This window comes from Micromonospora reichwaldensis, assembly GCF_031845925.1.
GTDB lineage: Bacteria > Actinomycetota > Actinomycetes > Mycobacteriales > Micromonosporaceae > Micromonospora > Micromonospora reichwaldensis.
Map to the genome: position 1 here is coordinate 173,014 of NZ_JAVRFL010000008.1, position 42,281 is coordinate 215,294.

Sequence of the window (42,281 nt, forward strand, 5' to 3'; positions counted from 1 at the left end):
ACGCGTTCTCGACGGCCGTGGTGTACTTCGCCAGGGCGGCTGCGGCCAGTTCGATCCGCCCGGCCGCGTGCGTCTCCCGGATGGGCGTCTCGAACGCCCCGACCAGGTTGATCGCTTGCGTGTCACGCAGCCGCACCAGCACCGCATCAGGCAACGTACGGTGGGCGAACGTGTTCTGCTTGCCAGTCGGCATGCTACGCGCGAACGCCGTCAGGAACGCCTCGACCGCAGCTCGGGTCGCGCCCGCGTCGCCGAGGGTGCGGTGCAGCGCGTCCACGTCGACGGTCGCGTAACGGTACAGGGTGGACGAGTTAAACTCGATGGTGCCGATCATGCCCGCGCCGGTCTCGGCGGCGTCGGCCTTGCGGTCGTCGACGGCGGTGAAGTAGTCGAACTCGTTGTCGACGGCGTGGACGCTGATGGCGTGCGCCACCTGGCATGCGGCGTCGACGTTGATGTCTGTCATGTCGGCCACCATCCGGCCGAACATCGCAATGTCGACTGAGTGTTCGGTGTTGGCCAGTGCCTTGAACCGGTTCTTGTCGAGAGTGGTGCCGGCTCGGGAGGCTTCCAGTGCTGCGGCGGCGAGGTTGTCCACCTGCCGGTGGCTCAGGAACATCAGATATCCGGACTCGACGTCCTTCGCCTCGCTCTTCTTCTTTTCCGCCTTGGCAAGACCCGCAGCCACGAAGACCTCGGCGGCCAGCGTGGAGGCGGCCTCGTCGGAGAGGCTGGGGTCGAGGGCCTTGATCCGCGCCGCGAGGGACTCGCCCACGCGCTTGGTTCGTTCGCCGAGCTGGGAGCGGTCGAGCAGGCCTGCGAACGCTAGCCGGATTGCTCGCTTCCATGCCTGGCTGGACACCCGCGCGCGCCGTACGCCGCCGTAGACGGCGGTTTTGGGTGAGCCGGTGTCGTCTCGGTTGAGGTTGCTCGGTGGCACCGTCTGCAGCGCGTAGACGTCAATGATGGTGCGGCTCATGATGGGTTCTCCTCGTGGGTGTCGGTGGTGGGGGTCTCAATGCCAGTGCTGGGCCGGCTGCGGAAGAACTCACGGCCCCAGATGGCCTGGACCTGGGGCCGACCGGTGGGCAGGCGCAGGGTCTGCAGGTCGTCGGCGAGCAGGCCGTAGTCGAGTGGGATCTGCGGTTCACGCAGCATCGTGATCAGGCTGCGCAGGTGGTAGATGCCCTCGTGGTAGGTGCTGGCAGTGCCGAGCGCGGCGAACCGGCGCCGTACACCGTCTGGCCCAGCCGACACGCGGACGAGCTCAGCCAGGGCCTGGCCAAGCCCTCGTCCATCTACGTGCATCCGTTCCCGGCGCGACTGCTGATGCAACGCGTACAGGGTCACCGCGTCGTGCATGGCGTACTCGGCGTCGGTGGCAACGGCATCGTCTGCCGGCCGGTAGCCCAGCAGGTCTTCCGGGACCTGCAGGTAGCGCTCGAGCGTGTAGTCGAAGCCTGGTGCCCGGCCGATGCCGCGCCGCAGCCGGGCAAGTGCGCTGACCGCCTCCGGTTGGGGCGCCTCACGCAACAGCCGCACCTGCAGGGCGCTGACCGTCCGTGCGACATGTTCGCCGAGGCCTCTGCGACGGCGTGCCCACGGTTTACGTGTCGGGGCGTCCGGCCGGCTGGTCTCTGCCACTGTCATGCTGCCTCCTCCTGCCTCTGGTGCTCGAGTTCAGCCGCCATCGGCAGCGCCTTGGCCAGACCGAGGCGGAACCATGCCTCCGCCTGCGAGCTCGAGAAATGCACATCCCTCCCGGCGCGATCGACGCCAGGCCGGCCGGCCCAGGCCGCCGGTCCGGCAGCGGCGACCATTTCACTGCCCAGCCGTTTCACGGCCCTCCGCACCAAGCGCTGCCACGAGGCTCGCTCGGCCACCGGATCGCTGTCCGGTCCGAGCCGCGCCAGCCAGTCCCGAAACGCGCGATCCAACAGGGCGTACGCGCGTTCAGCCGCGCGTTCGGCATCGCCGCTGTCGATGTCCCGGCTGCCAGCGGCGCGTACCAGGTTGTCTGCGAGCCGGCACAGCACCTTCACTGCGGACTCGGCGTCGCCGGCAGCGTCGACAGCCGCCGCACGCAGAGCGGAGTCTTCGACCAGCAGCAGCACGTTCATGGTCAGCGCGTCGCTGAACACCTCGTCGACGACCGCCTGCTGCGTGCCGTAGGTGACGCTGGTGGCGCGCGTTCGGGCCTGAAAGTCCGGCCCGACAACCCCGGTGACGGTCAGCCGGGCCAGCCACTGCACCACCATCGGCGACAGCCGCTGTGGCGCCTCGGCGCCGGGAAGCGGCGGCGCCGGCAGCAGGGTCTGCAGCCCTCGCCACAGTGCCCGGCTGTGGTCGTGCGGCCGGGGCAGGTAGATCGGGGTCCGCTTCTGCTCACGCTCGCGTGGCCCGCTGCGTCCCCAGACGCTCATCGGCTCCAGCAGGTGTCGATCCTGCCACTCCAACCGATCACCGTTGGAGATCATGGCGCCGGTAACGCCACCAGCATCGCCGAACAGCCGGATCCGTCGTGACTGCCAGGTGTAAAGACTCAGCAGCCCGTGCGGGCCGCGTGCCGCGTCTGCTTCCTCGACGGCCGTCTGCGGCTCGCGCTCCCACACCGGTAGGTCCCGCTCGTCGGATACCTGCCAGCCGGGCGCGATCGGCACCAGATTGAGCAGCAGCGTCTCCAACAGGGTCGCGCCCTCGATGTGCACGCCGCCCAACGCCCCGAGCGACGCCACCCCGATGGGATAGCCCCGCCCACCTTTGACCCGTGGGTCTCCGACCGCTCCCGTCTTGATCCCGGAGGGGTCGTACGCCTGACAGTGCACCACCCAGCGGGCCGCCTCGGCCAGCGAGATCGACTCCATGCCCTGTCCGGCGCGCGTCGTCAGGAACGGCATACCGTTCGGCACGTCGGCGATAAGGCGCTCAAGTCCGTACGTGTTGTTCTTGGCCGCCCGCAGATCGGCCACCTGGTAGAACGGGTGCTCCGGGTGCAGCAGGTCGAACCGGTCGCGGAAGACGCCGAGGTATTCGGCAATGTCGGCGACCGGCAGCCACCGGTCCCGCCACAGCGCCCGCCAGGCGGCCTCGCCCGGTGGGCCGCCGGTCGTCCGGTGCAGGATCGCCAAGGCGAGCCGCAGGATCGCGAACGTCTGCGTGGGCAGTTCACAGGCGATCATGCGTACGTCGCCGGCCTGTTCGAACAAGCCGAGCAGCGACACGTCCCGTCGTTGTCCCTCGGCGTCCAGTACCGGAATCCACGCCTCGTCTACCAGCGAAAATCCGGCTGGGTGCGGTAGGCCGCTCACTGGCAGCACCTCCTTTGCGTCTGCGATCGAAGGGAACTCAGGTGTTGGCACGGGTAACGCGCAGCCCTTCCTCCGGGTGGTAGTGCAGGTCGAAGCCGGCCACCGTGGCGGTCCCGTCGGTGTCGATGTCGAGCACTAGCTCGCCGGCCAGCCAGTGACTGTCCTGCCAGGCGCTGAGGTCGGTACGCCGTTCCAACTCGGCGATCACCTCATCGATCACGTCCGTGGCAGTCATCGCGCGCGGCAGTGGCAGCGTGCAGCGCGCGATCCACCGAGGCAGTGGCCAACGCGGGAGGCTGCTGGTCGGCACCGACACTCCCCCACCATCGATCCACGGCGGCAGGACCAAGCCGTCCGGTGTCCGTACCAGCAGCAGGACCTCGAGGGACTCCGCGTCGGTGTCGCGGACGTGTCCCAGCGCCGCGCGGTCGTCGGCGTTGCCGACGCCGCCGGAAAGCCAGCCGATCAGTGGTGCCCCGGCCTCGGCGACGCCGGCCAGGCGGAAACCGTCAGCTTTCAGCTCCTTGGTGGTGATCTCGTCCCGCTGTTTGGCCTCTGCTTCGGCCATCGCGGGTTGCCACGATGGTGGGCCGAGTTCCGCATCGCCGTAGGCGGCCTGGGTGATCGGCGCGATGTCGCAGGGAAGTCGCAGTGGTGTGCCGTTCAGGTGCGGCAGCAGCACCGCTGCGCTGCGCAGCAGCGTGGCCGGCTGATAGACGCGGCGTGAACCAGCTACCGGGTGCGGTGGCTCTGTTGTCCAGTCGGCGCCGCTGATCCAGCAGGTCGGGGTAGCGAGCTTGGCGGGACGGTCGCCGCGCGCATGACGGTGTAGCCGGCCGATGCGTTGCAGCACCAGGTCGACCGGGGCCAGGTCGGTAACGAGCAGGTCGAAGTCGATGTCGAGGGACTGCTCGGCGACCTGGCTGGCGACCACCACGTGACGATGCGGCCGGCTGCCACTGCCGGGCGGGCCGAACGTGTCGCGCAACCAGCGGTCCTTCGCGGCGCGGTCGACGGCCATGAACCGGGAGTGCGCCACCGACACGGGGATGTCCGGCCCGAGGGCCGCCCGCAGTGCGGCTGCCGTCTCCTGGACCCGCGCCACCGTGTTGCGGACCACCAGCGCACAGCCCCCGTCAGCCAGCTGGTCGCGCAGCAGCTCCACCAGCGTGGGCAAATCGTCGGCCAGGCGCCGCAGCTTCACTTCGACGCCTCGACCCGAGTCAGCGCAGCTGGTCGCGGTGGCGCCACGATCGGCGGTCGAGACGGTGACCAGGGGGTATCTCAGGTCGGTACGCAGCGGTGCGTACGGGTCGACCCGCGGCTTGCCGCGGTCACGCCAGGTGAGCGCAGGCACTGCTCCGAGCCGGCCGATGTCGTACGCCGCCATCAGTTCGGCCCGCCGGCGTGCCGGCAGTGTCGCGGAGAGCACAATGACTGGGACGCCGTACGCGCCGAGCCACTCCAACGCCCGGTCGAGAAAGCGACTCATGTAGACGTCGTAGGCATGCGCCTCGTCGATGACGACGATCTTGCCGGCGAGGCCGAGGTGACGCAGCACCAGATGTTTGCCTCGTAGCGCCGCGAACAGTAACTGGTCGATGGTTCCCACGACGAAGCTGGACAGCAGTGTTCGCTTGGGTCCAGCGAGCCAGACGTGCACGCCGATGTCGGTGCCGCCGTCGTCCTCGGCGATGCCGCTCGGCAGCGAGGTCGTCCGCAGCCGGTCGTAGTCGGCATTGAGTGCGGCCTTGCCGTGTGCCAGCCGTACGTCGCGGTCGCCTCGGCCGACCTGAGCGTCGGGCAGCCTACGCAGCCAGGACAGCATCCGGTTGAACATGGCGTCGCTGGTGGCTCGGGTGGGCAACGCGAGGTAGCAGCCGGATGCCCCGGTACGGCGGGCCAGAATCTCCACCGCTGCCAGCGCGGCCTCGGTCTTGCCTTCGCCCATTGCCGCCTCGACGATCATCATCCCGGGCGCTGGCATGGTCGCGGCCAGCCCGGCAACGGTGCGCTGCACCGGTCGCGGCACCGCGGCGGCGGGTAGCTCGAAGCGCGCCCCGAACATCTCGTCCACGCTCACCGGCGGCGCGGCAGGCCGCCACGGGACCGGCAGGTCCAGCAGCTCCCAGCCGGCCGTCAGCCGGTCTGCGTCCGTGCTTTCCAGGATGTACGGGAAGAACTCCTCGTTGCTCGCGATCCAGTCGGCGACGATGACGAGGCCGGTGAGGGCGGCCTGGACGGGCTGCGACAGCGGTGCGTCGCTCCACTCGATGAGCCGCTCGCCTGCGCCCGACCGCTCTGCCATCCAGTTCAGCAGTTCGTGCTGCACCTGCCGCCAGTCCGGGTCGCCAAGCAGGTGTGGACGCACCTGTACGTCGCGAAGGCCTTCGTCGGTCGGTGGGACACCGTGGTGGCCCCCGACGATGACCGCGTACGAGTGAGGGTCGGTCCAGTGCTGCTGCTGTAACCAGTCCGCCAGCACGAGGTGCCCGGCGGTGGCGTGGGGGGCGTACTTGCGGTCGGCGCGGATCAGGTCCCGGTGATAGCCGAGCCCGTGGTCGCGCATCCGCTCCGCCAGCGCGTACGCCTGGCAGGCGAAGGCGGGCGTGGCCTTGCCGATGTCGTGCACCCCAGCGGTCCAGACGGCCAAGGTGCGGGCGTCCGCGTCGCCACCGGGCAGTTCGTCAGCGATGCGTTGGCGGACTGCCGGGCTCAGCCAGTGCTCCCAGAGCCGTCCGGCCACGTCGGCGGTGTCGGCAAGGTGCCGCCACAGCGGCAGCCAACCTACTGGTGAGGTGCCTTTACGGTCTGTCTTGCCCCAGACGGAGCGTGCCGCGTCGCCCAGTTTCGGGCCGCCAGCACTGGCGCGGGCGTTCATCGACGCACCGGCAGGAGCGGGCTGGGCGTGCCGCTGTGCGACAGGTAGAGCACGTCGCGGGCGCGGGTCAGGGCGACGAACAGAAGGCAGCGCTCACGCTGCAGGTCCTGCCTGTGGGCGTGCGGGTCCTCTGCCGCCGAGGTGAGCGCATGTGGCGCCGGCAAGACCCCTGCGTCCAGGCCGACCACGGCGAGACATTGGAACTCCAGGCCCTTCATGCGGTGCATGGTGGCCACGCGCACCCCGTCGGTGCCTCTCTTGTCGTCGGCCACGGGAATGTGGGCCTCGGTCAAGATCCTCGTGAGGGTGTGGACGAGCTGTCCGGTGCGGGCGGCCACGCCGACGGCGTGCGGTTCCACACCCTGTTCCAGCCAGGTCCCCACCCGTTCGATCAGCGCCTCGTGCTCTGCGTCGCGGCTGTTTTGAGCGACAAGTTCGGGGACGCCACCGCGGGTGATCGAACGGTAGCCCCGCAGTGTGTCGCCCTGGTCGTCGAGGCCGATGGCGGCGTCGCCGTTGAGGACCTTCACCGACAGGTCGAGGATCTCGTGGGTGGTCCGGTAGTTCACGGTGAGCCTGCGGGTGCGGCCACGCACCTGAATGCCCAGCTGAGTTAGCGACACATGGTTGTCGTAGATGCGCTGGTACGGATCGGCGAGTAGGAACATGTCGTTCGGTCCGGGTGCGACGAGCGCACGCAGCAGCCGCCACTGCGCCGGATGCAGGTCCTGGCCTTCGTCGACGATGACATGCCGGTAAGGGGCGGGTGAGTGGCGCGCGATCGTTGCCGCGTCATCGGCGAGCTGGGTGTGGGTACGTAGGCGCCGCTTCGTCAGCTCCCGCTCCGCTGCGCTGATCGCGGCCCACACCTGTTCGCGTTGTGCGGCGCGCAGGCCCTCGCCACGGCCCTTGCGGGGGGCATCGCGGTATGCCTCCAGGGAAGTCAACTGTTGAGCCAGCACCACCTGCTCCCACTCCCGTCTCAGGAAGGCGCTGCTGACCGTGGTGACTTGGCCGGCGCGGTTCAGATAGGTGGGACCGGCCTTCGCGGCGGCCTCCCACAGGCGGTCGAGGACCTCGCTTTCGGCGACCGCGACCTTCTTGCCACCCCGGGCGACGATCTCGTAGGCCAGCTTGTCGACACTGATCACATGGATGCGCGCCCGCACGGCCGGCTCGGTCGCCAGCCGGTGCAGCTGCCTGGCGAGAGAGTCGGCGAGGGCACGGGTGAACGTGGTCAGCAGGACTTTCTCGCCGTCCGGCAAGCGCTTGGCGAGGAACACCGCCCGGTGCAGGCCGGTAACCGTCTTTCCCGTTCCGGCGCTGCCGGTCACCAGGGCGGGACCGCTGTAGGTTTCGCGGTAGGCGACGTCACGTTGCGTCGGGTGCAGGAAGGTGCGCCACACGTCGAACGGGTGGGCGAGGATGGCGGCGAGTTCCACCGGACCCGAGACGAAGGCGATCCGCTCGGGCGTACGCCGCGCCGCGGTCAAGAGGTCCTCGGTGTCCACGCCCGACACGACCCGGTCAGCTATCTCCGCCCAGACCTCCTGCACCGGCAGTCCGCTGGCCAGCCCGCGTAGGACGTCGAGCTGCATCTCGGGCAGGCGCCCGTCGAGACTGTCCAACTGCTGGTCCGTGCCGATGATCCGCAGCAGCGGAATCAGGTCCTCGTCCACGCCGAGCCGTACGAACTCGGCAGTCGAGACGTGGTCGAACAGTCGGTCGCTCGGCGAGGCTGACGGCTCCGTACGAGCAAACTCCTCGATGCCTGCCTGGTCGCGCATCTCCAACACGCCGAGTGCGTGGTTGACGGTGAACCGGCGACTGACCGCGAAGGCAATGGCGTCGTCGTGCGGTAGGACATCGAGCAGCGCGTACTTCTGCTGACCGAGGGAGAGCACGATCCCGCGGTAGAACTGGTCGATGCGGATGGTGCGGATGTTCGGGTCCCGTGCGCCGGTCAGCTTCTCCAGGTGCAGGCCCGCGTGGGTGTGTTCGGCGAACTTGCTGATGGCGGCATCTACGGCGCGCTGCACCCGACGTTGCAGCTTGGCGTAGGCGGGAAGAAACTCCCGGCCGATGGCCAGCTCAGCCATACGATCCCCCGTCGTCACAGCGCCCGAGAGGACAGGGCGCACAGCCTGCACCGCCATCAGCCGATCAGGGATGGCGGTGTTGGTCACGCAGTAGAAGGCGGCGCAGTCAGACCCGAGCCACGCCGTCCAAAGTGAAGCACTTGTGAACCATGCTTGCAAGGATTTCCGCGTGATCTGTCTTCACTATGACAGTTCGCCATCGACGGAGCCTGTTCACGGCGGACAGGCTGGACGACGCCTGCGCCTCATGGTGCTGCCGTCGCCTGCGACCAACACGATCAGAGCAAGCATGTGGCGGATCGGCCGTCGGGATGTCTCGCCGGGAACCTGATGTGCGTGGTTGCCGGCGATGGACAGTTATGCTGAGTCCCGTGGTAGCGGGCACGGACCTCAAAGACCGGTACAGAGTAGGCCGGTTCCCGTTTCCGCATAAGGGCATGGGTGAGGTCTGGCCCGCTCAGGACACCCTGCTCGACCGTCCCGTCATCGTGAAGTTCGTCAGCGCCGCCGCGATGAACATCGAGTTGGCGCGCCGATTCCGCCGCGAGGCGTTGCTGACCGCCCGGCTGGATCATCCTGGCGTTCCCGCCGTCTACGACCTCGGCGAGCAGGACGGCCAACCCTATGTCGTCCTACAGAAAATCAACGGAGTCACTCTCGCAGACCTGGTCGCCGAACAGGGGCGGCTACCGATCGGCTGGGTTGCCGCCATCGGGGCCCAGGTCAGCAGCATCCTGCTCGCCGCACAGCAGATCGGCCTCGTACACCGAGACATCAAGCCGAGCAACGTCATGCTGGACAGAAACGGCGCCGTGAAGGTGCTCGACTTCGGTCTGGCCGTCATCCGCGACGACGAACGCTATTCGCGGATCACCCAGACCGAACAAAGCCTGGGCACGGTCGGCTACATGGCTCCCGAACAGATCTTCGGGGACGCCGTCGACCACCGCACCGACCTGTACGGCTTGGGCGCCACGCTGTTCGACCTGCTCACCGGCCACCCGCCGTTCGACGGTGTCACCACCACCACGACGCTGCGGCACCAGATGGACGACCCTCCACCGCACCCCACTGACCTGCGGCCGGACGTCCCAGCCGTGCTCGACGATTTGATTCACACGATGCTGGCGATCCACCCGCACGACCGGCCGGACACTGCTGCCGAGGTCTACGCCGCGCTCGCTCCCCTCGCCCAGGATTTACCGCCGATCCCAGGCGTGGCCGATGACCTCACTGGATCAGTGCCGGCTTACGCCGCGATCGTCGGGCGAGTGCCACAGCAAGCTCGCCCGGTAGTGACGTCGACGATCGACCCCCTCCAACTCGACGTGGAACAGGCCTCGAAGCAGGCGGAACAACTGCATGCCGCCGGCGAATTCCGAGCTGCCGCCCGGCAGTGGCGGCAGCTCGCCGATCATCACGCGCGGAGCCACGGCGATAGTCACCCTCTGGTATTCGACCTCCGCCTGCGCGCCGCCCGCGCCCACGTGCCGCTCGGCGAGCACGACCGTGCCCTGCGCCAGCTCAAGAGCCTGATGCACAGCCGCGCCCAGGTGGACGGACCGGAACACTTCGCGGTGGTGGAACTGCGTCAAGAGATCGAACGACTCAGCAAGGAACGGCCTTCGCCACGCGAGCGCGCACGACACGTACCGGACGTGGATCACTGAACAACCGAGGCAACAGCACCGCCTTCTGCGCAGGGAAGCGACCGCCCCGATAGTGGAAGATCTGGGCACAGTTCTGGCCACGCGTCTCGGTTGCCAGAGCGCGACGCGCCAGCGGCGAGTACATGCTGCTGTGCTTCAACCAGGCCGCCTCCTCGCCGTGCCGGTCGAACCCGCGGCCGCTGCCCGCGTGCCCGAACACGTCGTGGACCGCACGGAACATGTCGTTCTCGCCGTCACTGAGATACGGGTGCGGGTTACCGCTGGCCGCGCTGGCCCATACCTTCAGCTGACGGTGCCGCACATCGTCGACCATCGAGTCGACCTCCTCGTACGGGTCCTCGTCCACCACCCGCACCGTCACGCCCAGGCCACCGAACTCGATTCGGCCCACCATGAAGTGATACTGCCACACGGTCTCCCGGCAGAACGCGGCGTAGGCGGCAAAGGCACGCTCCTCGCTGGGCGGCGCGGCCATGTAGGCGTCCGCGATGGCAGCACCGACGACGGGGTCAAGGCGCACTCGCGCATACGCCTGGACTGGCGTGGCATCCATCGAGTCGGGCCGATACCGCCGCGCACCGCCACACACGTATGCGACCGGAGCAAAGGTTGGAGACTGGGCAGTTGACAGCGCAGTTGCGAGCAAGGGTGTTCATGGTCCTCCTTCGGTCGTCGAATGGTTGAGGGTCGGGGTCAGCAGGCCACGGGGCTCGCCTGCGTGTCTTGCGTTCTTGGCTCCACACGGGGCGCCGCGTGCTGTTCACGACGTAGCACCTCCCCGAGCACCCGGATTTCGGACACCCGACGGTCCTGGTAGAACTTCGCGAACTTTCCGACGGTGGTGCTGCGCCCACGACGTGGCATGACTCCTCCAAGGACTGGGATCAACACCGCCGACGTTAGCGCCTGTGAACAGGCTACACAAGAGCCATTTCCGTGGTAGCGTTCACGCGTGACGAGAGAGTCGAGCACGGCCCCTAGCGAGGCCACCCTGACAGCCAGCGGCATCGCGCGGCTGGCCAATGTCGGCAGGGCCGCGGTAAGTAACTGGCGTCGCCGGTACGCAGACTTCCCCACCCCCGTAGGCGGCACCCCGACCAGCCCGTCATTCGATGCCCGGGCAGTAGAGCAATGGCTCCACCAGCACGGTCGGCTACACCAGGCCGGCACCGAGCAGTGGGCCTGGAGACACATCGAGAGCTACCAACCCGCAGCGCAAATCAGCGACGCACTCAACATCATCGGCGCATACCTACTCGTCCGCTCCGAACAGACCGAGCCCTTTGGCGACAGCCTGCTCACCCCACGTCAGCTCGTCACCCACCTACGCACGCTCGACCCCGGCCTAGCCGAGATGGTCGGCGAGTTACTGCCCAATCAGTGGACCCCCCAACTCGCCACCCTGCTACGCACGGCCAACCAGCTCAGCTCGGAGCAGGACCCGGAGTCCGCCTTCGAATACCTGCACAGCCAGTACGTGGCCTCGGCCCACTCGCTCTCCGGGCTCGCCGGCACACCAGACAGCGTTGCCGACATAATGCTGACCGTCGCCGGCTCCGGAGCCCGCACCTTCGACTTCACCAGCGGCACCGGATCGATCCTGCGGATGGCCGCCGACCGGGCCCTACAGAGCGCGACCGTCACAAGGTGCTACGCGCAGGAGATCAAGCCGCAGTATGCCCTGATAACTCTGCTGCGACTCTGGTTCGTGCATCTGCGCGCCCAACGCGCTGGCCATCCGACGGAGCCTCCCATCGTGCACGTCGGCGACAGCCTGCTCGCCGACGCCATGCCCAACCTGCGAGCCGACGTCGTCGTGGCCAACTTCCCGTTCGGCATTCATGACTGGGGTCACGACCGCCTCGCCTACGATCCTCGCTGGACCTACGGCCTACCCCCGCGCACCGAACCCGAACTCGCCTGGGTACAGCACGCCCTGGCCCATCTCTCCCCCGGCGGCACCGCCGTCGTGCTCATGCCCCCCGCCGCCGCGTCGCGTCCAGCCGGCCGCCGCGTCCGCGCCGAACTGATCCGCCACGGAGCGCTCCGCGGGGTCATCGCTCTCCCCGCCGGCCTGATGCCACCGACCGGCATCGGACTGCACGTCTGGGTACTCACCCAGCCCGACCCGCACCAGCCACACGCCGGCGACCTGCTCGTGGTCGACACCACTGCTGCATCGACGACCCGAAGCCTCTCCGACACAGTCGGAGAGGCTTGGCGTGCCTACCAATCCGATGACTACGCCCAAGTGCCCGGCGTCCACCGCGCGGTACCCGCCATCGAAGTGCTCGACGACCAGGTCGACCTGACCCCGCAACGCCACCTGCCGCAGGCCAGCAACCTCACCGCCGACCCAGCCCAGATCATCGCCAGGATCAGCGACTTCGACCAACTCCTCAACCACATACGACACGCTCTACCCGCAGTACGACAGGCGCAGACCGCACCGCTACACGCCGCTCCTCAAGCCGACATTGCCGACCTGATCCGGTCTGGCAGCATCTCCGTGCAACGCGCAACTTCGCGTACCCGATCAACCAGCGCAACCACCGCCACGACCCTGACCGCCACTGACGTCCTGTCCGGCGGCCCCGCAACCGGCTCGACAGCCCGCGCCGCAAACGACCCCCCAGGACCGCAGGTACGCACCAACGACATCCTCATCCCCATCATCGGCCACAAGATCAGCGCCAGGGTCGCCACTCCTGAACAAGTCGGAGCCGAACTAGGACCCGGCGTTCAACTGCTACGCGTCGACACGACCTGTTTCGATCCGTGGTTCGTCGCCGGCGTCATCTCCCACACAGACAACCTGCGTATCGCTGGTCGAGCCTCCAGCACCGCCAACAGCGCCCTACGCATCGACATCAAGCGACTCGCCATCCCCGTGCTGCCGTTGGACCAGCAGCAGGCGTACGGGCAGGCCTTCTGCCGACTCATCGAGTTCAGCACCGCCCTTGACCGGGCAGCGATGACCGGAGCCGCGTTGGCCCGCGAAATCAGCGACGGCCTCACCGCAGGCGCCCTCGACCTCACCTCCTGATCGGCTATGCCGGGCGAGCCGTCTTCTCGGTGCGCCCACAGGAGGAGACCGACGTACCTCTGATGCAGCGCGGCACAGACCCCTGGCAAGCAGCTTCCCGCCGTGTTGGGTGACTGCTTCCAGGGCCACGGATGGCCTCGACCGCGCGAATGCACGCGCCTTCGGCGGTGAACACGACCGCTTACTCGCCGCCTCAGCCGTTCGGTCCTGACCGCGCCCGCCCGACCGGCTCCGCTCCCGAACGGTAAGCCAATGGGTGATCGAGAAGAGCTGTGTGACCACGACTGGTCACTCATACACTCCTTCCGAGCTGCTGCTCATCAGCCACAGCCGGATGCGCGCAGCGCCGCACGCCTCGTGCCTGCGGCTCCGACGCCCCCGAGGCCAACTCGCCCCGCGCCCTGGCCACACGCCCAGTACGCTGCACTTAGGGTCTCGTCGATTCAGCCTCCGTTTCCGAAGGATGATCTTGCGCGCTAAAGTGAAGGAAAACCGCCTTGTTGATCTTTAGCGCCGCAGGTCAGGAAGTCTGCTCCCCGCGCACGCGGGGGTGATCCGCGCATTCAGGATGCGTCGACAATGCACCAGGCCTGCTCCCCGCGCACGCGGGGGTGATCCGCAGGGGCCCGGCTCTTTACCCCCGTGGGGAGCCTGCTCCCCGCGCACGCGGGGGTGATCCTTGACGGCCCCCACTCGTCCGTTTGCAGGTGCCCTGCTCCCCGCGCACGCGGGGGTGATCCCGAAATCCGGTCGCTCGACGGCGCGTGGCAGTCCTGCTCCCCGCGCACGCGGGGGTGATCCGTCATCCCCGTTGCGATCGCGACCAGCTCGGCCCTGCTCCCCGCGCACGCGGGGGTGATCCGTCGGGCCGATGGGCGATGAGCTGCGCGTAGGTCTGCTCCCCGCGCACGCGGGGGTGATCCCGCCGTCCGCGCGACGCGGCTCCGGTCGAACAGCTGCTCCCCGCGCACGCGGGGGTGATCCACAACCTGGCTGCCAACGCCGACAGCAAGGCGGCTGCTCCCCGCGCACGCGGGGGTGATCCCAAGACCGAGACGCAGAAGCTGATCGACACGTACTGCTCCCCGCGCACGCGGGGGTGATCCGTGGTCTTCCTCCGGTTGACCGGGATGTTGCTCCTGCTCCCCGCGCACGCGGGGGTGATCCGGGTCGGCGAGGGCCGCGACAGATCCGCCCCGCCTGCTCCCCGCGCACGCGGGGGTGATCCGGCGCGGCCCCACGTCGCGGCCACGTACCTGCTCTGCTCCCCGCGCACGCGGGGGTGATCCCGGCCGCCCGTCCGGGCCGGCGGTGCCGTCGAGCTGCTCCCCGCGCACGCGGGGGTGATCCCGCCGCGGTGTTCGGCATCTACAACGCGCAGGTCTGCTCCCCGCGCACGCGGGGGTGATCCCGCCGTGGTGATGCCGTTCGACGCCTCGCCGGCCTGCTCCCCGCGCACGCGGGGGTGATCCCACGGACGTACATGCACTGTCGGTAGTGCAACTCTGCTCCCCGCGCACGCGGGGGTGATCCCTCCTGTCGTGACGCTCGCGCAGAGCCAGCTTGCTGCTCCCCGCGCACGCGGGGGTGATCCTTCCTTGACCATGCGGATCCGGTGCGAGAGCGCCTGCTCCCCGCGCACGCGGGGGTGATCCGGTGCGCGACCGCTCGTGCCCGCTACGGACGGCCTGCTCCCCGCGCACGCGGGGGTGATCCCGGCCGCAACACCCTCGACCTGCGTCTGCAACGCTGCTCCCCGCGCACGCGGGGGTGATCCGCTCCAGTTGGCGGAGAACGGTGTCATTGCCACCTGCTCCCCGCGCACGCGGGGGTGATCCCCTGGCCACCACGGACCTCCAGTTGGTTAAGCGCTGCTCCCCGCGCACGCGGGGGTGATCCTGGATCTATGGTGATTGCTCTGCCGCGACAAGGCTGCTCCCCCGCGCACGCGGGGGTGATCCGCGTCGCTGGTCACCGCATACGGCACCAGCGACCTGCTCCCCGCGCACGCGGGGGTGATCCTACCCGCGGGAGCGTGCCGTAGAGCGCACCGTACTGCTCCCCGCGCACGCGGGGGTGATCCGGCGTCGGCCGCCGCCTCCAAGCTCTCGCGCACCTGCTCCCCGCGCACGCGGGGGTGATCCCTCGCCGTTGCCGCCGTGGTAGGCGAAGCCGTTCTGCTCCCCGCGCACGCGGGGGTGATCCGCGGCAGGGGATGCACCGGCCGGCGAGCTGCCCCTGCTCCCCGCGCACGCGGGGGTGATCCGGAGCCCGCACATGTCCACCGTGGAGAAGTGGCCTGCTCCCCGCGCACGCGGGGGTGATCCCTTCTCCCAGGCGGAGAAGAAGGTGCAGCACATCTGCTCCCCGCGCACGCGGGGGTGATCCGCGCATCATTGTCGCCACCGCGACCGAGGCCGTCTGCTCCCCGCGCACGCTGGGGTGATCCCGGGTACGACCCCGACATTGACGATTGGGAAGACTGCTCCCCGCGCACGCGGGGGTGATCCCCCGATCACGGCGGTGTCCGGGGTATAGGACTGCTGCTCCCCGCGCACGCGGGGGGTGATCCTTCAGCGGCCAGTCATGGCCGTCTTGAGCGAGCCTGCTCCCCGCGCACGCGGGGGTGATCCCTCCTGTGCGAGCCGCGTCACCAGGTCGTCGAGCTGCTCCCCGCGCACGCGGGGGTGATCCCCGCATCCACGCGTCCTCGTCACCGCGCAGGATCTGCTCCCCGCGCACGCGGGGGTGATCCCGCCGGCCGACTGGAGCAGCCCGGCCCGGGTCGCTGCTCCCCGCGCACGCGGGGGTGATCCCTATCTGTGAACGTGGGGTTACACAGAAGTCCCCTGCTCCCCGCGCACGCGGGGGTGATCCGGCCGAAGTCGACCGTGGCCGGCACGGAGTCGACTGCTCCCCGCGCACGCGGGGGTGATCCGTTCCTGGAGCTGGCCCTACTGGAGCAGGGGCACTGCTCCCCGCGCACGCGGGGGTGATCCACGAAGGTCGGGCGGCAGTGGTTGATCGCTGAGCTGCTCCCCGCGCACGCGGGGGTGATCCCACCTCGCAGTCGCAGCCGTCGAGCGCGCCGGCCTGCTCCCCGCGCACGCGGGGGTGATCCATCGCCGCCGGCCGTTCGGCCGTGGTACGTGGTCTGCTCCCCGCGCACGCGGGGGTGATCCGGCGATCAGCCACCGGCCCAGCCGCGGCAACCGCTGCTCCCCGCGCACGCGGGGGTGATCCCACCGCCCTTGCGCAGGCGATGAACGCCGGCCCCTGCTCCCGCGCACGCGGGGGTGATCCGGTGACGTGACCGTGACCCACGACCGAGAGGTGCTGCTCCCCGCGCACGCGGGGGTGATCCTGCGCAGGGGGCGGGCGTATGAGGCAGGGCCGCCTGCTCCCCGCGCACGCGGGGTGATCCCTCGCCTCGCGGCAGATCGCGCCGTCCGAGGCGCTGCTCCCCGCGCACGCGGGGATGATCCGACGGGCACGAGGTGCACGGCGATCTGGCTGAACTGCTCCCCGCGCACGCGGGGGTGATCCTGGACGTGGCGCCACCACGCGTACGTCTCTACCCTGCTCCCCGCGCACGCGGGGGTGATCCGCCGGTGCGCTGCCGGGTGTCGGTGGTGACGCTCTGCTCCCCGCGCACGCGGGGGTGAACCCAGCAGCCCCAGCTCGGCACCCTTCGCGCAAACCTGCTCCCCGCGCACGCGGGGGTGATCCGGCGATGATGCCGCTGGTCCCGGGGTACAACCCCCGCCTCCCCGCGCACGCGGGGGTGATCCCTGGAACCCGAACATGGCCACGCCGAGCAACTTAGCCAGGGACGAGGTCAACGGCCAGGGAGCGGTCCGAGGCACGTCGGGCCTTCCCGGGCCGTCCGTGAGACGGTTGTGAGATTTGGTGGATCGAAGCAGGCTGGTGACCGACGACTCCGCCGAGCAATCAGGAAGGCAGGTGCCCCAGTGGCTCCGATCGAGGTCGCTGGTCGACCGGTGAACGACCCGCTCGGCGTCTTCGTCGACTACTGCAAGCGGCATGCCCGCACGGTCCGCGCCTACGACTGGCTGGCCGGCACGCATCCCGTGCTGACGCCGAAGCTCATCAAGGTAACTCGTGCACCTTACATGGGCAGCAGAATCAGTCGGGAGCAGGAGCGCCACCTGCTGCGGCTGAGCGAGACCGCGCCCTGGGACGACGTCCCGCTCGACGCCCAACTCCGAAACGCCAACCCAATGCTCGACGATGGCTGCTACGACGGTGCGCTCCGGCTGTACCAGCACTTCTTCCAGGATCGTCCGCGAGGGCTCGGGCATGCGAAGGTGAGCAAGGCCCTGCACCTGGCGCGGCCTGGACTGTTCCTCATCCTCGACAGTGCGCTGCTGCGACGGTACCGGCGGGCCGCCGAGGTCGCGGCGCGTGAACTACAGCAGGCAGGCAGCCGGCACGCACCACCGCGGCGGGCCTACTGGGCGGCATACCGAACGGATCTGCTGCGGGCCGCCGAGGGGCTCGCCCGGCTACGGGCCGCCGCGCGCCACCACGACGATCCGCTGGTCGCCGAGGCGGCGGATCGCCTCTCGGACGTACGCCTGCTGGACATCCTCGCCTGGATGCCCGATCGAGAGGCTTCATCGACCTCGTGACGGTCGACCCTGCGATGCCATCGCCAAGAGGCGGACTTGGGACGTCAGGATGGGCCTCAAGCCGATACGGTCGGCGATATGACCTTTGTGGACGCCAGCGAGGGACTGCCCACGCTCGGCAAGCTCGAACTGCTCGACGTGCGGCAAGTCTGGAAGCACGAGGCGCACACCTTCACGCCGTGGTTGCTGGCGAACGCGGACGTGCTCGGCGAACTGCTCGGCATGGACCTGGTGCTGTCGTCAGCCGAGCACCCGGTGGGCGGATTCTCGCTGGATCTGATTGGCGTCGATGAGGCAACGAACGAAACGGTAATCATCGAGAACCAGCTGACGAGGACGGACCACGGCCATCTGGGGCAGTTGCTGACCTACGCCGGTGGGACGGATCCGGTCAACGTGGTGTGGATCGCGACCGAGTTCCGTGAAGAACATAGGGCCGCGTTGGACTGGCTCAACACCCGTACGGACGAGACCACGAGGTTCTTCGGAATCGAGATCAGCGCGGTACGCATCGGCGAGTCGGCGCCAGCGCCCCTCATGCGCCTGGTCGTGCAGCCGAACGACTGGGGCAAGAAGGTCAAGGCGATCGCCAAGGGCGACACTGCAGCGAGCGATCGAGCATTGGCCTACCAGGAGTTCTGGACGAGATTCCTGGAGGCGGTCCATGACCGCAAGCTCGGGTGGACGACGTCGACCAAGGGCTCGCCGCAGAACTGGCAGCCCCTGCCCGCCGGCATGAGCGGCATCTCGTACGCGTGCACGTTCAGCCGGTCGGGGCTGTCGAGCGAGATCTTCTTTCAAGACCCCGATCCCGCGGTCAACGACGCGCGTTTCGCCGCCGCCCGCGCCAAGCTGGAGCCGACTTTCGGAAACACCCTGTCGTACGAACCGCTGCAGGGCAGGAAGGGTTGCCGCATCGCGCAGTACCGGGAAGGCGACATCGGCAACAGTGAGGACTGGGCCGAGTACGTGACCTGGTTCATCGAGGCTCAGACGCGACTTCGCACGGCGATAACCGACGCTGGCGGCCTGGCCTCGCTCATCAGTCAATAGCAATGCACCCCGTCTGGCGAGGCGCTCGGCCAGGAGGCGCCGCGCCCTCAGGTCACAGCACCCCTGCATCGTCGCCCGGTGCCTTCACCGCACTGCCGGACGGCTAGACAGCAGCTGCAGCGGTAGGCCGATGCTATTGACGGGCCTCGGCCGTCAGTCTTCGTCCGTGGGACGAGGTTGTCGGTACTTGGCGATCCAGTCCTCAATGTCCTCGGCCAACCACACCTTCATCCCCCGTAGCTCCTGGTAGGGCTTCGGGAAGGTGGGGTACCGGGCAAGCTGCTGGAACCGTTGCCGCGAGACGTTGAGACGCTGCGCGATCTCGTAAGGCCCCATCAAGCGGCCTGGCCCACGGTCCACGCCTTCGAACGTAGGCAGATCGGTTCTATCCTTTTGGCAATTGCCGGTTGACTAGCTCGACGGGGGGATGCGATCCTGAAGACGTGACGCAATATCTCTCAAACCGGGATCATCCACCCCTCATTCCTCCTTGCGAGCCATCTAACGGAGGCACCTCGACGCCGGTCCTGTCACGGCGACGCGTCACCCGTACCCGATGTGGCTCTGATGGCCCTGCACCGGCCTGCAGATGAGCGGTCACGCTCACGCGCCAGCGGTTTGTTCGGCGTGCGGACCTTGCGGGAGGTGAGGATGCCGTGGTTGTCGAGGTGGTGATGATGGTGGTTGGCGCCGTACTGCTGGGGTTTCTGGCGGGGTTGTTCGCGTTCAAGGTCAAGTCACGGTGGTGTCCGCGTTGCGGTGAGTCCACCGACGCCGCGCCCCCGGCGGTGCGGCGGTGAACGGCCCCGGCCGGCAGGAGCGTCGTGAGCTGCCGATAGGCCGGCGGGTCGCGCAACTACGGGTCCGCCGTGGGATGAGCCAGCAGGTCTTCGCCGACCGGATCGGCAAGTCGAAGAGCTGGGTCGACAAGGTCGAACGCGGCGTACGCAACCTCGATCGGCTGTCGGTAATTGAGACGGTCGCCGGGGTCCTCGGGGTCGCCACCGGCGCCCTGGTCGGCCGCAACGCCCACCAGGCCACGGCCACCGAGGTGGCTGCCGCCGTGGAACGGGTCCGGGAGGCGCTGGCCCGTTACGACACCCCCGCCACCAGCACCAGCTTGGCCGACCTTGACCGGCAGGTCGCCTACGCGCACACCGCCTACCACCATGCTCAGTACCCCCAGGTGCTGCGGATCCTGCCCGACCTGCTCGCCAACGCTCGACAAGTCGCGGCCGGCGTGCCCGCGCCCACCCCGGATCTTCTGGTACGGGTGTACCGCCTCGCCGCCCAGGTCCTGGTCAAGCTCGGCGAACCCGACCTGGCCTGGCTCGCCGCCGACCGGGCGATGACCATCGCCCGCGGCGACCCGCGGCGTACCGCCGTCGCCGTGGTCGGCCTCGCGCAGGCACTACGCGCCCTCCGACGTGGCCGCCTGGCCATGGCCGTCACCATGACCGCCGTGGAACAACTCGGCCCGGCGCAGCCCTCCGACGACCCACCGGAGCACGCCGCCCTCACCGGAACCCTGCTGATCGAGGCCGCCCTCGCCGCCGCCAGCTACGGCGACGCCGCCACCGCCAGCAGCCTCACCGACCGGGCCGCCTGCCTGGCCCGCGACCACGGCCACGACGGCGGCTTCGGGCCGGTCGTGGTCGACCTCGCCCGCGCGCTGACTGCCACCTGCCTCGGCGACAACGACCTGGCCATCGCCATCCATCTCCGCGTCACCCACACCGACGCCTGGCACCGGCTCCCCGCCGAGCACCGCGCCGGCCACCTCATCGACATCACCCGCGCCCAACTCGCCCTCGGCGACCACCACGGTGCCGGACGTGCCCTGGTTACCGCCGACCGCATCGCCCCCGCGGAAACCCGCCTCCGCCCCGCCACCCGCGTCGCGCTGACCGCCGTGCTCCGCGCCGGCCCCTCCCCCGCCGACGTCACCCGCCTCGCCGCCACTATCGGCCTGGCCCGGCAGCCCTGACACCGCGCGAGGGCGAGGTGTTGGTGGACCTGAATGCCCGCCTGCTGGCCAGCGTGGCACGACGCGACGCGACCCAGCTCTGGTCCGCCCGCCGGTCGACACAAGCGTCTCGAGGAGATCGGTTCGGGCGGTATGGGGGCAGGTCTGGCGCGGCTACGACAGCAGCCTCGACCGCGGGGGTAGCCATCAAACTCATCCGCCCCGACGTCCTCCCCACGCACGTGGGGGTGTAGCTCCGCGAGGGCGGCCCGCAGCTCGGCAGCAATCCCCTCGTCGCACTGCACTTGTAGAAGCTGCGTCGTCCACGCCACGTATCCGCGCGCGGATTGCAGACAGCGCCCTCCTCCGGCAGCGGCATCGAGCCTACGGTGGAAGTCGGTGACGGCGCGGACGGTGGCTGCTTCGTCCTGGCCGACGGTGACCGGGACGGCGACCTCCTGAGAGCTGGGTAGCCACCGCTCTGCGCCGGCAGGTATCGCGCCTACCGCAATGCTCGCAACGACACCGAGCAGCTCGCGAGAATCGAGCGGCGCCGCACCTTCGGCCTGCCCGAAAGACGAGCCTTGCCTGTGATGAACAGCCTGTTCGTCTAGAGCGAGCCCCATGTAGTGGCGCGGGATGCACAGGCCTTCGGCGATGCGCTCCAGCACCGAGTAGTCGGTGACGATGCGGCAGCCCGCGGCGATCTCCTAGACTCGGCTGGCTCTCAGACCAGTTGCGGTCGCGATTGCGGACCAGCTGAAGCCGCAGCGTCGACGCGGCCGCTCTCGCTGGTTTGCATGACACCGCGCGATTACCGATGCCCAGGGGCTGCCCGAATGTGACCGATCGCTTCATACTGTGAAGCCAGGCGTGCACATTAGGTTCGCTTGCAGACACGGAGAGACGGGGGTTGTGCGTGACGAGTGTGGTCAAGGTCGAGATGCCCGACGGACAGGTCATCTGGGCCCGGGTGGGGACGGGGGCGGGCGACGTGGCAGCCTCCGACGTCGTCAAGAAGCTGGACGTGGAGGAGCTGAAGTCCTCGGTACGCGCGGTGTCCTCGGCCGTCCGGGCGGCAACGACGGAACTGCTGCCTGACACCGTCACCGTAGAGTTTGGCTTCGAGCTGGCGGTGAAGGCGGGCAAGCTGGTGAGCGTCTTGACCGAGGTCGGCGGCAAGGCGACCCTCAGCGTGAGCATGTCCTGGTCGGCAGCCGAACTGCCCACTGGCAATGCCTGACGCCATAGACAATCTGGTCGAGATGCTCAAGGGTGCCGTGGTCCGCGTGCTCGGCGAGGAGTCGCACGGCAGCGGCGTGTGGCTAGCGCCCGGCCACGTGCTGACGTGCGCGCACGTGGCCATGTGTGGGGCCCTCACCGTGGAGTGGGCCGGTCGCCGGTACGACGCGACCATTGTCGAGGCTGTCCCCCGATACCAGGGCGACGGCGACCTGTGGCCGTTCCCCGACATCGCAGTGCTCAGGGTTTCGGGTGCGGACACTCATCCCTGTGCATGGCTAAGCGATCGCCCAGTGTCATTGAACGCGCGGCTCGTGGCAATCGGCTACCCGCAGATGTACCCGGTGTCCGCCGGGCTGACCTCAATCACCGGAAAGTGCCAGGGCAGTTCAGACATCATGGGTGGCACGTTCATCCGTTTCGTCGGCGACGAGGTGGCCGAGGGCATGTCCGGCGGCCCAGTCTTGGACCTGACAACGGGCGCGGTCTGCGGCCTCATAAAGAGCACGCGCCAGCCGGGTACTTCCCTCGGCGGCCTGGTTGTCCCGTTGGCCGGGCTGCGCCGGCTGCCGGAGAGGCTGTGGTGCGAAATCTGGCGCGCCCACGACGGCGTGCACGCGGACGGCGAGTGGGCCCGCACGCGCCAACAGCTGGCCGACGCCGGGACGGCGAAGCTCTTGGGTCCAACGCTCTCGCCGTCCGACGAAGTCACGATCCTCGGCGTTCTTTCCCGACTTCCGGTACGAGAGGATCCCGCGACCGTGCTCCGCAAAGTGCTCGATCGCGATCACCTCCGGGTGGACGTCCCCGTCCCGCTGGACGTCCGCGACGTGCTGTATGAGCTAGCCAACCAGACCCCACGCCCGGGCGAGCTGTTTGGTCCGGTGCGGCTGGCCATAAGCCTGAGCGCGGCGGTGTCGGGCGAGGACCGCGATCGGCTGCGCGACTGGGCCGTGCGCGTCGCCGAGAAACTCGGCCAGTCCGCCGAGCTTGAAGCCTGGCATGCGCGACCGACCCCGGCCGCCGATGCCGAGCCCACCATCGTGGTCCAGCTCGAGTCGGACGCGCTGAAGGCCGCCCTCTACCGCGTAACGATGTGGGTCCACCGCGGCGACAGGATCGACAAACCTGAGGTCGACGCTGTCGCTCGGCCCTTGGCAGAGGCAAAGGAGCTCGTCCGGCTCCTACTAACCGAGCAGCTGCGCCGGCTGCAGGGCCAGGGAACCGTCGAATTCGTCCTACCGGCCGAGCTCTTTGACGAGGGCTTCGACGAGCTCATCACCGGTCGCCGCGGTACGCTTGGCAACAAGAACCCAGTCGTCATCCGCGATCTGGAACGGCTGCGCGATCCGTCGAGCTGGCACGATTGGCGCCTGCGCTGGTGGCGGCTGCGGGACGGCACGGCAGCCACCGAGTGGCTTGACTGCGCTGGTGACAGCGAGCCCGAGCAGTTGGAGGGGCGCTTCCACGGCCACGACGACATCGGCCTCCTGGGTCTCACCCGCGGCCTCGATGAGGAGATGCGCGAGGCGCTCGACGTGGCCCTCAATGCCGGGATTCCGGCTGCGGTATGGCGGCGGCGATCCTGCGTCGCCCATCCACCGGCGCCGCCCGAGGAGCCCTGCATTGGGCACCGTTTCCGGGCGGGCTTCGAGCGCAAGCGGTCTGAGCACCACCACCAGACTCTGCCGTACCTCGTGAAGCGGCTGCGCAACGCGGCTGCGGAGAATCCTGCTGGCGCCGACTTCCGTGACATTGTCTTACTCTGGGACGACCCGGAGCGGCTGCCCGAGCCGTTCGTCCCGTTGGCCGAGCCCACCGCCCTGCAAGGAGCGCTGTGACCGACTGGTACGTATTCCGCGGAACGGCTAAGCCGCACGACTGGCATCTGCCCGATCCCCCACCGTGGCGGCGGTTCGAGGGTGAGCCGGTGCTCTCGGTCCCCGCCGAACAGCGCGGGACGGTGAAGCAGACCGACCTCGAGCGGGCCCGCGCGTACCAGGCTGCTCCCGCCGAGCTGGAACTGATCAATGTGGCGCTATTCCTGCGGCGGCCACTGCTGGTCACCGGCAAGCCTGGAACGGGCAAGTCGACGCTCGCGTACGCCGTCGCCCACGAGCTGGGCCTCGGCCCCGTACTACGCTGGCCGATCACCAGCCGGTCGTCCATCCAGGAGGGCCTGTACCGGTACGACGCGATCGGCCGCCTGCAGGACGCGAACCTCGCGCACCAACGCAGCCGTGAGCCGGCCGGTATCGGCGACTATCTTGAGCTGGGTCCCCTGGGAACTTCTCTGCTTCCCTATGACCGTCCGCGCGTGCTGCTCATCGATGAAATCGACAAAAGCGATATCGATCTACCCAACGACCTACTGAACGTCTTCGAGGAGGGCGAGTTCACGATCCCGGAGCTGGTCCGCCAAGGCGGCGACGGCGTGCAGGTGCGCGCGTCTGGCGGCGGTACGGTTACGATCGCCGGCGGTACAGTCCGGGCGCGCGCCTTCCCCATGATCGTCATGACCAGCAACGGTGAGCGCGACTTCCCGCCCGCCTTCCTGCGCCGCTGCATACGGCTGGAGCTCGAGCCTCCGGCGCCCGATCGACTGGCCCGGATCGTGGAGGCGCACCTCGGCGCGGACCTGACCCGTGAGTCGGAGGACGTGGTCAACAGGTTCCTCAGCCAGCGCGACCGCGGTGACCTGGCGACCGACCAGCTCCTCAATGCCGTCTTCCTCACCAGCCGGACCCCAGCCGACCAGCGGGACAGGCTCACCGACGCGCTGCTGCGCCATTTAAGCGCGGGCGGCTGACTCCGGTGGAGACGGCGCAGCTCGTCCAGGCCCTTGCCGGGGCCGGGTTCGACGTCGAGCCCGTCGAGCTTGCGGAGGCTGTCTGGCTCAGCCGTCACCTGACAGCAGCCTCGCCCCAGGACGGCCTCACCTCACTGGCAGACACCACCGAACCCGCTGCCGAGCCCGACGCACAGCCGGAGCCGAACGATGACGACACGGCCAACGCCTCCTCGGAAACCCTTTGCGAGGCGGAGACCTTGGATCAGCCGCTCCGCGCGCTCTCAGAGGGCACGGAGTCGGCCGCCACCACGGGGGCCCACGCCGTCCACCTGCCCCAACCGGCCTCCCTGCCGTCCGCGTTGGCGCTGCACCGAGCGCTGCGGCCGCTCAAGCGCCGCTTCCCGTCGCCGCACGCGCTCGTCGTGGACGAGGCGGCGAGCGCCCACCAGTTCGCCGAGACCGGGATTTTCTCGCCCGTGCTGCGGCAGGCGCCAGAACGTTGGTTCGACGTGGCGCTCGTCGTCGACACGGCCGTGTCGATGACCATATGGGAGCCTGCCGTCCGCGACCTGCACCGCGCCTTGCGGCAGTTCGGCGGCTTCCGCGACGTCCGGCGCTGGGACCTCAGCGCTCAACCTGACTCTGCGGTCGGCATCGTCGCTCATGGGTCGGCGGGCATCCGCCGTCCCGCCGAACTGCTGGAACCGACCGGTCGTAGGATCATTGTGGTCGTCACGGACGGCGGCGCGCGCCTGTGGCAAGGCGAGGCTGCCGCGGAGATGATGATGCGCTGGGCCGGTAACGGACCGCTGCTAATCGTGCAGCCACTGCCAGAAAGGCTATGGCACCGCACCGCGCTCCCGACCCGGCGGGGCACGTTCCACGCGCTCACGGCAGGCGCGCCGACCTCTCGTCTTCGCTTCACCGAACGGCGCCGGGCAGCGCGCTTCGGGCCCCCGGCCAGACAGTTCGGAACCCCGGCCGTGCCGGTCGTCGAGATGTCCGCCGAGTGGCTCGCCTCGTGGGCCGGCTTGGTCATGGCGGCGGGCGCGGCCGGCGTACCGCTCGTCGCCACCCGGCTCGGCAACGCACTGGCCACCCGCGCCGCCGACCCGCCACCGACCGTCGCTGACCCGCGGGCGCTAGTGAAACAGTTCCGCGCCACCGCTTCCCCGGCCGCCTTCCGGCTGGCCAGGTACTGCAGTGCCGTACCTACCGACCTCGACGTGCTGCGGCTCGTCCAGCGGACGTTCCTGCCCCACTCCGGTCCGGCCGAGCTCGCCGAGGTGCTGCTCGGCGGCGTGCTGGTGCGGCTGCCCGGCCACCCGCCGCGCTTCGACTTCGTGCCCGGCGTCCGCGACCTGCTCCTCGACGAGCTCCACCTCTCCGAGAGTCGAGACGTCCTGCGGACCGTTGGCGCCTACATCGGCGAGCGGGTCGGCGGCACCAGCCGGACGTTCCCGGGTGCCGTCGAAGGCGACGACTCGGCCGGCGACGTCGCTGCTTCGGACGTCTTCGCGTGGGTCCCGCCCGAAGTGGCTGCCCGACTCGGCGCCGTCTCCAGACGTCAATCGGTCACCGTGGCACCTCCGCCACCCACCGCCGTCCGCCCATCCGTCGTGTCCACCACCGCCACGCGAGCCGAGCGTGGGCCGATGCGCCGCGCCTTGCTGATCGGTGCGGAGGTCTTCGGGCTCACGGGTGTCGAGAACGGCACGCGGCTCATCATGAGCGCACTGGAGTTGTACGGATTCGCAATCACGATCCTGCGCGGCGACGGCGCGACCCAGGCGGCCATCCGCGAGGCTTTCGAGCAGCTTGTCGACGGCACCGTCACCGGCGACGCCGTATTCGTCTACTTCTCGGGGCACAGTGGCGTGGCCACTCTCCACAGCGACGACCGGAGATCACCGCGCAAAGTTCGCTTCCTCGTCCCGACCGATTACGATTCCGATGACGGTTATCGGATAATCACGGATGTCGAACTGGAAACGCTGTTGGCCCGGCTGGCCGAGCGGACGCCGAACGTCACCGCGGCGTGGGACTGCGGCGAGGCGCCGTTGACAGCGCCCGAACCGGTCCGGCGACCCTCCTCGCCTTCCGCCCGCCAGGGTGAGATCAGCAACCAGATCTCGGCGGAGCTCGCGCGGGTCGGCCACGGCACAGCCCCGAAATTGGCCGAGGTGGTACGGCTGTCCGCCAGCGACCCGGGCCAACCGGTGTTCGAAATGCCGGACAGTGAGGGTAGATCCGTCGGATTGTTCAGCGAAGCCTTCGCCCGAACCCTCGTCGAGGCGTGGAATCTGCCGGTGAGCTGGGCGCGGGTAATCGAGCGTGTCCGGCAGCTCGTCATGGCCCGGGCGGAGGGGCAGCGTCCACAGGCGGAGGGTCCCATCGAACGCCTGGTGTTCCAGCTGGAATTTGCCGGACCAAGGGTCGATCTTCACGCCGACCCTTTCGCTGATGGTGTGGTCCTGCTTCGTGGCGCGGCGCTCTTCGGCGTACATCCCGCCGACCGCTTCATCCTGGTTGTCACCGACGCAGATTCCGCCATTGAATCGACTATCGGCAACGCTGACGTGATTGCTGTCCGAGACGCAGACGCGCTCGCGAACGTGAATCTGTCGCCGCAGTGGAAACAAATACCCCCCAGGACTCGGGCTCGGCGTGTCGAACCCGCGCTGCCCGCCGCCACGGTCGCCGTCCCGCACCCGGACGCCCGAACCGCTGACCTGGTCCGAGCCGTAGCGAAAAGCCGACTGCTCCGCGTGGCGGAATCCCGGGATCGCCCCGACTTCGAAGTACGAATCGACCCGAAGGACCAGTTGGTCCTGCACGATCGGATCGGGCCGCTGCACAAGCCACGACCCACTGACCCGGCCGAGATCCAGCAGATCGTCACCGATATGGAGCTGGTCACCCGCGCGAACGCGCTGCGCAGGCTGTCGGCGGATCCCGCGTCGGCCCTTCAGGCACAGGTCACCATGGCATGGGGACGGATGACCGAGGGCGGCCCCGAGCGTCTACCGGACACGGGCGCTACCGTCCAGACCGGCGAAAGGATCTACGTCCGAGTTCGTAACGATGGTGCCAGACCTCTCTTCGTTTCTTTGGTCGCCATCCGCGTAACCTCCCGCATTTCGCTCCTCACCGAGTCCGATCGTGGCGGTGTCCGGCTCATCCCGGGTCAGGAATACCAGCTGGGCGGCCACCAGAGGGGCCGCCCCGAGATGAGGCTGTTTTGGCCCGATCATCTGCCGCCGGGCCGGCCCCGGCCGGAGACGCTCGTTCTGCTCATCACCACCCACCAGCACGACGTCACGCACTGGGAACAGCAGGGTCTCCGCGACATCGACTCTCGCCGCAGATCGCCTCTCAATCTGCACCTGAGGCAGGTGGCGAGCGACACCGGCCGCGACGCAACGATTGTGGGCAGCGGGCCCGCCGAACACTTCGACATCCGCTCGATCGAGTTTAGCCTCGACCCGGCCGTCGATGCCCTTGAGCCGGCCCTGATCGAAAATTTCGTGTCTAGCTCGGCGGGTTTGGGTCGGCAGGAGAAGACCCTGACCGCCGCGATGGAGTCGGTCGAGGCCTTCCGGCGGCTGGCCGCCGCTGATCCGGTCGCCCATGAACCTGACCTCGCCAGGTCGCTAAACAATCTCAGCAATAGGTTAGCGGGCCTAGGTCGGAAGGACGAAGCCCTCACCGCCGCAACGGAGGCAGTCGAAATTCGCCGGCGGCAAGCCATGGCCGACCCAGCCACTGCCGAACCAGACCTCGCCAGGTCGCTAAACAATCTCAGCAACAGGTTAGCGGGCCTAGGTCGGAAGGACGAAGCCCTCACCACCGCAACGGAGGCAGTCGAAATTCGCCGGCGGCAAGCCATGGCCGACCCAGCCACTGCCGAACCAGACCTCGCTATTTCGCTGAACAATCTCGGCCTCAGATTGGCGGGCCTAGGTCGGAGACACGAAGCCCTCACCGCCGCAACGGAGGCAGTCGAAATTCGCCGGCGACTGGCCGCAGCTAACCCGACCGCCCACGAACACAGCCTTGCCAGGTCGCTCAACAATCTCGGCAACATCTTGTCAGAGCTAGGCCGGCAGGAAGAAGCCATGACCGCCGCAACGGAGGCAGTCGAAATTCGCCGGCGACTGGCCGCAGCTAACCCGACCGCCCATGAGCACAGCCTCGCCGGGTCGCTGAACAGTCTCGGCAGCATCTTGTCAGAGCTAGGCCGGCAGGAAGAAGCCCTAACCGCCGCAACGGAGTCGGTCGAGGCCTTCCGGCGGCTGGCCGCCGCTGATCCCGCCGCCCACGAACCTGACCTCGCCAGGTCGCTAAACAATCTCGGCAACAGGTTAGCGGGCCTAGGTCGGAAGGACGAAGCCCTCACCACCGCAACGGAGGCAGTCGAGGTACTCCGGCGGCTGGGCGGGCTCCGGCGGCTCCGGGTTGACCGGCGCCGCCCGGTAGATCCGGGCCTCGCCCGTCCGGGAGCGGATGGCCCCGGCCTCGTCGGCCGAGATCCGCCGCATGCCCGGTACGGCGGCGCTGGCCCGCGCACCCGCCGTGCCCCGCTGCCCGGGGACCTGGGTGGCCGCCGGGGCACCCGTTCCGGCGGCCCGGTAGGTGGTGCCGGCGCTCGGGCCCGTCGGCGGCACCGCGTCGCTCCCGCCGGGCGCGGCGGCGGTGGCCACGGACACCCGGCCCCGGGCCGGCGCGTCGGGCTGTCGGCGTACGTCGTCGGGGGGCGGCTCGGTCGACGACCCGGACGGCCCCGCCGCGCCGTCGGCTGTGGCCGGCGTCGGTGCGCCGACGGGCGTCAGGGGACGCGGTGCCCCGGCACGGCTCCGGTCGGGCGCGGATCCGTGGTCGACCGGCTCCGCCGGAACCTCTTGCTCGGCCATGCTCGCCCTCCGCGCACGCTCGCGCCCGGATCCGCGACATCGGACCGGGCGTGCCTGTCTGTCACCGTGCCACATTCCGGCCCGACGGCACAGCCGGAGCGTGTTCCGGGGGCGATGTCGGGCCGATCCCGTCGGTCGACCCGGGGACCGTGGTCAGCTGCCGGTGCTCGCCGAGGCGGTGGCCGACGTGCTGGCCGAGGTGCTGGCCGACGGACCGGAACTGCTCTGCGCCGTGGTCGGCGCCACACTGCCGGCCGAGGCGCTCGGCGACGAGCCGCCCGATCTGCTCGGCGACGGCGACGGCGAGGTCGACGTGCTGGGCGTGGCCGTGGGCGAGGGAGTGCCGGTCGGCGTCGCGGACGGCGAGGTCGACGGTGTCGTCGACGGGCTCGGCGACGGCGAGGTGGCCGACGGGGTCGGCGTCGGGCTGGTCGGCGGCTTCGTCGCGGGCGGCTTGCTCGGCGTCGGCGTCGGCGAGGGGGTGCTGACCGGCGCGGGCACCGCCCCGATCACGCGGGTGGCGGCGTAGAGGCGCGACCAGCGCACGGTGGAGATCTTCACCACGTCGCCGGTGGTCGGCGCGTGGATCATCTTGCCGCCGCCGACGTACATGCCCATGTGGTGGATCGTCGTCCAGCTGGTGCCGGAGGCGAAGAAGAGCAGGTCACCGGGGAGCAGCGCGGTGCGGGACACGGTGCGGGACCGGGTGGCGTAGTACTGGTCCCGGGAGACCCGGGGCAGCCCGTAGTAGCCCGCCGACCGGTAGGCGGCGTAGATCAGGCCGGAGCAGTCGAACCGGTCCGGCCCCTCGGCGGCCCAGAGGTAGGGATCGCCGAGCTGTGCCCTGGCGTACGCCAGGGCCTTCAGCGCCGTCGGGTGGGCGGCAAGTCCGTTGGCGGTCTCGTTGCCGAGGTAGTCGGCGCCGAGACGCTGCTCGGCGGCCTCCTGCTGGCGTTCGATCTCGACGAGCTGGGCGGCGTTGTCCCGCTTCAGCTTGTCCAGCTTCTTCTCGGCCGCGCGCAGGGCCTTCTCGCCGGCGGCATACTCCGTCCTGGCGCCCGTGAGGAGGGAGTCGGCCGAGACCATCGCCTGGCTGGCGGCCTGCTCGCCGGTGCGGGCCCGGGACACCTCGCCCTGGGCGGCGGTGGTGCCGCCCTCGGCCTTCTCACCCCGGATGATCCGGGAGAGCCGGCTCAGTTCGTGCAGGTCGTTGGCGAACTCGCCCGGCGGGAGGGCGGCGGCGGCCTTGAAGGCGCCCGCGGCGGCGGCGTCGGCGCCCTCCTGGGCGCGCGCCACCGCGTCCCGGGCGAGGGCGAGGTTGCGCTCGGCGGTGGCACGCTGCGTCTCGGCCTCGGTGCGCTTCTGCTGGAGCAGGAGCAGCTGGTCACGGAGCTGCCCGACCTGGGCCTCGGCGGCGTAGATCTGGGCGGCGAGCGGGCCGTTGCCGACGTTGCCGGCCGGCACGCCGGGGACCGTGCCCGGCAACCCCGGGACCGTGCCCGGCAGCCCGGGGACCGGCGTGCCGCCGGGGAGCTGGAGCTGGCCGCTGTAGGACGGCCGGGACCCGGTGTCGGGGACGCTGGTGGGCAGCGACGGGTCGGCCTGGACCGGGTTGGCGAGGACCGTGGCGACGACGGCGCCGAGCAGGGCGGACCAGAGCGCCGGGCGCAGCACCGGCGAGATCACCGGACTCCGCCGTCGCTGCCGTCGCCCGTGCCTGCTGTCGACCATTCCACTCCCCGTCCGGCCTGCGTCGCCGCGCCGGGTGGGCGCGGCCGTGGGGACGCTACCAGTGTGTGGCGAACGTCCCACCCTGTCTTACCGCACCCAGGCAACGATGTCGATGCGTCGGCAGGTAACGGGAGCCTGAGAGTTCGGTGAACCGGTGCACGGGGGCCGACCATGCTGCGGCGGCGTCGGCGGGCCGACGTACGCTCGATTCCTACCGCAGGTGGAAGGGACGTGGCTTTCGATGGACGCCGGACTCAAGCGTGAGCTCGAAGCGAAGGTGTACGCCGGCGAGCGGCTGACCCGTGAGGACGGGATCGCCCTCTACGACAGCGACGACCTCGCGTGGCTCGGCCGGCTGGCGCACCACCGGCGCACCGAGCTCAACGGCGACCGGGTGATGTTCAACGTCAACCGGCACCTCAACCTGACCAACGTCTGCTCCGCCTCGTGCGCGTACTGCTCGTTCCAGCGCAAGCCGGGCGAGAAGGACGCCTACACGATGCGCATCGACGAGGCGGTCCGCAAGGCCAAGGAGATGGAGGACGAGCAGCTCACTGAGCTGCACATCGTCAACGGCCTGCACCCGACCCTGCCCTGGCGCTACTACCCGAAGGTGCTGCGCGAGCTGAAGGCGGCGCTGCCGAACGTCAAGCTCAAGTGCTTCACCGCGACCGAGGTGCAGTGGTTCGAGAAGATCAGCGGGCTGAGCGCCGACGAGATCCTCGACGAGCTGATGGACGCCGGCCTGGAGTCGCTCACCGGCGGCGGCGCGGAGATCTTCGACTGGGAGGTCCGCCAGCACATCGTCGACCACGCCTGCCACTGGGAGGACTGGTCGCGGATCCACGCCCTGGCGCACAGCAAGGGCATGAAGACCCCGGCGACGATGCTCTACGGCCACATCGAGGAGCCCCGGCACCGGGTGGACCACGTGCTGCGGCTGCGCGAGCTCCAGGACGAGACCGGCGGCTTCGCGGTCTTCATTCCGCTGCGCTACCAGCACGACTTCGTCGACTCGGCGGACGGCAAGATCCGTAACCGGATCCAGGCCCGGACGACGATGGCGTCGCCGGCCGAGTCGCTGAAGACCTTCGCGGTCTCCCGGCTGCTCTTCGACAACGTTCCGCACGTGAAGTGCTTCTGGGTCATGCACGGGCTGTCGGTCGCCCAGCTGTCGCTCAACTTCGGCGTCGACGACCTGGACGGCTCCGTCGTCGAATACAAGATCACCCACGACGCCGACTCGTACGGCACCCCGAACACGATGCACCGGGACGACCTGCTGCACCTGATCTGGGACGCCGGCTTCCGTCCCGTCGAGCGGAACACCCGCTACGAGGTGGTCCGCGAGTACGACGCCCCCGCGTCCCTGGCCGAGCGCCGCGCCGAGCCGCAGCAGGTCTGGGCCTGAGTCGGCACGTACCCTTCCAGACCATGACCGAGCAGCGGAGCGGATTTCCCCGGCGGGACGCCGAGGGGCGCATCCTCACCCTGGGCGACCTGCTCGGGGTGAGCCTGGCCGGCCTGGTCATCGGCGTGCTGGCGGTGGTGCTGTTCGACTGGGCGTTCGCGCTGATCGGCAGCGGCGAATTCGGGCGGTCGAACGGCTGGCTGGCGATCATCCTGCCGGCGTGGCTGTTCTGGGACGACTTCCGCGCCTGGGAGTTCGGCGCGGCCCGGGTGGTGTCGGCGCTGGCGGCCGCCGCGGTGGGCGTGGTCGCCGGGCTCGTGGTGGCCGGCCTCGCCGCCGGTCTCCCGCCGCTGCTCTCCGGTGGGCTGGGGGCGGCGACCTTCACCCTCGGGTACGCGGTGGTCTGGTTCCACGGCGTCCACTGGCTGGCCCGCCGGACGGGCTGAACCTGCCGCCGGAGCCCCGGCGGCGGAGAACGGAGTGCGGAACGTGAGCGCGGCGGTCAAGTACACGCTGGGCCGGCTCGGCCTGTTCGTCGCCGTGCTGGCGGCCCTCTGGCTGGTCGAGATGAACATCTTCATCAAGCTGATGGTGGCGCTGGCATTCTCGGCCGCCCTGTCGTTCTTCCTGCTGAAGGGATGGCGCGACGAGATGGCCGAGGAGATGGCGACCGCCGCAGAGCGTCGTCGCGCCGAGAAGGAGCGGCTCCGCTCCGCCCTCGCCGGCGAGGACCAGGACCGGGAGACGCCCGGGCCCTCCAACTAGCGCGTCGGCGACGATCCCCGGCGTCCGGCGGCGGACCGTCAGACTGCCAGGTGCCACATCAGCAGCACGCCGGGGATGAGCCCGGACAGCGACAGTGTGAGCACGGCGAGCACGAGGCAACCGGAACTCTTCGGGTGGTAGGTCTGCCCGGTGTTTATGTCGCGTCTCGAATCGGAGTTCGGAAGGCGAATGGTCTTCCCGGCGTTTATGTCGTCCCCCGCCTCCCGGCCCCAGCAGTACATGCATTCGCCCGCGTAGCCCTTTGACCGGCCGCACTTCGCGCAGTCCGCCACATTCGCCTCCTTCGATGGGGATGCGAGTGTAGTTCACGGTCGCCATCGATTCCGGCCTGATCTCCGATCCCACGGCGGCAGGACGAGCGACGGTGGGATCCGCCGTGTCGGCGCCGGGGTGGTGTCACCAGGTGTCGGGGTTGTCGAGGTCGCGGACCGGCTGGTACCCGCTCAGGACCGTCAGGCCTTCCGGCTCGGTGTAGCCGTTCCCCCAACCCTTGAGGAACGCCTCGACGACGCATGGCTCGACGAACATTTCCAGCACGTCGCTGCCCTGCCGGCGTGCCCGGTAGGGCCCTGCGACGAGGTCGGCTTCCCTGGCGTCGCGCCCCGGCACGGGTTGCGCCCGAACCGTCAGCCAGCGCCCGGAATCGTCCCCTACCGTCAGCGAGGCCTCATCGAAGGAGCCGTGGTCCGACCGGGAGAGCGTGACCGAGCACCCGAGCAGCCGCCCACCTGGCGGCAGCGACCGCAGGCGGAACGGCACCACGCAGCGGCGGGCGCCGTCGAATCGGACACGGCTCGCCGCGTCCGTCGCCTCGTCGCGGCCGGTCGCGTAGATGTCTAGCTGAGCCCAGAGCCCGTCAACGGGTTGCCAACGGACGAACCACAGTTTCCTGTCGCCGGACGGATCGAACCAGGCGACCCCCGGGCGGCCGCCGACTCGCACATCGGTCGGCGGCTGCGGTCGACCCGCCGACGACAGCGTCTGCTGCAACCCGTCCAGCGTGGCGACGCTGCGCGCCAACGCGAACCGGGCCTGCCCGGTCGGGCCCCGGAACTCGACGCTCTCGACCCCGCGCCCGGCGCTCCAGGTCGCGGACGAGGCGCCGCTGATCAGGCTGTCGGTCGTGAAGTGCACCACGCCGGGATCGGCCCCCACGGCCTCGGGCCGTGCGATGGCGCCGGGCTGACCCGGTGCGTCCGGCAGCACGAGTGCCGTGGCAGACATGGTCACGCCCTCGGGTGCCCGACCGGACGGGACCACCATGACCGCCGCGGCCAGGACGACGCACGCCGCTGCCGTCCCCCCGGTCATCAGCCAGCGGCGGCGCAGTCGGAGGCGGTGGCCGCGACGCCGGGCGTGCTCCACGATCGGCGCGGGGTCGATGTCGCCGCCCGCGTGGTGCTTGAGCGTCGTGGCGAGCTGCTGGTCGAGGTCGCTGGACATCAGAACTCTCCTCCTGTCCGGGCGGAGGCGGATGCGGATGCTTCCTGCCGCTTGCGGAGTGCCGTCAGGGCCCGCTTCGCGTGGGTACGGACTGTGCCGGTCGAGCAGTCCAGGATCTCGGCGATCGACGTGTCGTCGAGATCCTCGTAGTAGCGCAGGACGATCACGGTGCGTTGACGCGCCGGCAGGGTGCGGACGAGCCGCCACAGCGCGTCGCGTTCGGCGACACCGGCGGCCTCGTCGGTTGCGCCCGGCCGATCGTGCACGACGGCGACGGATATCTCCTGGCTGCTGCGCCGGCGCCACCACGAGTGGTGGGCGTTGACGAGCATCCGGCGGACGTACGCATCGGGTCGATCCGTCCGGGAGATGCGCGCCCAGCGGGCGTACGCCCTGGCGAGGACATCCTGCACCAGATCCTCGGCCCGATGCTCGTCACCGGTCAGCAGCCGGGCGAGCCGCACCAGCGCCGAAGTGCGGGCGAACGCGTACTCCTCGAACGTCACGCCCTATCAACGTCGCACGTCGGCCAGCCCGTAGACATCCGGCCAGCACCTCTCGGAGGACGGGACTCGTCCGGAACGGCCGAGGGGCCCGGTCGCCGGGCTGAGCCGGGCGACGCGGACCCCTCGATCGATCGGGTCGGTGTCAGTTCACCAGTTGGTGGAGCCTGCGACCTTCGGCCACGGCTTCAACGTGGGCTTGATCAGGTAGACGACGCCGCCGGAGCCGCCGGACACCCCGCCGCTGGCGTTGGTCCGCTTGGTCCGCAGCCAGATCTGCTCGAACTGCTCACGCTTGTAGACGTTGCGCACCACGTCGTTGCTCGACGAGGCCGGGTCGTTGACGATCACGTCGCCCTCGGCGGTGAAGCCGACGATGACGAACAGGTGCCCCGAGGTGCCGTAGTTCGCCCCGTCCAGCTCGCTGGCGAGGAAGGACTGGCTGGTCACGACCGGGATCCCGGCGGCGATGAAGCGCTCCACCTCGTCCAGCGAGTGCAGCCGGGTGACCCGCGCCTCCAGGCCGGGGAAGCTGGCCGCGTACGCGGTGTTGAAGGGCCAGTTGCCGGCGCCGTCGTACTGGTAGTCGTAGACCATCCGGGCGGCGTGGTTGACCGTCGGGTCCGGGTAGGTCGGGTCGACCCAGGAGGTGTCCTCCTCGGACGCCTTACGGCCCCAGTACTCGATCACCATCGTGGTGGAGGTGGGGGAGCACCAGGCCTGGCCGCCGCCGTCGTACTCCGGGTAGTGGCCGGCGTGGACGTTCTGCGAGTAGCGGGGGACGCGGAGTTCCCTGCCCCAGGCGATGCCGCCCTTGCTCGGCTCGACGGTGAACCGGTCGGGGACGTTCGAGCTCATCGCGCCCACGGTGTGCACGACCGGCGCGGCGCGCTGGCCCGGGGCCTTGTAGAGGGTGAGCCGCAGCTGGTACTCCCGCAGCAGCACCCCGACGGAGGCGTCGTCGATGCTGAAGGTGTCGGTCCAGATGGTCGACCAGGGGTCGCCCTGCCGGTTGACGCTGGTGCGCTTGATGTCGGCGTCGCCGGATGCCCACCGCCCCATCACGTACCACTTGGTCTGGACGCCGGTGTTGTACGTGCCCTGCATCTCCACCTGGATCCAGGTGCCGGCGGGGGTGTTCGCGTTCCAGGACGCGATCAGCTCGGTGGCGTCGAACCCGATCCGGGTGACCGGGGAGGTCCAGGTGCCGTACTCCCAGCTCCTGGTCACGCCGGTGTGCGGGTCGGTGTAGTCGGTGGTGCCGAGCGGGCCGGCAAGCGTCACGCCGGGCCGGAGGCCGGGGACGGCCCGGGTGCCGGCGTGGGTGCCGCGCCGCCAGTCGGGGTAGCGGGACCAGTCCTGGAAGGTGATCTGTTCGTCGTGGACCACCGGGCGGGTGGTCGACGGTGCCGTTACGGGCGCGGCGACGGCGGGCGCCGCGGTGCCGAGAAGGGTGAGTGCGGTGGCGGCCGCGAGGGCGGCCGTACGCAGGCGTGTTCTGGCCATGGGTCCTCCGCAGGGACGGACGATCGTTGCGGGTCAGTGTCCCGCTCGGAAGGAACTTTCGCCAGAGGTCGACAGTTGGAAAATCCTTGCCGATGTGAGGATCAGGATGACATGCAAAGTGGGCAGCGATGGATGTTGATATGACCATGTGAGCGGTGGTGAAGTGTCCTCCACCGAGCGGGATCTCCTCCCGCCCCCCGAGGAGGTTGTCCATGGCCTTCCGCAACACCACCCTCCGCCGTCGCCTGGCGGTCGCCGTAGCAGCCGGGTTCGCCCTGCTCACGGTCGCCGCCGCGCCGGCCACAGCCCGGCCGGCCCCGGACCGGGCCGACTCCGCGGCGGCGTCGTACCGGGTGCTCGGCCCGCGTACGGTCGACGACCGCACCGCCGTCGCCGGCACCGGCGCCGCCATCGACTTCGTCGAGCACGGCGTGCTGAACGTCTCGGCCACCCCCGCCGAGGCAGCGGCCATCACCCGGCTCGGCTTCCGGCTGGAGGCGGTCCCCGCCCCCTCGGCCGACGGGCACCACCACGCCGACGGGGACGTCGGCGCGGCCGCCTTCCCGCCCGCCGACTCCAACTACCACGACTACGCCGAGCTGACCGCCCTGGTGAACAAGGTGGTCGCGGACCACCCCTCGATCGCCCGGAAGATCAGCATCGGCTCCTCGTACGAGGGCCGGGACCTGATGGCGGTGAAGATCTCCGACAACGTCGGCACCGACGAGAACGAGCCGGAGATCCTGTTCAACTCGCAACAGCACGCCCGCGAGCACCTGACCGTCGAGATGGCGGTCTACCTGCTCAACCTCTTCACCGACAGCTACGGCAGCGACTCCCGGGTCACCAACATCGTGAACACCCGGGAGATCTGGATCGTGCCCACGGTCAACCCGGACGGCAGCGAGTACGACATCGCCACCGGCTCCTACCGCTCCTGGCGCAAGAACCGGCAGCCCAACAGCGGCTCGTCGTACGTCGGCACCGACCTGAACCGGAACTGGTCCTACCAGTGGGGCTGCTGCGGCGGCTCGTCCGGCTCGACCTCGTCGGACACCTACCGGGGCCCGTCGGCGTTCTCCGCGCCGGAGACGCAGGCGCTGCGGAACTTCGTGAACAGCCGGGTCGTCGGCGGCACCCAGCAGATCAAGGCCAACATCGACTTCCACACGTACTCGGAGCTGGTGCTCTGGCCGTTCGGCTACACGTACAACAACACCGCCCCGGGGATGACCGCCGACCAGTACAACACCTTCGCCACGCTGGGCCAGCAGATGGCGAACACCAACGGCTACACCCCGCAGCAGTCCAGCGACCTCTACATCACCGACGGGGACAGCATCGACTGGATGTGGGGTCAGCACGGCATCTGGGCGTACACCTTCGAGATGTACCCCGGCTCGGCCGGCGGTGGCGGCTTCTACCCGCCCGACGAGGTCATCCCCGCCCAGACCTCGCGCAACCGGGAGGCGGTCCTGCTGATCAGCGAGTACGCCGACTGCCCGTACCGGGCGATCGGCAAGCAGGCGCAGTACTGCGGCGGTGGCGGCGGCACCACGGTCTGGTCGGACACCTTCGAGACGGCCACCGGCTGGACCATCAACCCGAACGGCACCGACACCGCGACCGCCGGGGCGTTCGAGCGGGGCGCCGCCCAGGCGACCAACTCCAGCGGGGCGAAGCAGCTCGCCCCCTACGCCGGTGCCAACGACCTCGTCACCGGCCGGCTGGCCGGCACGGCGGCCGGTGACTACGACCTCGACGGCGGCGTGACCAGCGCCCGGTCGCCGGCGGTGACCCTGCCGTCGAGCGGCACGCTGACGCTCTCCCTCGCCTGGTACCTGGCCCACGGCTCGAACGCCTCGTCGGCCGACTACCTCCGGGTGAGCGTGGTGCACAACGGCGGCACCACGGCCCTGTTCACCCAGTCCGGGGCGGCCACCAACCGTAACGGCGCCTGGGCGGTGGCCAACGCCAACCTCACCCCGTACGCCGGTCAGTCGGTGCGGATCCTCGTCGAGGCGGCGGACGCCTCGGGCGCGAGCCTGGTCGAGGCGGCTGTGGACAACGTCACCATCACCAGTTCCTGACCCGGTGGGGCCCCGTTCCGCCCCCGGCGGGGCCCCACCACCCCTCTCCGCGGACGCCGATCCAGGGCGTGTCGCCGCCGTTGGTGATCAACGAGCGCCGATGCGCCCTGGATCGTCGAGGCACGTCCGGGGCGTGCGCTACCGTTCTACCGACCACGCGCAGCGAAGCCGGTGCGAAACCGGCGCTGTCCCGCAACTGTGATGTCCCGCCACCGCCGCACCCGGGCGTGGCGGGGACGAGCCAGGTCGCCTGCGTCCGTGGTCGCGACTCGCGCTCTCGAGGAAGGGCGCCTCGCGGACGGGCGCCACCGCTCCCTGTCGGCGAAGCACCACGCTCCTCGACCGACAGGAGGACCCCGTGCTCAGACGTACCCCCCGGCTCTTCGCCGCGACCCTCGCGGTGGCCGCGCTCGCCCTCGGCGCCTGCGCTGAGAAGAGCTCCGACGACACCCCCGCCGCCGGCGCCAGCTCGGCCGGCGCCGCCTTCCCCGTGACCGTGGGCACGGTGACGCTGGAGAAGCGGCCCGAGAAGATCGTCTCGCTCAGTCCGACGGCCACCGAGATGCTCTTCGCCATCGGCGCCGGCAAGCAGGTCACCGCCGTCGACGACCAGTCGAACTTCCCGGCCGACGCGCCGAAGAGCGACCTCTCGGGCTTCACCCCGAACGCCGAGGCGATCGCCGGCAAGAGCCCCGACCTGGTGGTCCTCTCCGACGACCGCAACAAGATCGTCGATCAGCTCACCGCGCTGAAGATCCCGGTCTACCAGACCCCGGCCGCGACCACGCTCGACGACAGCTACCGGCAGATCACCGAGCTGGGTGCCCTCACCGGCCACGCGGACGAGGCCGCCGACGTGACGAAGCGCATGAAGGACGACATCACCAAGCTGGTCGCCGACCTGCCGAAGCGCGCCGAGAAGCTCACCTACTACCACGAGCTGGGCCCGGAGCTCTACACGGCCACCAGCAAGACCTTCATCGGCTCGCTCTACACCATGGTGGGCCTGGAGAACATCGCCGACGCGTCCGACGCCGACGGCAAGAGCGGCGGCTACCCGCAGCTCTCCCAGGAGGTCATCGTCAAGGCCGACCCGGACTTCGTCTTCCTCGCCGACACGAAGTGCTGCAAGCAGAGCGCGGAGACGGTCAAGGCGCGCGCCGGCTGGGCGGGCGTCACGGCGGTCAAGAACAACCAGGTCGTCGCCCTCGACGACGACGTCGCCTCGCGCTGGGGCCCCCGCGTGGTGGACCTGCTCCGCGTGATCGTCGACGCCACCGCCAAGGTGCCCGCGTGACCCGCACCCGTCCATGAGCCGTCCGCTCGTGAAGGCGCCGCCCGCCCGGCGGGCCGGGACGCTCCCCGCGTCCCGGCCCGCCGGGCTGCGGCCCCGCTGGCTCGTCGCCGGGGTCGCCGCGGTACTGGTCGCGCTGGTCGCCGGGGTCTCCCTCGGCCCGGTCAGCCTGCCGCCGGGCAGCGTCGCGGCCGAGCTGCTGAACCTCATCCCGGGGGTACGCCTCGACAGCGGGCTCTCCGAGCGCGAGATCGCCATCGTCACCGAGCTGCGGCTGCCCCGGGTGGTGCTCGGGCTGCTGGTCGGCGGGCTGCTGGCCCTGGCCGGCGGCTGCTACCAGGGCGTGTTCCGCAACCCGCTGGCCGACCCGTACCTGCTCGGAGTGGCGGCCGGGGCCGGGCTCGCGGTCACGGCGGTCATCACCCTCGGCGCCGGGGCGGGCGGCGCGCTGACCGGGCTGCCGCTCACCATCCCGCTGGCCGCGTTCGTCGGCTCGATCGGCGCGGTGGCGATGACCTACCTGCTGGGCGTCTCCGGCGGGCGCGGCCGCTCCACCGCCACGCTGATCCTCGCCGGCGTGGCCGTCTCCGCGTTCCTCTCGGCCGGGCAGACCTACCTGCTGCAACGCAACTCCGACAGCATCCAGCAGGTCTACTCCTGGCTGCTCGGGCGGCTCGCCACCGCCGGCTGGCACGACGTGCGGCTGGTGCTGCCGTACTTCCTGCTCACCGCGTTCGTGGTGCTGCTGCACCGGCGGGAGCTCGACGTGCTCTCCGTCGGCGACGACGAGGCCACGAGCCTCGGGCTGCACCCGCAGCGGTCCCGCTACCTGCTCATCGCCGCCGCCTCGCTCGGCACCGCCGCCGCCGTCTCCGCGTCCGGCCTGATCGGCTTCGTCGGGATCATCGTGCCGCACACCGTCCGGCTGCTCGCCGGGTCGAGCTACCGGGTGATCCTGCCGCTCTCGCTGCTCTTCGGCGGGGCCTTCCTGGCCCTGACCGACGTGGTGGCCCGCACCGCCGCCGCCCCGTCGGAGATCCCGATCGGCGTGGTCACCGCACTGCTCGGCGGCCCGTTCTTCGTGCTGGTGCTGCGTACCTCCCGCCGGATGCTCGGGTGAGCGCGCGGCGCGTGCCGGACGCGCGGTCGGCGGACGGTGGGGCCGTGGGGGCCCCCGACGTGGCCGCCGTGCCCGCCGTCGAGGTGCGCGACCTGCACGTACGCCTGGACGGCACGCCGATCCTGGCCGGCGTCGACCTGACCGTCGCCGCCGGCGAGTGGGTCACCGTGATCGGCCCGAACGGCGCCGGGAAGTCGACCCTGCTGCGCGCCGTCGGCGGCCTGCTGTCCGCGCCGGGCGCCGTCTCCCTCTTCGGTACGCCCAGCGAGGCGCTGCGCCGCCGCGACCGCGCCCGGGTGGTCGCCACGGTCGCCCAGTCCCCGATCGTGCCGGCCGGCATGACGGTCTTCGACTACGTGCTGCTGGGCCGCACCCCCTACATCCCGACGCTGGGCCGGGAGTCGGCCGCCGACCTGGCCGCCGCCCACGAGGTGCTCGACGGGCTGGACCTGGCCGGGTTCCACGGCCGGGAGTTGGCCACCCTCTCCGGCGGCGAGCGGCAGCGGGTCTTCCTGGCCCGCGCGCTGGCCCAGGGCGCGACCCTGCTGCTGCTGGACGAGCCGACCAGCGCCCTGGACATCGGCCACCAGCAGGAGGTGCTGGAGCTGGTCGACCGGCTGCGCCGCGAGCACGGCCTGACCGTGCTCGCCACCATGCACGACCTCTCCATCGCCGGCGAGTACGCCGACCGCATGGTGCTGCTGGCCGACGGCCGGGTGGTGGCCGCCGGCACCCCCCACGAGGTGCTCACCGAGCAACTCCTGGCCACCTGGTAC

Annotated in this window: 31 protein-coding genes, 2 pseudogenes, 1 CRISPR repeat array and 1 riboswitch (1 of these 35 running past the window's edge); of the genes and pseudogenes, 18 read left to right on the forward strand and 15 right to left on the reverse strand. The window is 69.9% G+C overall.

The features are described 5' to 3' along the window. The 5 genes in view from cas7e to RM555_RS09235 are tightly spaced (at most 37 nt apart) and all read right to left on the reverse strand, a layout consistent with a single transcriptional unit that may run on beyond the window. Positions 1 to 979, reverse strand: partial view of a type I-E CRISPR-associated protein Cas7/Cse4/CasC gene (cas7e, locus tag RM555_RS09215; RefSeq protein WP_311411339.1) — the 5' portion only. It extends 146 nt beyond the left edge of the window; only the first 979 of its 1,125 coding nucleotides appear in the window; it begins with the start codon at positions 977 to 979; its stop codon lies off the left edge, out of view. Further along, positions 976 to 1,650, reverse strand: a complete 675-nt coding sequence (gene casB / locus RM555_RS09220) for a type I-E CRISPR-associated protein Cse2/CasB (protein ID WP_311411340.1) — start codon at positions 1,648 to 1,650, stop codon at positions 976 to 978. Before casB ends, cas7e begins: the two co-directional genes overlap by 4 nt. Then, the gene (gene casA, locus RM555_RS09225; RefSeq protein ID WP_311411341.1) at positions 1,647 to 3,308 is read right to left on the reverse strand and encodes a type I-E CRISPR-associated protein Cse1/CasA; all 1,662 of its coding nucleotides are present in this window, start codon (positions 3,306 to 3,308) and stop codon (positions 1,647 to 1,649) included. Before casA ends, casB begins: the two co-directional genes overlap by 4 nt. Positions 3,309 to 3,345: 37 nt before the next feature. Next, positions 3,346 to 6,189 (reverse strand): CRISPR-associated helicase Cas3', encoded by a 2,844-nt coding sequence (cas3, locus tag RM555_RS09230; protein WP_311411342.1) that lies wholly within the window; start codon positions 6,187 to 6,189, stop codon positions 3,346 to 3,348. Further along, positions 6,186 to 8,375 (reverse strand): UvrD-helicase domain-containing protein, encoded by a 2,190-nt coding sequence (locus RM555_RS09235; protein ID WP_311411343.1) that lies wholly within the window; start codon positions 8,373 to 8,375, stop codon positions 6,186 to 6,188. Before RM555_RS09235 ends, cas3 begins: the two co-directional genes overlap by 4 nt. A 350-nt stretch (positions 8,376 to 8,725) precedes the next feature. Between RM555_RS09235 and RM555_RS09240 the strand changes: the two genes are divergently transcribed. After that, positions 8,726 to 9,958 carry a serine/threonine-protein kinase gene (locus RM555_RS09240; RefSeq protein ID WP_311411344.1) on the forward strand — a complete coding sequence of 411 codons (1,233 nt, stop codon included), beginning with the start codon at positions 8,726 to 8,728 and terminating at the stop codon, positions 9,956 to 9,958. Here the strand turns inward: RM555_RS09240 and RM555_RS09245 are convergent. Then, positions 9,897 to 10,511 (reverse strand): hypothetical protein, encoded by a 615-nt coding sequence (locus tag RM555_RS09245; protein ID WP_311411345.1) that lies wholly within the window; start codon positions 10,509 to 10,511, stop codon positions 9,897 to 9,899. The genes RM555_RS09240 and RM555_RS09245 overlap by 62 nt on opposite strands. 399 nt (positions 10,512 to 10,910) lie before the next feature. Here RM555_RS09245 and RM555_RS09250 point away from each other — a divergent pair, with 399 nt between their 5' ends. The 3 genes from RM555_RS09250 (at position 10,911) to RM555_RS09260 (ending at position 18,709) form a co-directional block, all read left to right on the forward strand. Beyond that, complete coding sequence (locus RM555_RS09250) at positions 10,911 to 13,004, forward strand: N-6 DNA methylase (protein WP_311411346.1); 2,094 nt, start codon at positions 10,911 to 10,913, stop codon at positions 13,002 to 13,004. Between the two features lie 529 nt (positions 13,005 to 13,533). Next, a CRISPR array of direct repeats spans positions 13,534 to 16,795; the repeat unit is 28 nt; unit sequence CTGCTCCCCGCGCACGCGGGGGTGATCC. Between the two features lie 180 nt (positions 16,796 to 16,975). Then, a complete protein-coding gene (locus RM555_RS09255) occupies positions 16,976 to 17,656 on the forward strand; it encodes a DUF6308 family protein (protein WP_311411347.1) in 681 nt (226 codons plus the stop codon). Between the two features lie 78 nt (positions 17,657 to 17,734). After that, complete coding sequence (locus tag RM555_RS09260; protein WP_311411348.1) at positions 17,735 to 18,709, forward strand: DUF4268 domain-containing protein; 975 nt, start codon at positions 17,735 to 17,737, stop codon at positions 18,707 to 18,709. Positions 18,710 to 18,862: 153 nt separating this feature from the next. Here RM555_RS09260 and RM555_RS09265 read toward each other — a convergent pair whose 3' ends face one another. Beyond that, positions 18,863 to 19,069 carry a helix-turn-helix transcriptional regulator gene (locus RM555_RS09265; RefSeq protein ID WP_311411349.1) on the reverse strand — a complete coding sequence of 69 codons (207 nt, stop codon included), beginning with the start codon at positions 19,067 to 19,069 and terminating at the stop codon, positions 18,863 to 18,865. 296 nt (positions 19,070 to 19,365) lie between these two features. On the opposite strand from RM555_RS09265, the gene RM555_RS09270 reads away from it, so the two are divergent. The 6 genes and pseudogenes from RM555_RS09270 to RM555_RS30980 form a co-directional block, all read left to right on the forward strand. After that, the gene (locus RM555_RS09270; protein WP_311411350.1) at positions 19,366 to 19,509 is read left to right on the forward strand and encodes a hypothetical protein; all 144 of its coding nucleotides are present in this window, start codon (positions 19,366 to 19,368) and stop codon (positions 19,507 to 19,509) included. 74 nt (positions 19,510 to 19,583) lie between these two features. Beyond that, a complete protein-coding gene (locus tag RM555_RS09275) occupies positions 19,584 to 20,696 on the forward strand; it encodes a helix-turn-helix domain-containing protein (RefSeq protein WP_449560140.1) in 1,113 nt (370 codons plus the stop codon). An 898-nt stretch (positions 20,697 to 21,594) separates the two neighbouring features. After that, on the forward strand, positions 21,595 to 21,918 hold the full coding sequence (locus RM555_RS09280) for a CU044_2847 family protein (RefSeq protein ID WP_311411352.1): 324 nt from the start codon (positions 21,595 to 21,597) through the stop codon (positions 21,916 to 21,918). Beyond that, entirely contained in the window at positions 21,911 to 23,758 is a 1,848-nt protein-coding gene (locus RM555_RS09285) for a VMAP-C domain-containing protein (protein ID WP_311411353.1), read from the forward strand. The genes RM555_RS09280 and RM555_RS09285 overlap by 8 nt, the downstream gene beginning before the upstream one ends. Further along, positions 23,755 to 24,726, forward strand: a complete 972-nt coding sequence (locus RM555_RS09290; protein WP_311411354.1) for an AAA family ATPase — start codon at positions 23,755 to 23,757, stop codon at positions 24,724 to 24,726. Before RM555_RS09285 ends, RM555_RS09290 begins: the two co-directional genes overlap by 4 nt. A gap of 5 nt (positions 24,727 to 24,731) precedes the next feature. After that, positions 24,732 to 26,090 (forward strand): annotated as a pseudogene (locus tag RM555_RS30980) (SAV_2336 N-terminal domain-related protein); the annotation flags it as partial. 525 nt (positions 26,091 to 26,615) lie between these two features. On the opposite strand, the gene RM555_RS09300 reads toward RM555_RS30980, so the two are convergent. Both RM555_RS09300 and RM555_RS09305 read right to left on the reverse strand, forming a co-directional pair. Further along, positions 26,616 to 27,545 carry a hypothetical protein gene (locus RM555_RS09300; protein ID WP_311411356.1) on the reverse strand — a complete coding sequence of 310 codons (930 nt, stop codon included), beginning with the start codon at positions 27,543 to 27,545 and terminating at the stop codon, positions 26,616 to 26,618. Between the two features lie 186 nt (positions 27,546 to 27,731). Next, on the reverse strand, positions 27,732 to 28,340 hold the full coding sequence (locus RM555_RS09305; protein ID WP_311411357.1) for a hypothetical protein: 609 nt from the start codon (positions 28,338 to 28,340) through the stop codon (positions 27,732 to 27,734). Between RM555_RS09305 and RM555_RS30985 the strand changes: the two are divergent. Next, positions 28,287 to 29,096: pseudogene (locus RM555_RS30985) on the forward strand (tetratricopeptide repeat protein); the annotation flags it as partial. The gene RM555_RS09305 and the pseudogene RM555_RS30985 sit on opposite strands and share 54 nt — an antisense overlap. Here RM555_RS30985 and RM555_RS09310 read toward each other — a convergent pair. Next, positions 29,082 to 29,621 (reverse strand): hypothetical protein, encoded by a 540-nt coding sequence (locus RM555_RS09310; protein ID WP_311411358.1) that lies wholly within the window; start codon positions 29,619 to 29,621, stop codon positions 29,082 to 29,084. The pseudogene RM555_RS30985 and the gene RM555_RS09310 sit on opposite strands and share 15 nt — an antisense overlap. A gap of 153 nt (positions 29,622 to 29,774) precedes the next feature. Then, the gene (locus RM555_RS09315; protein ID WP_311411359.1) at positions 29,775 to 31,352 is read right to left on the reverse strand and encodes a C40 family peptidase; all 1,578 of its coding nucleotides are present in this window, start codon (positions 31,350 to 31,352) and stop codon (positions 29,775 to 29,777) included. A 241-nt stretch (positions 31,353 to 31,593) separates the two neighbouring features. On the opposite strand from RM555_RS09315, the gene mqnE reads away from it, so the two are divergent. Genes mqnE through RM555_RS09330 form a run of 3 tightly spaced genes read left to right on the forward strand, consistent with a single transcriptional unit; the run spans position 31,594 to position 33,528 of the window. Continuing rightward, on the forward strand, positions 31,594 to 32,763 hold the full coding sequence (gene mqnE / locus RM555_RS09320) for an aminofutalosine synthase MqnE (RefSeq protein ID WP_132232180.1): 1,170 nt from the start codon (positions 31,594 to 31,596) through the stop codon (positions 32,761 to 32,763). 23 nt (positions 32,764 to 32,786) lie between these two features. After that, positions 32,787 to 33,209: a hypothetical protein gene (locus tag RM555_RS09325; RefSeq protein WP_121397114.1), complete on the forward strand. Its 423-nt coding sequence runs from the start codon at positions 32,787 to 32,789 to the stop codon at positions 33,207 to 33,209. A 43-nt stretch (positions 33,210 to 33,252) separates the two neighbouring features. Continuing rightward, positions 33,253 to 33,528: a DUF4229 domain-containing protein gene (locus RM555_RS09330; RefSeq protein WP_151456201.1), complete on the forward strand. Its 276-nt coding sequence runs from the start codon at positions 33,253 to 33,255 to the stop codon at positions 33,526 to 33,528. A gap of 38 nt (positions 33,529 to 33,566) precedes the next feature. Here the strand turns inward: RM555_RS09330 and RM555_RS09335 are convergent, their stop codons facing one another. From RM555_RS09335 to RM555_RS09350, 4 genes are all read right to left on the reverse strand, one after another. After that, on the reverse strand, positions 33,567 to 33,821 hold the full coding sequence (locus RM555_RS09335; protein ID WP_311411360.1) for a hypothetical protein: 255 nt from the start codon (positions 33,819 to 33,821) through the stop codon (positions 33,567 to 33,569). A gap of 124 nt (positions 33,822 to 33,945) precedes the next feature. Continuing rightward, complete coding sequence (locus RM555_RS09340; protein WP_311411361.1) at positions 33,946 to 34,992, reverse strand: hypothetical protein; 1,047 nt, start codon at positions 34,990 to 34,992, stop codon at positions 33,946 to 33,948. Next, positions 34,992 to 35,498, reverse strand: a complete 507-nt coding sequence (locus tag RM555_RS09345; RefSeq protein ID WP_311411362.1) for a SigE family RNA polymerase sigma factor — start codon at positions 35,496 to 35,498, stop codon at positions 34,992 to 34,994. The genes RM555_RS09340 and RM555_RS09345 overlap by 1 nt, the downstream gene beginning before the upstream one ends. A 147-nt stretch (positions 35,499 to 35,645) precedes the next feature. Further along, positions 35,646 to 37,001 carry a C39 family peptidase gene (locus RM555_RS09350; RefSeq protein WP_311411363.1) on the reverse strand — a complete coding sequence of 452 codons (1,356 nt, stop codon included), beginning with the start codon at positions 36,999 to 37,001 and terminating at the stop codon, positions 35,646 to 35,648. Between the two features lie 212 nt (positions 37,002 to 37,213). On the opposite strand from RM555_RS09350, the gene RM555_RS09355 reads away from it, so the two are divergent. The 4 genes from RM555_RS09355 to RM555_RS09370 all read left to right on the forward strand — a co-directional run. Beyond that, complete coding sequence (locus RM555_RS09355; protein ID WP_311411364.1) at positions 37,214 to 39,091, forward strand: M14 family metallopeptidase; 1,878 nt, start codon at positions 37,214 to 37,216, stop codon at positions 39,089 to 39,091. 167 nt (positions 39,092 to 39,258) lie between these two features. Beyond that, positions 39,259 to 39,337, forward strand: a riboswitch (cobalamin riboswitch). A 112-nt stretch (positions 39,338 to 39,449) separates the two neighbouring features. After that, positions 39,450 to 40,388: an ABC transporter substrate-binding protein gene (locus RM555_RS09360; protein ID WP_311411365.1), complete on the forward strand. Its 939-nt coding sequence runs from the start codon at positions 39,450 to 39,452 to the stop codon at positions 40,386 to 40,388. 13 nt (positions 40,389 to 40,401) lie between these two features. Next, on the forward strand, positions 40,402 to 41,505 hold the full coding sequence (locus tag RM555_RS09365) for a FecCD family ABC transporter permease (RefSeq protein ID WP_311411366.1): 1,104 nt from the start codon (positions 40,402 to 40,404) through the stop codon (positions 41,503 to 41,505). Between the two features lie 59 nt (positions 41,506 to 41,564). Next, the coding region (locus RM555_RS09370; RefSeq protein ID WP_396888721.1) for an ABC transporter ATP-binding protein at positions 41,565 to 42,281 on the forward strand (717 nt) is incomplete at its 3' end.

Excerpts from the sequence above, each read along its gene's own strand:
- casB (WP_311411340.1), bottom strand. The coding sequence starts at position 1,650 with ATGACAGTGGCAGAGACCAGCCGGCCGGACGCCCCGACACGTAAACCG.
- cas3 (WP_311411342.1), bottom strand. The coding sequence starts at position 6,189 with ATGAACGCCCGCGCCAGTGCTGGCGGCCCGAAACTGGGCGACGCGGCA.
- RM555_RS09240 (WP_311411344.1), top strand. The coding sequence starts at position 8,726 with ATGGGTGAGGTCTGGCCCGCTCAGGACACCCTGCTCGACCGTCCCGTC.
- RM555_RS09245 (WP_311411345.1), bottom strand. The coding sequence starts at position 10,511 with ATGGATGCCACGCCAGTCCAGGCGTATGCGCGAGTGCGCCTTGACCCC.
- RM555_RS09260 (WP_311411348.1), top strand. The coding sequence starts at position 17,735 with ATGACCTTTGTGGACGCCAGCGAGGGACTGCCCACGCTCGGCAAGCTC.
- RM555_RS09275 (WP_449560140.1), top strand. The coding sequence starts at position 19,584 with ATGAGCCAGCAGGTCTTCGCCGACCGGATCGGCAAGTCGAAGAGCTGG.
- RM555_RS09285 (WP_311411353.1), top strand. The coding sequence starts at position 21,911 with ATGCCTGACGCCATAGACAATCTGGTCGAGATGCTCAAGGGTGCCGTG.
- RM555_RS09305 (WP_311411357.1), bottom strand. The coding sequence starts at position 28,340 with ATGGGCGACCGGATCAGCGGCGGCCAGCCGCCGGAAGGCCTCGACCGA.
- RM555_RS09310 (WP_311411358.1), bottom strand. The coding sequence starts at position 29,621 with ATGGCCGAGCAAGAGGTTCCGGCGGAGCCGGTCGACCACGGATCCGCG.
- RM555_RS09315 (WP_311411359.1), bottom strand. The coding sequence starts at position 31,352 with ATGGTCGACAGCAGGCACGGGCGACGGCAGCGACGGCGGAGTCCGGTG.
- mqnE (WP_132232180.1), top strand. The coding sequence starts at position 31,594 with ATGGACGCCGGACTCAAGCGTGAGCTCGAAGCGAAGGTGTACGCCGGC.
- RM555_RS09325 (WP_121397114.1), top strand. The coding sequence starts at position 32,787 with ATGACCGAGCAGCGGAGCGGATTTCCCCGGCGGGACGCCGAGGGGCGC.
- RM555_RS09340 (WP_311411361.1), bottom strand. The coding sequence starts at position 34,992 with ATGTCCAGCGACCTCGACCAGCAGCTCGCCACGACGCTCAAGCACCAC.
- RM555_RS09350 (WP_311411363.1), bottom strand. The coding sequence starts at position 37,001 with ATGGCCAGAACACGCCTGCGTACGGCCGCCCTCGCGGCCGCCACCGCA.
- RM555_RS09355 (WP_311411364.1), top strand. The coding sequence starts at position 37,214 with ATGGCCTTCCGCAACACCACCCTCCGCCGTCGCCTGGCGGTCGCCGTA.
- RM555_RS09365 (WP_311411366.1), top strand. The coding sequence starts at position 40,402 with ATGAGCCGTCCGCTCGTGAAGGCGCCGCCCGCCCGGCGGGCCGGGACG.